The organism is Hassallia byssoidea VB512170 (assembly GCF_000817785.2).
GTDB lineage: Bacteria > Cyanobacteriota > Cyanobacteriia > Cyanobacteriales > Nostocaceae > Hassallia > Hassallia carrinoi.
In genome coordinates, this window is record NZ_JTCM02000012.1 from 55,679 (window position 1) to 106,348 (window position 50,670).

Annotated in this window: 44 protein-coding genes and 2 pseudogenes (1 of these 46 running past the window's edge); 29 read left to right on the forward strand and 17 right to left on the reverse strand. The window is 42.5% G+C overall.

The genetic code is table 11. The features are described 5' to 3' along the window. On the reverse strand, window positions 1-627 hold the 5' end (the start) of the coding sequence (locus PI95_RS08660) for an NAD(P)/FAD-dependent oxidoreductase (RefSeq protein WP_039747398.1). 1,569 nt of this gene lie to the left of the window's left edge; 627 of the gene's 2,196 nt are visible here — the first part of the coding sequence; the start codon lies at window positions 625-627; its stop codon lies beyond the left edge, outside the window. Window positions 628-787: 160 nt separating this feature from the next. On the opposite strand from PI95_RS08660, the gene PI95_RS08665 reads away from it, so the two are divergent. After that, window positions 788-1,021, forward strand: a complete 234-nt coding sequence (locus PI95_RS08665) for a hypothetical protein (RefSeq protein WP_039747397.1) — start codon at window positions 788-790, stop codon at window positions 1,019-1,021. A 234-nt stretch (window positions 1,022-1,255) separates the two neighbouring features. On the opposite strand, the gene cimA is transcribed toward PI95_RS08665, so the two are convergent. After that, window positions 1,256-2,962 carry a citramalate synthase gene (cimA, locus tag PI95_RS08670; RefSeq protein ID WP_039747396.1) on the reverse strand — a complete coding sequence of 569 codons (1,707 nt, stop codon included), beginning with the start codon at window positions 2,960-2,962 and terminating at the stop codon, window positions 1,256-1,258. A 70-nt stretch (window positions 2,963-3,032) separates the two neighbouring features. On the opposite strand from cimA, the pseudogene PI95_RS08675 reads away from it, so the two are divergent. From PI95_RS08675 to psb34, 5 genes and pseudogenes are all read left to right on the forward strand, one after another. After that, window positions 3,033-3,376: pseudogene (locus tag PI95_RS08675) on the forward strand (2Fe-2S iron-sulfur cluster-binding protein). A 15-nt stretch (window positions 3,377-3,391) separates the two neighbouring features. After that, the gene (locus tag PI95_RS08680) at window positions 3,392-3,733 is read left to right on the forward strand and encodes a hypothetical protein (RefSeq protein WP_039747394.1); all 342 of its coding nucleotides are present in this window, start codon (window positions 3,392-3,394) and stop codon (window positions 3,731-3,733) included. A gap of 12 nt (window positions 3,734-3,745) precedes the next feature. Next, on the forward strand, window positions 3,746-3,961 hold the full coding sequence (locus tag PI95_RS08685; protein ID WP_163518716.1) for a hypothetical protein: 216 nt from the start codon (window positions 3,746-3,748) through the stop codon (window positions 3,959-3,961). A gap of 20 nt (window positions 3,962-3,981) precedes the next feature. After that, window positions 3,982-6,042 carry a thiazole synthase gene (locus PI95_RS37105; RefSeq protein WP_039747393.1) on the forward strand — a complete coding sequence of 687 codons (2,061 nt, stop codon included), beginning with the start codon at window positions 3,982-3,984 and terminating at the stop codon, window positions 6,040-6,042. 171 nt (window positions 6,043-6,213) lie between these two features. Continuing rightward, window positions 6,214-6,393, forward strand: a complete 180-nt coding sequence (gene psb34, locus PI95_RS08695; protein ID WP_039747392.1) for a photosystem II assembly protein Psb34 — start codon at window positions 6,214-6,216, stop codon at window positions 6,391-6,393. A 184-nt stretch (window positions 6,394-6,577) separates the two neighbouring features. On the opposite strand, the gene PI95_RS08700 is transcribed toward psb34, so the two are convergent. The 4 genes and pseudogenes from PI95_RS08700 to PI95_RS08720 all read right to left on the reverse strand — a co-directional run bounded on the left by PI95_RS08700 (window position 6,578) and on the right by PI95_RS08720 (window position 8,328). Then, complete coding sequence (locus tag PI95_RS08700; RefSeq protein ID WP_163518726.1) at window positions 6,578-6,763, reverse strand: hypothetical protein; 186 nt, start codon at window positions 6,761-6,763, stop codon at window positions 6,578-6,580. 33 nt (window positions 6,764-6,796) lie between these two features. After that, window positions 6,797-7,396 carry an asparagine synthase C-terminal domain-containing protein gene (locus PI95_RS37140; protein ID WP_336507190.1) on the reverse strand — a complete coding sequence of 200 codons (600 nt, stop codon included), beginning with the start codon at window positions 7,394-7,396 and terminating at the stop codon, window positions 6,797-6,799. 23 nt (window positions 7,397-7,419) lie between these two features. Continuing rightward, a pseudogene (locus tag PI95_RS35735) lies at window positions 7,420-8,007 on the reverse strand (asparagine synthetase B family protein); the annotation flags it as partial. A 114-nt stretch (window positions 8,008-8,121) separates the two neighbouring features. Further along, window positions 8,122-8,328 carry a hypothetical protein gene (locus PI95_RS08720; protein WP_039747391.1) on the reverse strand — a complete coding sequence of 69 codons (207 nt, stop codon included), beginning with the start codon at window positions 8,326-8,328 and terminating at the stop codon, window positions 8,122-8,124. A gap of 552 nt (window positions 8,329-8,880) precedes the next feature. Here PI95_RS08720 and PI95_RS08725 point away from each other — a divergent pair. Further along, window positions 8,881-11,088 (forward strand): tetratricopeptide repeat protein, encoded by a 2,208-nt coding sequence (locus PI95_RS08725; protein WP_039747390.1) that lies wholly within the window; start codon window positions 8,881-8,883, stop codon window positions 11,086-11,088. Between the two features lie 36 nt (window positions 11,089-11,124). After that, window positions 11,125-11,337 carry a hypothetical protein gene (locus tag PI95_RS08730; RefSeq protein ID WP_163518727.1) on the forward strand — a complete coding sequence of 71 codons (213 nt, stop codon included), beginning with the start codon at window positions 11,125-11,127 and terminating at the stop codon, window positions 11,335-11,337. Here PI95_RS08730 and PI95_RS08735 read toward each other — a convergent pair. The 7 genes from PI95_RS08735 to PI95_RS08765 form a co-directional block, all read right to left on the reverse strand. After that, a complete protein-coding gene (locus tag PI95_RS08735; protein WP_039747389.1) occupies window positions 11,294-12,184 on the reverse strand; it encodes an NAD(P)-dependent oxidoreductase in 891 nt (296 codons plus the stop codon). The genes PI95_RS08730 and PI95_RS08735 overlap by 44 nt on opposite strands. A gap of 287 nt (window positions 12,185-12,471) precedes the next feature. Then, complete coding sequence (locus PI95_RS08740; protein WP_039747387.1) at window positions 12,472-12,666, reverse strand: hypothetical protein; 195 nt, start codon at window positions 12,664-12,666, stop codon at window positions 12,472-12,474. Further along, window positions 12,656-14,035, reverse strand: coding sequence for a class I SAM-dependent methyltransferase (locus PI95_RS08745; RefSeq protein WP_039747386.1), 1,380 nt, complete (start codon window positions 14,033-14,035; stop codon window positions 12,656-12,658). Before PI95_RS08745 ends, PI95_RS08740 begins: the two co-directional genes overlap by 11 nt. Window positions 14,036-14,153: 118 nt before the next feature. Then, on the reverse strand, window positions 14,154-15,662 hold the full coding sequence (locus tag PI95_RS08750; protein ID WP_039747385.1) for a hypothetical protein: 1,509 nt from the start codon (window positions 15,660-15,662) through the stop codon (window positions 14,154-14,156). Between the two features lie 342 nt (window positions 15,663-16,004). Further along, window positions 16,005-17,558 carry a hypothetical protein gene (locus PI95_RS08755; protein ID WP_039747384.1) on the reverse strand — a complete coding sequence of 518 codons (1,554 nt, stop codon included), beginning with the start codon at window positions 17,556-17,558 and terminating at the stop codon, window positions 16,005-16,007. 224 nt (window positions 17,559-17,782) lie between these two features. After that, on the reverse strand, window positions 17,783-18,553 hold the full coding sequence (locus PI95_RS08760) for a TIGR03943 family putative permease subunit (protein WP_039747383.1): 771 nt from the start codon (window positions 18,551-18,553) through the stop codon (window positions 17,783-17,785). A gap of 101 nt (window positions 18,554-18,654) precedes the next feature. Continuing rightward, window positions 18,655-19,710 (reverse strand): permease, encoded by a 1,056-nt coding sequence (locus PI95_RS08765; protein ID WP_039747382.1) that lies wholly within the window; start codon window positions 19,708-19,710, stop codon window positions 18,655-18,657. Between the two features lie 85 nt (window positions 19,711-19,795). Between PI95_RS08765 and PI95_RS08770 the strand changes: the two genes are divergently transcribed. From PI95_RS08770 to PI95_RS08810, 10 genes are all read left to right on the forward strand, one after another. After that, window positions 19,796-20,095 (forward strand): hypothetical protein, encoded by a 300-nt coding sequence (locus PI95_RS08770; protein WP_039747381.1) that lies wholly within the window; start codon window positions 19,796-19,798, stop codon window positions 20,093-20,095. A 243-nt stretch (window positions 20,096-20,338) separates the two neighbouring features. Then, entirely contained in the window at window positions 20,339-20,479 is a 141-nt protein-coding gene (locus PI95_RS08775; RefSeq protein ID WP_163518728.1) for a hypothetical protein, read from the forward strand. 147 nt (window positions 20,480-20,626) lie between these two features. Further along, complete coding sequence (locus PI95_RS08780; protein WP_039747380.1) at window positions 20,627-21,235, forward strand: thioredoxin family protein; 609 nt, start codon at window positions 20,627-20,629, stop codon at window positions 21,233-21,235. A 5-nt stretch (window positions 21,236-21,240) separates the two neighbouring features. Beyond that, window positions 21,241-21,939, forward strand: coding sequence for a cytochrome c biogenesis protein CcdA (locus PI95_RS08785; protein ID WP_163518729.1), 699 nt, complete (start codon window positions 21,241-21,243; stop codon window positions 21,937-21,939). 23 nt (window positions 21,940-21,962) lie between these two features. Next, window positions 21,963-22,571 carry a cytochrome b/b6 domain-containing protein gene (locus PI95_RS08790; protein ID WP_039747379.1) on the forward strand — a complete coding sequence of 203 codons (609 nt, stop codon included), beginning with the start codon at window positions 21,963-21,965 and terminating at the stop codon, window positions 22,569-22,571. A gap of 1,101 nt (window positions 22,572-23,672) precedes the next feature. Beyond that, entirely contained in the window at window positions 23,673-24,476 is an 804-nt protein-coding gene (locus PI95_RS08795; RefSeq protein ID WP_236116988.1) for an SGNH/GDSL hydrolase family protein, read from the forward strand. Between the two features lie 166 nt (window positions 24,477-24,642). Then, on the forward strand, window positions 24,643-25,326 hold the full coding sequence (locus PI95_RS08800; protein ID WP_236116989.1) for a DUF4142 domain-containing protein: 684 nt from the start codon (window positions 24,643-24,645) through the stop codon (window positions 25,324-25,326). Between the two features lie 178 nt (window positions 25,327-25,504). Further along, complete coding sequence (locus PI95_RS36725; protein WP_268896703.1) at window positions 25,505-25,639, forward strand: hypothetical protein; 135 nt, start codon at window positions 25,505-25,507, stop codon at window positions 25,637-25,639. A 28-nt stretch (window positions 25,640-25,667) separates the two neighbouring features. After that, window positions 25,668-28,676, forward strand: coding sequence for a HEAT repeat domain-containing protein (locus PI95_RS08805; protein ID WP_163518730.1), 3,009 nt, complete (start codon window positions 25,668-25,670; stop codon window positions 28,674-28,676). A gap of 236 nt (window positions 28,677-28,912) precedes the next feature. Next, window positions 28,913-30,262 carry an ATP-binding protein gene (locus tag PI95_RS08810; protein WP_039747375.1) on the forward strand — a complete coding sequence of 450 codons (1,350 nt, stop codon included), beginning with the start codon at window positions 28,913-28,915 and terminating at the stop codon, window positions 30,260-30,262. 126 nt (window positions 30,263-30,388) lie between these two features. Here the strand turns inward: PI95_RS08810 and PI95_RS08815 are convergent, their stop codons facing one another. Beyond that, the gene (locus tag PI95_RS08815; protein ID WP_039747374.1) at window positions 30,389-31,840 is read right to left on the reverse strand and encodes a polysaccharide deacetylase family protein; all 1,452 of its coding nucleotides are present in this window, start codon (window positions 31,838-31,840) and stop codon (window positions 30,389-30,391) included. Window positions 31,841-32,202: 362 nt separating this feature from the next. Between PI95_RS08815 and PI95_RS08820 the strand changes: the two genes are divergently transcribed. Then, the gene (locus tag PI95_RS08820) at window positions 32,203-32,637 is read left to right on the forward strand and encodes a transposase (protein WP_052325194.1); all 435 of its coding nucleotides are present in this window, start codon (window positions 32,203-32,205) and stop codon (window positions 32,635-32,637) included. A 65-nt stretch (window positions 32,638-32,702) separates the two neighbouring features. Here the strand turns inward: PI95_RS08820 and PI95_RS08825 are convergent, their stop codons facing one another. Together PI95_RS08825 and PI95_RS08830 are read right to left on the reverse strand one after the other, a co-directional pair. Continuing rightward, window positions 32,703-33,602, reverse strand: a complete 900-nt coding sequence (locus PI95_RS08825; RefSeq protein ID WP_052325193.1) for an SDR family NAD(P)-dependent oxidoreductase — start codon at window positions 33,600-33,602, stop codon at window positions 32,703-32,705. An 860-nt stretch (window positions 33,603-34,462) separates the two neighbouring features. Beyond that, a complete protein-coding gene (locus tag PI95_RS08830; protein WP_039747373.1) occupies window positions 34,463-36,988 on the reverse strand; it encodes a PhoX family protein in 2,526 nt (841 codons plus the stop codon). Between the two features lie 437 nt (window positions 36,989-37,425). On the opposite strand from PI95_RS08830, the gene PI95_RS08835 reads away from it, so the two are divergent. Both PI95_RS08835 and PI95_RS08840 read left to right on the forward strand, forming a co-directional pair. After that, the gene (locus tag PI95_RS08835; RefSeq protein ID WP_052325192.1) at window positions 37,426-38,211 is read left to right on the forward strand and encodes a PEP-CTERM sorting domain-containing protein; all 786 of its coding nucleotides are present in this window, start codon (window positions 37,426-37,428) and stop codon (window positions 38,209-38,211) included. A gap of 6 nt (window positions 38,212-38,217) precedes the next feature. Next, on the forward strand, window positions 38,218-38,436 hold the full coding sequence (locus tag PI95_RS08840) for a hypothetical protein (protein ID WP_039747371.1): 219 nt from the start codon (window positions 38,218-38,220) through the stop codon (window positions 38,434-38,436). Window positions 38,437-38,459: 23 nt separating this feature from the next. Here PI95_RS08840 and PI95_RS08845 read toward each other — a convergent pair whose 3' ends face one another. Beyond that, window positions 38,460-40,082, reverse strand: a complete 1,623-nt coding sequence (locus PI95_RS08845) for a cyclic peptide export ABC transporter (protein WP_039747370.1) — start codon at window positions 40,080-40,082, stop codon at window positions 38,460-38,462. 321 nt (window positions 40,083-40,403) lie between these two features. Between PI95_RS08845 and PI95_RS08850 the strand changes: the two genes are divergently transcribed. From PI95_RS08850 to PI95_RS08885, 8 genes are all read left to right on the forward strand, one after another. Next, entirely contained in the window at window positions 40,404-42,053 is a 1,650-nt protein-coding gene (locus PI95_RS08850) for a B12-binding domain-containing radical SAM protein (protein WP_039747367.1), read from the forward strand. 69 nt (window positions 42,054-42,122) lie between these two features. Continuing rightward, window positions 42,123-43,568, forward strand: coding sequence for a hopanoid biosynthesis associated radical SAM protein HpnJ (hpnJ, locus tag PI95_RS08855; RefSeq protein WP_039747366.1), 1,446 nt, complete (start codon window positions 42,123-42,125; stop codon window positions 43,566-43,568). 2 nt (window positions 43,569-43,570) lie between these two features. Then, on the forward strand, window positions 43,571-44,734 hold the full coding sequence (gene hpnI / locus PI95_RS08860; protein WP_039747365.1) for a bacteriohopanetetrol glucosamine biosynthesis glycosyltransferase HpnI: 1,164 nt from the start codon (window positions 43,571-43,573) through the stop codon (window positions 44,732-44,734). 52 nt (window positions 44,735-44,786) lie between these two features. Next, on the forward strand, window positions 44,787-45,380 hold the full coding sequence (locus PI95_RS08865; RefSeq protein ID WP_039747364.1) for a CDP-alcohol phosphatidyltransferase family protein: 594 nt from the start codon (window positions 44,787-44,789) through the stop codon (window positions 45,378-45,380). Window positions 45,381-45,526: 146 nt separating this feature from the next. Next, complete coding sequence (locus tag PI95_RS08870) at window positions 45,527-46,264, forward strand: phosphocholine cytidylyltransferase family protein (protein ID WP_039747362.1); 738 nt, start codon at window positions 45,527-45,529, stop codon at window positions 46,262-46,264. Window positions 46,265-46,349: 85 nt separating this feature from the next. Then, window positions 46,350-47,996: a phosphoenolpyruvate mutase gene (aepX, locus tag PI95_RS08875; protein ID WP_039747360.1), complete on the forward strand. Its 1,647-nt coding sequence runs from the start codon at window positions 46,350-46,352 to the stop codon at window positions 47,994-47,996. A gap of 150 nt (window positions 47,997-48,146) precedes the next feature. Then, on the forward strand, window positions 48,147-49,331 hold the full coding sequence (gene aepY / locus PI95_RS08880) for a phosphonopyruvate decarboxylase (protein ID WP_236116990.1): 1,185 nt from the start codon (window positions 48,147-48,149) through the stop codon (window positions 49,329-49,331). A 94-nt stretch (window positions 49,332-49,425) separates the two neighbouring features. After that, entirely contained in the window at window positions 49,426-50,496 is a 1,071-nt protein-coding gene (locus PI95_RS08885; protein WP_039747359.1) for a 2-aminoethylphosphonate aminotransferase, read from the forward strand. The last annotated feature ends 174 nt before the right edge of the window (window positions 50,497-50,670 follow it).

Below are 50,670 nucleotides of genomic sequence, written 5' to 3' on the forward strand. Positions count from 1 at the left end.
GGGGGAGGGGGGGAAAGAATTACTATTTTTCTCGTTGTCCCCTTGTCCCCTTGTCTCCCTGTCCCCTTGTCCTCCTTGTCCCCCTTGTCCCCTTGTCTCGCTGTCCCCTTGTCTCTCCTCAAAGATTACCTCACGCGGTTGCTTGGGATTACGCACACCTTCGCGCCATCGTTGTTCCCACCAGTAAGCGCGTTGCAGGTCATATTCACCTTTGGGCATTTTCTGGAAATACTTGACGGTGAGAGGATAATAAGGCGCTAGCGCTGAAAAAATTGATTGTTTGGATAAATCAATTGGTGGCGGTTCCGGGTAATGGTGGGGAAAGCGGCTTCTGATTTGATTAGTCAAGCTTTGTAAGATTTTCCTTTCATGAGGGAAAGGTTTATCTCCCCAACGGAAAGCTTTTAAATACGTGGTTCGCTGTACCGCCCAGACAAATACAGAAATTTCTGTAGGTAATTTTTCGGAAATTGTTGCCTCATCCGTTGTAGTATGTGGAATCTTTAAACGTAAACCTGAGGGGGTGAGTACTTTTTCCCCAGTATCTGGTTGAAAATCTGCTTGCAACCACTCGCGTACAGCCGTTGTATCCGGAGTGGGAATTTCTAAATAAAGTATTTGTTTCATTTTTCTGACATTTGCGATGAATCTACTCATTAAGACAGATTTAAGAAAGGAAGCAATTAAGGTAAACTCCGCCCTATCGGTCGAATAAAGATTCAGTGAAGAAACTTTAATAGTTTGTCAAATTCGTTCTTCATTTTGTAATTATCTGTAAACGCACGCCATGAATTATCCCATCCCACACAGTCCCCAAGAAATTATTAACTTACGACAAAACCCCGTTGATGAAGAATTAGTTGCAGCTGCGATCGCCGGAGTAATTAAAATTGTCCGCTCTCAAGGTCAATCTTTAGAAGAATTAACAGCTCAGGTGTTAGCAGATGACCAAATGCTGGATAAGCAACAACGACGCTGGTTGAGTCAAGTAGTCACCCAAGCTTGGGAAACTATCTCATAAAAGATAGCGCTTGCCGATTTTTTCACCGATCTTAAAGATTTTAGTAGTTAAGCTGTCGCTATGGTGCGCCTTTTGCTAAATTGCCGCAAAGAGTGCTGTGGGTGTGGGAGTGTTAAATGCTTGTTCGGGATTGGCAATTTAGCTAGTGTAAAGTTGGAATAAAAGTCAGAAATTTATGTGAGAATTCGTAGTCAGCGCTGAAGCGCTTCAGCGCTGACTACAAAACTAATACCCTCAACTAGAAGCATTCAGCGCTACTTCAGCTTGTGAATGCAATAACAAACCATATTCCAACCCTTCCACCACCGCATGATAGGAAGCCTCCAAAATGTTGGTGGAAACTCCTACCGTCGTCCAGCGTTGATGACTATTGCGCGATTCTACCAAAACGCGGGTTTTCGCTGCTGTACCCGTATGTCCGTTAAGAATCCGCACTTTGTAATCTGTCAATTCAAAAGCGCCAATTTGCGGATAGAAGTTCACCAAAGCTTTGCGTAACGCCGCATCCAAAGCCGCAACCGGTCCGTTACCTTCCGCTGCTTCGAGAATATCCTTATCGTTTACAGTTACTTTCACTGTCGCTAAAGCGCTGGTACTTTCTTTTCCTTCCACTAAGTCACAGTGTACTTGCCAGCCTTTAATTTCAAAAAATAAAGGACGTTTTTCCAAACCTTCGCGCATCAGCAACTCAAAACTTGCCTCCGCTGCCTCAAATTGATATCCTTCACTTTCCAAATCTTTCAAGCGTTGGAGAATTTGCCGTGCTTGTGGATTTTGCTTATCTAGTTCAATCCCAAAACTGCGGGCTTTTGCCAAAACGTTACTGAGTCCGGCTTGTTCGGAAATGACAATGCGACGACGGTTGCCGATTTGTTCTGGCTGAATGTGTTCGTAAGTTAAGGGATTGCGTTCTACCGCTGAAACATGGATACCACCTTTATGGGCAAATGCCGATCGCCCGACAAAAGGGGCATGTTCATCAGGTGCAAGATTGACAACTTCGCTGACAAAGCGACTCGCTTCTGTTAGCTTAGATAGCTGGTTTTCTTCTATACAGCTATAACCTAGCTTCAGTTGCAAATTGGGAATCAAAGAACACAAATTAGCGTTGCCGCAGCGTTCACCATAACCGTTAATTGTACCTTGCACCATCCTTGCCCCTGCCATCACAGCGGCTAAGGCGTTAGCAACTGCCGTATCTGAATCATTATGAGTGTGAATGCCAATTTGGGGGACTGGGAATTGGGAATTGGTAATGGGTAATTGGGAATTGGTAATTGGTAATTGTTTCTTACCCATTACCCATTCTCCATTACCCATTACCCATTCCCTATTCGCCTTTACCACATCTTGGACAATTTGGCTAATTTCGTGTGGTAAAGTTCCGCCATTAGTATCGCAGAGGACGAGCCATTCAGCACCAGCCGTAGCTGCTGCCTCTAATGTCTGTAAAGCGTATTCCCGATTGTGTTTGTAGCCATCAAACCAGTGTTCCGCATCGTATATAACGCGACGACCATTAGCGCGAAGATACTCAATAGTATCGCGAATCATCGCTAAATTTTCTGCTAAACTTGTCTTCAGACCTTCTGTGACGTGTAAATCCCAAGACTTACCAAAAATTGTCACCCAGCGAGTACCAGCAGCAAGAATGGCTTGCAGCATTGGCTCATCTGCCGCATTGGTGTTTGGTCTTCTGGTCGAGCAAAATGCAACAATTTCTGCTACTTTTAGCGGATCTTCTTGTAATTGCCAGAAAAACTGTACATCCTTAGGATTTGCTCCGGGCCATCCTCCTTCAATAAAGGGTACACCAAGCCGATCCAGCCTGCGAGCAATGCGTAGTTTATCTTCTATAGACACTGATAGCCCTTCGCGTTGAGTGCCATCCCGTAGCGTGGTGTCATAGATCCAAAGTGGGGGTGAGGGATTTTCGGTCATAAAAGTACAATAGAGACAACTAGAAAAGCGATGTGCCAATATACAACAAAAAGCCAGCTCGGAAATTTGAATGCCTAAGGTACTAGCTCAAGGTAAAACAATTGAGTGCGAGAAGAAAGCAAACTTACGGAAAGTTTTGCTGCACAATGGTATTGACCTCTACAATGGCGGCGCATCATTCATAAACTGTCGGGGTATTGGCAGTTGTGGTACTTGTGCCGTCAAAGTAGAAGGAGAAGTGTCAGCGGCTAATTGGCGTGACAATGCCAAGAGCGATCGCACATGCCTTACCATTCTCCTACATGAAACCTACGTAAGAAAAGCCAAACTCAGGTTTTAGGCGATGTGAAAGTAACAAAATTTGATGGGTTTTGGGGACAAGGTTCTCAAATAGTGTGGACAGCAGAAGGTTAAAAAGGAGATAAAAACATGGGTAGATGGACACCGCTAATTCTTATGGCTGGAGGCTTGGCAATTTTGCTAGGTACATTGTTAGGTATAAACTTTCCTATGGGTGGACAAAATGCAAGCGCTCCACCTGTCAGGGGTAGATCCGAAGTCTTACCTGCCAATCTTAATGTTAATAGCAGTGGCACGAGAAATCAGGGCGAAAATCGCAACAGCGTTGCTCAGAATAACTCTCAAGAGTCAACTAGCGAAAATAATCAAGAGCAAACCGATAACACTCCAGACCCAACCCCTGATAATTCTCAATCACCCGACCAATCAACTGATACAAATTCCGGCGGACCAGTTCGCGCTTTATGGTAGGAACTACAAGGAGTGATTTGGGAATTGGGAATTGGTAATTGGGCATGGGGCATTGGGCATTGGGAATTGGGAAAAAGAGAATTGGGAATTGGGAAAAAGGTAATTGGTAACGCATTTTTTCCCATTCCCCATTCCCCATTCCCCATTCCCCATTCCCCATTCCCCATTCCCCATTCCCCATTCCCCGTGTTTGTTCAGAGTTATGAGTTGTTAGTATCTAAGAACTAATAACTAATGATTAATAACTAATGAATAATGACGTTTTAATTATCGGTGGCGGCGTTATTGGTTTAGCGATCGCCATTGAACTAAAATTGCGAAGTTGCAATGTTACCGTACTTTGCCGCGACTTTAAAGCTGCCGCAACCCACGCAGCTGCCGGGATGTTAGCACCAGATGCCGAAAACATCTCAGGTGAGGCGATGCAGTCTTTGTGTAGGCGATCGCGTCGTTTATATCCAGACTGGACACGCAAACTAGAAGACCTTACAGGCTTAAATACTGGTTACTCATCTTGCGGCATTTTAGCACCGATTTATGGGGAAGGGGGACTCCTTGGAGACAAGGAGACAAGGAGACAAGGAGGACAAGGAGGACAAGGGGGAATTATTCCTACTTCTTTATTTTCCCCATCCCCCCACTCCCCACTCCCTACTCCCTACTCCCCCTCCTCGTCTGCTTACTGGTTAGATAAAGAGGCAATTCATCAATATCAGCCGGGATTGGCAGATGAAGTAGTTGGCGGGTGGTGGTATCCTGAAGATGGGCAAGTAGATAATAGAGCTTTAGCGCGGGTATTGTGGACAGCAGCAGAGTCCCTTGGCGTTGAACTCAAAGAAGGCGTTACAGTTGAAGCTATTGAACAGCAGCAAGGGCAAGTTTTAGGTGTACAAACTAACGCTGGGCTGATTCGTGCTGAACAGTATGTTTTAGCCGGGGGTGCTTGGTCGAATGAATTGTTACCCTTACCCGTGCGTCCGAAAAAAGGGCAAATGCTGAGTTTGCGAGTGCCAGAATTTACTTCACAATTGCCTTTAAAACGGATTTTGTACGGACAAGATATTTACATCGTACCAAGGCGCGATACCTGCGGCACACTTCGTGAACGCCGGATTATCTTAGGCGCAACTAGCGAAGATGTTGGCTTCACTCCTCACAACACCCCAGCCGGCATATCATACTTGCTACAAGCAGCTATCCGCCTATATCCGCAATTACAAGATTATCCGATTGAGGAATTATGGTGGGGATTTCGCCCTGCTACCCCCGATGAATTACCTATTATTGGCACTAGTCACTGTAAAAATTTGACACTAGCTACTGGTCATTACCGTAATGGTATTCTGCTGGCGCCGATAACAGCGGCATTGATAGCCGATTTAATTTGCGAACAAAAATCAGACTCGCTGCTAACTCAATTCAACTATTCGCGATTTCTCGCTAAGTCATCTACTACCACTTCAATGCTTACCCACTTCCCACTTCCCACTCCCCCCCTCCTCCCCTCCCCCCCTCTTGATTCACCCCTGATTATTGCTGGCAAAACTTTTCAATCTCGGTTGATGACGGGAACTGGTAAATATCGCAGCGTTGAGGAAATGCAGCAAAGTATCATCGCTAGCGGATGCCAAATTGTGACTGTTGCGGTGCGACGAGTACAAACTAAAGCGCCAGGACATGAAAATTTAGCTGAAGCACTCGATTGGACAAAAATCTGGATGTTGCCGAATACCGCAGGTTGTCAAACCGCAGAAGAGGCGATTCGCGTTGCCCGTTTGGGACGGGAAATGGCAAAGCTATTAGGACAGGAAGATAATAATTTTGTCAAGTTGGAAGTGATACCCGATGCGAAATATTTACTTCCAGATCCAATCGGGACGCTGCAAGCGGCAGAACAACTGGTGAAAGAAGGTTTTGCTGTATTGCCTTATATCAACGCTGACCCAATGTTAGCGAAACGTTTGGAAGAAGCCGGCTGTGCAACTGTGATGCCTTTGGCTTCACCGATTGGATCTGGACAAGGGCTGAAAACAACGGCGAATATTCAAATCATTATTGAAAATGCTGGTGTGCCGGTGGTGGTGGATGCGGGAATTGGATCGCCTTCAGAGGCAGCGCAGGCGATGGAAATGGGCGCAGATGCTTTGTTGATTAATAGCGCGATCGCTCTTTCTCAAAACCCCGCAGCAATGGCGCAGGCGATGAATATGGCTGCATACGCTGGTCGTCTGGCATATCTTGCCGGCAGAATGCCCATTAAAAATTATGCCAGTGCTAGTTCACCCCTTCAGGGGACAATCACTAGCTAGGGACGCTTGGGTTGGGGAGAGACAAATTAATTTCCCCACAAGAATGCAAAACTCATAAGTATAAGAGAAATAAGAATTATTAAGAAATGTAAAGATTTATATCAAAAGTGAAAAGTAAAATCTTAAACTTCTGTAACATTAAATAAACAAACACAAAGTAGGAATCAATTCATGCCGTACACAACAGAAGAAGGCGGTCGTCTGAATAATTTTGCCCGTGAACCAAAGGTATATCAAGCAGAACCTCCCAGCGACGGACAAAAGCGCAACTATATTTTTCTGGGAATTGCCGCTACAGTTTTGGTTGGGGGCTTGATTTTCGTAGCCTTCTCTGTTTCCAGTGTGGCTTGATAAACGGTTTTTTTGACAGTAGCCTACATTTTCAGCTTGCATAAATGAAGTTGCAAGCGTACTCTACACAAAACTTAATTTTTAGGCTTTTTCGGGTTCCCAATTTTTGAGGAACCTAATTTTTTGGGCAAATAGTACTTGACAGATTGACAAAGTAATGCATATAAAAAGAGCGATCGCTATCTCAAATATTAGCGAAGATAAACTTTCTTGCGGAAGCTTTGAGAAATTCAGCTAACAAATAGCTTCGACTGTAGTTTGTTGGTGTAGCAGTCGCAGCAATAGCTTGATTTACTCGATATCCTTGGGAAGTGCAGCACAAAGGAAAAGTCTTTTTGAATAGCATCGTGCAAGTAATATTTTTCAGCATTGTAATATCGTTCAAAGAACACTTTATACAATCTCACCCAAGGAGTGCAAACCACTCTCCGTGAGATAAAGGATTTTTCTTACGTTTGATAATGTAGTTTGGTAACTCTTGTTTGAAAGCTTCTCGCAAGCACCACTTTTCGACTTTATCTTTAACTTTCCAGTCATGTTCTATACTTAAAGCTAATTGCACAACTTCACCATCTAAAAAAGGTACTCGTGTTTCCACATTAAATGCCATACTGCACCGATCAACTCTTTGCAATTCAGTGCGGTGTAGGTTCATCAATTTGTGCAAAAATAATTGTTGCAGTTCGGTTTCGGAAATATTTAGTGCGTACATATCATAACCACCAAAGAGTTCGTCGCTACCGTCTCCTCCTAATACAACTTTGATATTTGCTGCATGAATTCTTCGATACAACTCAGTGGTTATGACTGCATTGATAATATCCCCATACTCGGTTAATTCCGAGATAGCGATCGCAGCTTTTACATGAGATAGTTTTAAATCATTTTTTTCCAAAATAATAACAATCTGTTTTATGCCTTTTTGCCGACAAAACTGTTGAGATATCTCAAAGTCTTCACTGTTGTCAGTGCCAATTGTGAAGGCACTTGATTTGGGTGAAATTTAATCGCTTGACTTAAAACAATTCAACTATCTAATCCACCACTGTATATAACACCAACAGGCAAATCAGTATTAACCCGTTTTTTGACTGCATTAATAACAGTGTCATGAAGTTGTAATATAAACTCCGATAATTTCCAGTTTTTATTATTATATTCAGGAACAAAGTAACGTTTGGGTTCTCCCGTTTGAGATTTCCAATGTCCGGGGGGAAGAACTTTAATTTTTTGGTTTAAAAATGTTAGCGCTTTTAACTCCGAAGCTATGTAAAGTAAGTTATGATTTTCAACATAATATAAAGGTACAATACCAATGCGATCGCGAGCGTAAAATATGCGATTTTATTTAATATCGATAATTACAAATGCAAACTGACCTTCAAAAAGGTGTAAACATTCTTCTTTATACTCCTCAAATGCATGAAGAACAGTTTCCGTATCGCTTTCTGTTTTGAATTGGTATTTACTTTGTAGCTTATCCTTAATTTCTGGAAAGTTAAATATTTCACCGTTAAAAACAATTAACTTATCACCACTTTGATTAAATATAGGTTGTATAGCTTGTTCTCTATCAACTATTTTCAAACGCTGAGTTCCAGCTAAAACTAATTCGTTACTATAAGTTTCTGTAACTTATCCTCGCGATTTGATTGCCTCCATCATCAGTAAAAATGGGATATTGATGTCTGAGCGGTTACTTGGAAATATAGTTAAGAAGCTATTAATTTATTTAACAAAGTGTTCATTTATTGCTTCATTAACAAAATTTTCTTGTCGGTTGCGAATAAATTCATGAGTAGCGCCAATAATAGCATCAGAACTAGTTATTTTATTAATTTGACTCATAAACTCATCGACCTGACAGCGATATTGCTGGAAATCTTGCTTTATATATTGATTGAAATTTGAGTAATAATCGGTGAGATCTCTCATCTTTTAAGAACTTGATAACCCCAAGCAGGGTAACAACGAGAAATCGCAAGTGTCAATAAATGTACGTATAAGTTTACATTTGTTAAATTACATACTTTAATAGTGCGGTTACCACTACCGCTAACAAAAGTCTGAATACAATACGTCGGGTTCTTCAGTCGTCGGGAGGATGCTACTTTAACCTCTTACCAGTGCTAGCATTATCTATAATTCATAGTTGAGAATTTTTTCAATGCGTAAATTAGAGTAAATTTCCTATTTGCTAAACGGAATTTTATACTTTGAATTTTGTCCGATTGGGGAGAAGACATCGGTAATAATTCTTTTTCTAGTCTCCAGCAAAGAGTTTCTAATCCCTAATCCAAGCGTCCCTAATTCCTAGTTCCCGATTTATCCTGAACAGAGTCACAACCGCTTGAAAATCATAGTCATAGCTAGACTTTTAGGCTGCTTGCATAGACTCCACCCCGTAAGGAGTGGACAGTGCTAAAAACGGTCTTTGCCGCAAGGAACTGTCTGTGATGTAAACTGTGTTTTGGCTATGACGCCTCGATGAGCGTGAATGATACTGCACACACCAATAATTCAGCCTGGAATCGGCAAGTATATCACCGTCTGAAACTTGCCCTTAGTCTTCGCTTGCGACGACAAATCTTTTTGGCGGTATGTGATGATTTAAACCTGAGAAATCAGGTTGCAGCTCGTTTGCATTCAACTTTGGCTTATCCGGTTGGACAAGTGCTATATCAGCCAACAGATTGGCAAGAAAGCAGCACACCAGCTTATCCGCGATTAGTGACATTGCGGTTGAATTTGAGCGACCCCAATCCGATCGCGCAGATAAATCAATGGTTAACTAATTATCCACCGCCAATTGTTGGAGCATCAAAAGACTCACCTGGACGATCTTTGCCAATTCCGGCATTTCAAATTGTCGGAGTAGAGCAGTTAACCAGACAACCAGTAGCAGTACAACGTTTATTTTTACATTATCTGCGCTTAACCGAGCAGCATTTATCTCTCCAAGAATCGAATCGATTCTTAGAATCGAGTTTGTTATTGTGGGTACCGCGTCCTTGGTTACACGCTATCCAGCAGTCAGCACCGCAATTTTGGCGTTGTCGTACTGGTGTATTTATGTTTGCCGGCGAACCCACCCCGACGACGCAAAATCAAACTTCTCCAGAACGTTTATCCAGTTCGAGAAGTTTGGATTTAGTCAGTTTTGAGGATGCGATTGTTGAAGAATCAGTTACGCAAAGAGAAATCGCACAAGCAGCTGACAATAATTTAAATTTCCCGGAAGATTTCGATTTTCAGACAGAAACCCCAGTTAGTCGCGGACATAAACCGCCAGAAGTTCCTCAACCAAAATCGGAATTATTCATTGCTGCGACACCAAAGGAAGAGACAGATACATCCAGCCAAAGTGATATTTCATTGCCGCCGAGTTTGCCTCATGTTAGCAAAGAGTTAAGCGAGTTAGTACTGGCAACAATTAATAATGAAATTGCTGAAGAAGATGATAGTTTGCAACCTCAGCAAATGCTTTTGGAAATTGAGGAGTTACACTCACGACCAGAAGCGAATGAGGAACTAGCAGCAGCTTATCATCGCTTAGGAAATTTATATCGGATTCGCATTGAGCAAGGACAGTCAACGTTAGAAAACTTGATGGTAGCAATTGTTGCTTATCAGGAGGCTATTACTCATGACGAAACCTCACCCCAAGTACCAGATATTTTAAATGACTTAGGTACACTTTACTGGATGCTGTACCGCACACCTCCCAATTCTGAGGAGGGACAAGCTTATATAGAACAGGGAATTAAATTTTATCAGTTAGCTTTAAACATGATTGCGCCCCAAACACACCCGGATACTTATGCACGGGTGCAAAATAATTTGGGGACAGCTTATGGTGATTTAGCTCGTTTTTCTAATCCCTCAGAAAGCTGGTTGCAAGCGGTTTCAGCTTACAGTGAGGCTTTGCGCTATCGTACAGCGGAAATGGAGCCGTTGAAGTATGCTGCTTGTCAGAATAATTTAGGTACTGCTTATTGGCATTTGGCACAATATAATCAACCGGTGGTGCATTTGAAGAAGGCGATCGCATCTTACAACGAAGCGTTAGCTCTTTACAGCAGCGACAACGAACCGCTCAAATATGGGATGATTCAAAATAACATCGGCACTGCTAACTGGAATCTGGCACAATATGAAAATCCGGCAGAAAATTTACAACAGGCGATCGCTGCCTACAACGAAGCTTTAAAATATCGTACACCTGCTAACGTTCCCACAGCAGCAGCCGCTACCCAAAATAATCTTGGTACCGCTTATTGGCATTTGGCAAATCTATCTCAAACAACAAGAGACGCGCGGCACAAGTTTCTTAAACTTTGCATCACCGCATACGAAGAAGCCCTTGCGCTTGCTCATTCACTGAATGGTGTACCTCTAAGTTTTGATATCTTTGCTACTCACAATAACTTAGGACTAGCACATTATCAACTAGCAATAGACCAGTATTTTACTGACGATAAAGCAATTCGTTCTCAACACTTAGAAGCCGCTTTAGATAATCATTTGCAAGCTTTAAATGGTTTTAGCAAACAACCAGAAGCTTATCAAACAACTTTCAATTATGTGGTGAAAACAGTTCGCGCATTCCACAATGAATTAGGAATACAAGGACAAAATCTTGCCTTATCTAAAGTTCCAGGTCAGTTGTTGCCAGAAATTTTATCAAAGTTGTAAATTGGTAATGGGTAATTGGTAATTGGTAATTGGTAATTGGTAATTGGTAATTGGGAAAAAGGGCATTGGGCAATAGGCTTTTCCCCTTTACCCTCTTCAAATCCCCATTACCCACTACCCATTACCCATGCCCCATTACCCATGCCCTATGCCCCATGCCCCATGCCCCATGCCCCATTACCCATTACCAATTCCCCATTCCCCATTACCCACTACCAGTTTCCCATTCTTCATTACTATCTGAATTGATAGCAGAAAATAGTGATGAATAATCAGCAGTAGCTAATGACATTTTCATCGCCATTTGCAAAATTTCCCGCACACCTTCGATACTGCTGACATTCAAACCGACTGATTTTGCTTCATCGATAAATAAATCTGTGTCTTTGAGCAAGTGTTTTGTCGGAAAATTGGGATTGGCATAATTGCCATCTAGCATCCGTTGCAGCTTTTTGTCAAATGTTGGCGCGTAAAGCGAACTGTCTCGCAGTATTTGCATAAACAAGTCCACATCGACACCGTAACGCTGAACGAAACCGAGACTCACAGCAAAGCTGGTAGTTAAAGAAGCAATTAGTTGATTTAGCGCTAATTTGAGTGCAGAAGCGGTTCCCACCGAACCTACATGTATAGGTTCTGAACCAAAATGTTGTAATAACTGTAAATAGCGTTGATATTGTTCGCGGTAAGCGCCTACCATGACAATCAGTTTGCCATCTGTTGCTTCGGGAATGCTACCTAAAACGGGTGCTTCTAAATACTCTCCGCCTGCGTTAACTACTGAATCTCTAATTTCTTTGCTTTCAGAAGGAGTAATTGTCCCCATTTGAATGACGGTGCGCCCAGCCAGAGTTCGCCAAGAAGTATCTGAAAGCAGTACACTATAAATTGCTCCCGCATTGGTGAGCATGAGAATTACACAATCAGCAGCGCGAATTGCGTGGCGGGGATGTGTTGCAATTTCAGCCCCAGCTGCTTGTAATGGTGCTAATTTTTCTGGGCTGCGGTTGTAGGCGATTAGCTGTATATTTGCTGCTAATAACCTTTGAGCCATAGGTAGCCCCATTAATCCAGTTCCCAGAAATGCCACCTTCATTATTATTCTTCCTTTCGCACACGCGATCGCTTTTCAATAAAACCGAAAGCTAATAGCTATTAGCTATTAGCTGATTTCCCGATAAGCTTGAAGATACTCAAGCTTCAGTTAAGATGATTAGCCACCAGCAGCAAAAGTAGCCATAATCAAAACTGAAAGTAAAATACCGGGGGTAAGTAGTGTCACTAGCATTAACAAATCATGAGTAGACATAATTTTTACTTGTTGAATGTTTTTGTCTTAACTGCAATCACTGTTATGGTAGACTATCTATCCAAAAGGCTGTATTAATATAGTTTTAACTTTTTAGATTTATTAGGGAATTGGGCATTGGGCAATGGGCATGGGGCATTGGGCATTGGGCATTTATCCCCCTTGTCTTCCTTGTCCCCCTTGTCTCCCTTGTCCTCCTTGTCCTCCTTGTCCTCCTTGTCCTCCTTGTCCTCCTTGTCTCCCTTGTCCCCCCAGTCCCTAGTCCCCATTCCCCAGTCCCTTCAATGGTTGAGAAATTTCTGCTTCTTTGAGTCCTTTGCTTTGAACTAAGACACCAAAGCCACCCAATCCCATAGGATCTAAAAGCTGGTGTAGTGCATCGCGTCGTTGCAGCATCTGAGAAATAGGTTGCTGTTGATGAGAGAGGTTAGCGATGCGTAAACCTAACCCCAATGCCATCAAAAACAATCCCTGCTGGGTAAAACCGACTTTTTGCAAACCAGAGCGATCGCCTGATTTTTCCAAAGCGGTAAAATCAACATGAGCCGTGATGTCTTGTCGTCCAATGTTTATATAAGGGTTGTTATGGTGTCGATGCTGATAGTAACACTGTAAAGTTCCTTGCGATCGCCTGGGGTTATAGTAACGATTGGCAGGATAGCCATAATCTATTGTTAACAGATACCCGCGCTTCAATCGGTCTGCCACTATACTCAGCCAGTCTACAGCCGCTAAATTAATTTCACTACGGTAGCCATCTGCATAACCACTTTGAGCAAAATCTATTCCTAATAAATCAAAATATTCAGCTATTTTCTCAGATGAAAGTTCGCCAATTACCTCGACAAATGGGGAAGTGGGGGATGAGGGGGATGGGGGAGACAAGGGGGATGAGGGAGACAAGGGGGATGAGGGAGATGAAAAAGAAATTCCCCCAAGTCGTCCACCTTGTCCTCCTTGTCCTCCTTGTCCTCTTTGTCCCCTTGTCTCCCACTCCTCCACTCCCCCCCTCTCCCCCTCTCCCCGCCTTGTTACATAAATTTCTCGCAGTTGCCCTGCTTCTAAGGTAAACTGATGCACTGGCAAGGCATCCACTAATTCGTTAGAAAAAAAGCAGCCAGTGATTGATAATGGCGGTATATCCTCTAAATTGCACCAGCGTAAAGGAAAATCTTGCAAGCGTTGCTGTTGTTCTTGTCTTAAGGCGAGAGACTTCTCTACAATCACGTACTCTAATGAGGCAAAAAAGTCAGCAAGTTCCCGTCTTGGCGCGTGCGAAGGGTGGGAAACTTGCTGACCCGAAGGGTCAAGGTATTGCTGTTGTAAATAGTTAAGAATATCTGCTGCTAATAATCCTTGACCTGCTCCCATTTCTACTAGAGTAAATGGTTTTGGTTGCCCTAAAATTTCCCACATCTGAACAAATTGTTCAGCTAGCAACTCGCCAAAGTCACCACCAAGGTGAACGGAGGTGAAAAAATCACCTTGTTTTCCCAGGTTGACTGCTTTGGTGGAATAATAGCCGTGTTCTGGATGATACAGCGCTATGTCCATATATTCGGCAAAACTAATTCGCCGGTGGGGACTTGAGGCAATACGCGAGCTGATGATTTCACACAACGCTGGATTAGAATCCATACTGGAAGGGCGACTGGGGATTAGTAGTTTATATCATTAATTTTGATAGGTTGTGAAAGTTCGCGCATTAGGGCTGAAGCCTTTGAAATTGAGCGATAAATCGCTCACTACTTAATAACTACTTTTTATGGGGACGAAAATTCGGGAGTTCAACAGATGCTAATGACTTTCGCTTTTTGGGTGGACGCTGGGGATAAACTACCGGTGAGGGGGAGTTGGTATCAGCGGTGTAATCTGTCAATGGTTCTTGGGAAAAATTATTTCCCTGTAATTCTAACGGCTTCAATGGTGTACCTTGTGACCAGTAATCTTCTGATTCTTCAGCCGTCGTTTCGGTGAAGGGTAAATTGGATGACATGGGTGATGCATCCCGAAGCGGAGAATGTCTTTCTCCAAAGGCATCTTGGGGATTTATTGTTTTTTCATCGTTTGAAATTGGTGTGGCGATCGCTGACCATATCGGCGGAATCGGCTGACTTTTTTCTGTATCTTTTTTATCATCTGGTTTTGCCGCGAAAAACATTTGGATGACATCATCCAGCTGCTCGTCTATATTATTTGATGAAGGTGTGGCGTGGGGTGCGATTGGTTCATCATCAATTGAGTGCGATTCTTTTTCGGTGTAAGCGTCGATGGTTGCTGGTTGTGAAGTTGAGAATTCCCAGGTAGATGAAGTAGAATCAGAGCGATCGCTTGTGTCTGGTGGGCGTGATAATAAAGATTCTCCCGACGGATAATTTAGCTCGTTAGTCAAAGAATCTATCTGTGCCGACCAAGGTTTAATCGGCTCGGCGTTAGAAAATGAAGACGAAGCTTGTTTAGAGTTTCTTGGTTGGCAGTTGATGTCGTCTGACTTATTGGCGCTATCATCTAAAGAATTATAGCTGGGGACAGGGCTTTCCAGACACTTTTCCAAAGCTGCTTTAAATTGCAGAGTCTGCCGCTGTTGTCGCATTAACCGACTGCGTAACTCTCGACAAGTAGTTTCTGATTGTAATATCTGGTGAGACTGTTCGTTGTAGCTAGTTTGAATTTTGGCACATTCCCGCTCTAACTGGGCAAGCCGTTGTTGGCTAATTTCTAGCTGTGATTTATAATTTTCGATTAAACTTTCCTGACGTTGAACAGTTTGGACGGCAGTTTCTAACTGTTGGAATAAAGACTTTATTTGCTCACCTGCTGCGGCTAATTCCTGAGTTTGTTGCCCAAGCATCGATTCGGCAACGCTTGAGCGCTTTTTCTGCCACTGCAATGCTTTTTCTGACTCAGATAAGTCAGCTTTTAACACCTCCACTTGTTCGTACAAGTTGGTGTTAGCGGAACGCAATTCTTCATTCAATTCCAGCAGCTTCTTGAATTCGTCATCAATTAGCGCTTGTTTTTCGCTGTCAGGTTCTGCTACCCAATCTTGCGAGGGAGCGGGTATTCTCGACTCCGACGCACTACTAGCTTGGGCTTCGGGTAACTTGTCTTCTGCTGGCATCAAAAGTGGCAATTTCATCATTGCCATGTTGTTATTGGGCAAAACTGAATAAAAGGGACAATTCCCCGGATCTGATTGTGGCGAATTTGTCAAATTTTCTGGTTCAATAAAAGTCCCGTTATCTATGTTGTCCGCTTGATTCATTACTCTCCACCACCCAGCAGCTTCAAACTGTTCAGCACTAACACAGTATAATTACTCATGTATACTGTCTGATCCAAGTTTACTTTAGAAGACAAGTGCATCTGTTTCAAATACGAGTCATTTGTTATGAATCCGTGTTATTTATTTTCCCGTATGAGGGCGCTGATGACGTTATAACATTTTGAATTAGAGATGGGAAATTATTAATAATTGCAGCTTGTAAAGATAGGCAGGATACCTGTTCAGTGGGGCAATTAAACAAAATCCTATTATTTGTGAATATTTAAGTAGAGACGTTCCTTGTTACATATTGTAGAGACGTTCCGGTGGAACGTCTGTACGTCAGGGTAGCCAGCTGGGGTGAAATCCAATTAAGGGAAGTTGTTCTGGCTTGATTTCGGTAGTTGTTCCGGCATCGGTGATGGGTAACAGAGGCATTAACCATAAACTACTAGTGGCGATCGCTTCTCCGTCATCGCTTCTCAAAGTGTTTCCCGGTGATGGGGGAGTGTTCGGATCTTGAGGCACTACTTGGTCAAATAACAATCCTAAACCATCCGGTGCTAAACTCATTTCGACATTTCGTTGATCGGGGGGTAACACGAACAGTGGTTTCTGTTGCCCCGTTTTTATGTCAATTGCAACTAAATATGGCTGTTCTTGATATACTTCTCCTCCTTGTAATAGCTGTGTTACCAAGCAATATAAAGTGGGTGAGGCAGTATCAAACTGACACTGAACAATTGAACCTGTAGTTTTTAACAGCAGTTTGTTGACACCTTGATTTGTGACTAAAAACAAATCTCGCGTGTAATCTGTATTAAACTTGACCATTGCCGCTTGAGAACCGTCTTTAGAAAAAGCTTGCACCAAGCCAAATTGCGGGAAAAAAGCTAGGGGTTTACTACCATCTGTTTTTAAAGGTAAAATCGCTGTTCCCTCTCCTTGGGCAACTGCTACAGATTGACTATCTGGGGTAATTGTAAAATCTCCCCCTGGCGGACTTTGCACGCGCTTCAGGTTTGGTTTTTCTCCTGGTTTAGTGTTTGCTGGCATAAACCACAGCCCAAAGTCACCAGGACTTGCTCTATTTCCTCGCTGAATGGCAATTGTTTGTCCATCCTGAGATATGTCAAATTTTAAGTTTTGAAAGTCTTTATTATCTAATATTAGGTCTACTTTACCTGCTGGTTCAGCTTGTTTTTCCGGTTGTAAAGAGATGCCTGTGGTTACTGTATATAACTGCGCCGAAAGTAAGTCTTGACTTGATGATGTGCGAGCAGAAAATATAATTTTGTCTCCTGATGGAAATGGCTTATAGTCCATCACTAGCAAATCTTTGGGAGTCAGTATTTTGTTTTGGTCTTGAGTCAAATTATAAAGAACTAATCGTCCCTTTTCTTCTTTGTCTGCACCTATATAAAGCATAATGCGATCGCGTGTGCGAAAGTTACCTACAAAAGGTGCGTTCGTCCGTTTTGTTCGTTCTTTTTCCGCAAACTTATCTTTTGCACCTTGTAACTGCACTTTATAAGTTGTACCATAAGGCGCTGGTGTCAAAAGCGTATAAAACATTTTCCGCCCTGCCCAACTAAATTTACCTGCTAGGGGAGGGTCAATTTTCAAGTTTTGCTCAACGCTTTTTGTGTCCATTGGGCGACTAAAAGAAAGGGCAAAACGGTTATATTCTGCCCCAATTTTTTGATTCTCCCAATTGGAATTAGTTATGGATAAATCTTTTGTCTCACTTTCTTGATGTTGCCAGGTAAAGTCTCGCACGCGAGATGTTACCACGTCACCTTGCAATATCATTACTCCTATCACGAAACAGAGTAGGAGCATAATAAAAGTCGCCGCACGATCTAGCGGTTGGATAGAGGCTTTAAAATTGGTCATTGGATAGTGGATAGTGGATAGTTGTTAGTAGATAGTTGTTAGTAGATAGTAGATAATGGATAGTTGTTAGTAGATAGTAGATAGTAGATAGTGGATAGTAGATAGTGGATAGTGGAATTTGGATAGTAATTAGCAACTAACAACTCACAACTCACAACTAACCACTAACAACTAACAATTCACAACTAACCACTAACAACTAACAACTAACCACCAACAAATAACTAATAACTATATGGATCTTTTGGTTGGGGAATTTTTTTAATGGAACTGGCAGCGATGGTGAGTTGGCGTTTGCCGGATAGTGTTTCTGTTGCCATTTGTCCTTCTACTTCTAGCCAGGTATCAGGTGTGTATTGTTCGCTATTTGGAGTTAATTTGACGGGTAATCCAACAGGATAAGCGTCTGCGGCACAACAAGTCAGAACAAATTTACCTAAGAATAAATAGTCTTTTTGTAAGTTTGGCGGGTGAATTACAAATCCTTGCACTTTGGCTTTTTGTCCTGAATATCTATCTGGTTCTGGATAAACATTAAGTTCGCGTACCCAGTCTACAAGCGATCGCTTCTCTGGAGGAGTGGAAGCACGAAATGCTTGGGGTTTGATGCGGGCTGTTCCCAAGAAATCAGTAACATCTCTTTGCAGTGCTTTGTCACTGGCAAAGACTCGCGGTGTAAAAATTAATCCGAGAATTGCTGCTGTTAATACCAAAGCACTACCCCAACCAGGGGGAAATAAATTTACATGCTCGGCACTGGGTATAATATCACGCCGTCGTCGTCGCCACAATTCTTGCGCTCTGAAAAAAGCGACAATTAGCAAGCTGATACCGCTGGCGATCGCTAACCAAAAATAATTCGGATGAATTAACAAATTTAGCTTGCCAGTCAGCCAGTATTTCAACAATAAAACTCCCCAAGCTGCAATTGCGATAACATCCAGCCAAGGAAGTAACAAATTTGGTTTTTTAGGTTTTCGATTTGGGGTGGTCATTGGTCAAGAGTCAAGAGTCAAGAGTCAAGGGTCAAGAGTCAAGAGTCAATATGAGTTACTTTGGACTCTGGACTATTGACTCTTGACTATAAATTAATTTATTAAATTACGTGCAAGTTGATGAAAAGTGTAAGTACAAATGTCAATAGTCCTGCCAAGCCAAATAAGTAAAATACAGTTCGTGGCTTGAAAATTGTCAACATCAAACCAACGCCTTTAATGTCAATCATCGGACCATATACGAGGAATGCTAATAAAGAACCACTAGTAAATGTGGAGGCAAAAGACAGGGCAAAGAATGAATCGACTGTGGAACAAATTGATACAACAGCGGCTAATATCAGCATGGTAGCGATCGAGCTAACCGGACCCGCACCCAGACTGAGTATTAAGTCACGGGGGGCTAACACTTGAATTGCTGCGGCGATCGCACTGCCGATAACCATGACTGCGCCTAATTCTCGCAATTCTTGGACGGTATTATCTAGCAATAGCCGCAGTTTATCTTTTAGCGGTTTGGTGGGGCTAGAAGTTGGCTCAGTCGTCTGCATTAAATTACTATCTATCTTAATGCTTGAACCGGCTTTTCCTCCTAAAAAATAAGTCCCTGACTGTAATAAACCAGAGGAAGTTCCTTCTTTTGCTTGCTGAAAACGATGAGTTCGCCGTTTGGGTTCTGGTTTGCGTGGTGGGTTAAACTTCAGATAACGAGCGATCGCAGGTTGCAAAATCGGACTCAAATCCTTTTGAAAACTAAAGACAAACCCGATTATCGTGGCAATTAATAGCGAAAACACCACTCGTAAGACTACTATTTCTGGTTGATCTCGAAACGCTGTCCAAGTTGCCCAAATCACAATCGGGTTTACAGTTGGTGCTGCCAGCAAAAAACCAATTGCCACGGGTGTAGGTACTCCTTGCATCAGCAATCGCCGCGCTACCGGCACGTTGCCGCACTCACACACCGGAAACAAAAAGCCGATCAAACTCCCGGCAAACGCACCCAGCAGCGGATTTTTTGGCATTGCCGCCACAAGAGTGCGCTCATCGACAAACAATAACAGCAAACTGGAGAACAATACCCCTAGCAGTAAAAACGGTATCGCCTCTACTAGCAGACTAAGAAATAGGGTAAAACCATTGTTCAGTTGATTCATGTGTGTCGCCGATCAAAGCGGTGTGAGTTGAACTGGTGATCCCCAGTCATTTTATCGAAATCCGGATCAAAATGGGGAATGGGGAATGGGGAATGGGGAATGGGGAATGGGGAATGGGGAATGGGGAATGGGGAATGGGGAATGGGAATTTGAAGAGGGGGAAAAGGAAAGGGGGAAAGGGGAAAATATTTCTTCTTTCTTGCCCTTTACCCTTTACCCTTTGCCCTTTACCCCTCTTTCTTGCCCAATTACCAATTACCAATTCCCAATGCCCAATTCCCAATGCCCAATGCCCCATTACCTAAGTCAGTTTATTTACCGGGTTACAGTTGTGCTAGATTGCTTGAGTTTCAAAATGGTTCCCATTCTAGGCGTAACTACCTAAAAGCATCATTTTTTATAATGCATGTTTAAACACTTACAGTAATTTGGCTAGATTGAGTGTTAACTTAAACGTATTTTCATCAAAAATTCACAGTTTTTAAACACAAGCGCGATTTTTTGCTCTATGCGATCGCCACCACTTGTCAAAATTGTTTGCATCAATCACCCTAAAAAGTGAATTCAAAATTATAAAGTAAAAATTAAGAATTAGTCAAATAATTTCCGGCAGCACCAGGCAACCGTTGTGACCATAGCCTTACCAGGTGCGGGTGTCGGCTATTCTCATCGATGCACCAGAATTGAACCGATGCGTGCAGCTAATGTCAAAAATTATTTCTCAGCATTTTCTCAGGAAATTTATCATGTATTTTTAATATTAAGCTGAGAAATCAGTTTTATATTAAGTGACAAATACATCAGTAAAAAACACATATATGAAATTTCCCAAAATCCTTTGGGATGAAATATTGGTTAACATTTCCCGTTTACCCCTCTTCATGAATAGTACACTCTCAATTTTATCAAATTGACAATGAATAATAACCTTTTCCGACGACGCCAGTTACTTTATTATTTTGGAATTGGAGCTATGCTAGCAAGTGCTAAACCAATCCTTGACTTAACTTTTAAAAAAACTGATAGTACTTCTTTAAATAATAATCCGAGCAAATTATCTCCGGCAAATGTTGTTGCTGCCGAACCTTCATCAGCTAAGGCTTTACCAGAATTTCAGGGCATAAGTCAATGGCTCAATTCTGCTCCTTTAACGACTCAAGACTTGAAAGGTAAAGTTGTATTAATTCACATTTGGACTTTTGCGTGCATCAATTGTCAGCGGACTATTCCTTATGTTGTTCGTTGGCATGAACAATATGCAAGTCTTGGACTCAAGGTGATAGGAGTTCATACTCCTGAGTTTGCATACGAGCGGGATGTAAACAATGTCAAAAGAGCATTAAAACAACACAAAATTACTTATCCGGTTCCCATCGATAACGATTATAAAACTTGGAAAGCCTATAACAACGAATATTGGCCTCATCTATTTTTGGCAGACCGTCAGGGGTTCCTGCAATATGACCGTATAGGGGAAGGTGCTTACGATAAAACCGAGCAGAAAATCCGTCAGTTATTAGGATAAAGAATGTGGCTATTTCTACTTTATCTACGGCGGGTTTGGCACTGCTGGGGGGATTTTTAACTGTAATGTCGCCGTGTGTTCTACCTATTCTGCCAGTATTAGTGGGTCGATCGCTTCAGTCTCATAAGTATGGTCCGGTGGCTTTGGTTGCAGGCTTGGTAAGTGGATTTGCTGTAGCCGGGAGTCTTTTGGGAGTGACGGCAAGCTGGTTGACTTTCTTGGCTAGTGGGTTAAGAAATGTAGCGATTTTCCTGCTTTTATTCATGGGGATTCTCGCAGTTTTTCCTAAGTGGAGTTACCGTTTATTCAGTTATATAAAAATAGGTAAAAGTAGCAGAAAGCCTGGGCAGATAGGATTAAAGGGAGAGTTTTGGCTGGGAACTCAACTAGGCTTGTTGTGGACGCCTTGTGCTGGACCTGTTTTAGGAAGTATTTTAGTTTTGGCGGCGGTTAAACATCAGATTATAGATGCCTTTGTTTTGCTTGTTGTCTATGGAATAGGGGCAGCATTACCAATGATTGCACTGGCTTACGGAAGTCGTCGTTTAAGTCAAAAGCTGCTTTATAAGATGCGATCGCATAGTATGATTTTGCAAAGAGTCGGCGGAGTCATAATCGCCGTTAGCGCGATCGCTATTCTCTTAGGTTGGGACGTACAAGTGCAACTTTGGCTAGCTCCATTTTTTCCTAATTTACCACTTTAAAATCTACTAAAAAAGAAAATACTATGACTGCCTCTACTGCTTCCAAAAAATCACGACCTAAACCACAACCAAATCAGGCTCTTTTAGCCAAGATATTTCACTGGGTCAACATCATTGCTTTGTTGTTAATGATTACCAGTGGTCTACAGATTTATAATGCTAACCCGGTTTTTGGTGGACGTGGGGGTTGGCAGTTTCCATCTCTGTTTTTGCTAGGAGGATGGTTAGCTGGAGGTAGACACTGGCATTTTGCGGCTATGTGGCTGTTTGCGCTGAATTTACTTTGGTATGGACTATACATTTTTATTACGCAACGTTGGAAGCGTCGCTTTGTTGGTGTTAATGACTTGAAAGCACTGCAAACGAGTCAAAACCCAAAACGCAGAATCTATGTCTGGCATCGATTAGCGTACACTGTTATCATTCCGATTCTTTTGCTTGCTATACTCAGCGGCATCGGCATGTATAAACCTGCTCAGTTTCATTGGATAGTTGGCATCCTGGGTAGCTGGCAAGCTTTGCGAGTAGTTCACTTTCTCACCATCCCTATAGTAGTTATATTTGTGATTTTCCACTCCTGGTTAGGGTTGAAAGCGGGGGGTTATCGATTGATTAAATCAATGTTCTGGTAAAAGTGCTTTCTTTGCTACATATATAATGTGCGATCGCCCGGATGATTTACATCTTATTGTAGAGACGTTCCATTGTCACGTCTCTACGATTATTACGCTTGTGGGTATTGGTGTTTGGGGGTGCGATCGGTGGAGTCGGCTCCAGAACCCTTTATTCATCACCAGCTTCGCACATAATACTTCTACTCTATTAACTTGCAATCCGCTGTAAAAGTTTTAAGGCAGACCGCTCCCGTCACGAGGCAGACCGCTCCCGTCACGAGCAAGACCGCTCCCGTCACGAGAAAGACCGCTCCCGGCACGAAAGAGACCGCTCCCGTCACGAGGAAGACCGCTCCCGGCACGAGCAAGACCGCTCCCGTCACGAGCAAGACCGCTCCCGTCACGAGCAAGACCGCTCCCGTCACGAGCAAGACCGCTCCCGGCACGAGCAAGACCGCTCCCGGCACGAGAAAGACCGCTCCCGTCACGAGCAAGACCGCTCCCGTCACGAAACAGACCGCTTCAGGGGAGTTGGTTTGGTGTAGACGCAAAGCGATTTGTTGCTAGATATCGCTGCGTAGGCAAAACTCAACTTAGGCGATCGCCTTAGAGGTTATTTATAAAGTAGGGTGCGTTATAGCAACGCTTAACGCACCGAGAAAGATGGTGCGTTACGGCTAATAATTAGCCTCTCAAACTCTTAAATCCTTGCATAGCCGTAACACAACGGCAATAAAGCGGGAGGAATATCCACACCGCTTTAAGCCGGACCCTACTTAATATTTACTCAACTTAGGCGATCGCGTTAGAGACCATTTATATACCAAATGTAGTAAAATCACACCATTAAATTACGGTTGCCCTTCCATTGTTCTGTTTGCAGCTTGTTACATTAAAGAAGTGTGAAGCTTTCCGTAAACATAATTTTTGATTTATTTATAACTCTTAACTATTAAACTATAAAAATTCGCCAAAATTATTTATTTTTAACAATAATAATCGCTTTTACCAGCGAATAATTAAAACTTATCTGCTACAAAAGCAGGAATTTTTGCTGCGAATAAATCGATGAGAAAAAAGATTCTTCTATTAGCAATTCTGGCTGTTTTCTCTTTTATTATGACTACATTTGCACCCTCACTTTCCAGCGTTGAGAAAATAAATCAACTCTATATTTTTGGCGATAGCCTTTCGGATACAGGCAATATATACCGCGCTACCGCAGGTGTCTATCCCTCTAGTCCTCCCTATTTTCAAGGACGTTATTCTAATGGTTTAGTTTGGGTAGAATATCTTGCCTCTGGGCTGAAGTTAACTCCCAAACAAAGCACTAACTTTGCTTTTGGTGGTGCAACGACGGGAAGCAGCGGGATGAATGGAATACCGGGATTGTTAGCGCAAGTTAATAATTTTACTTCATCTCATCCGGATATAAATCCAAATGCGCTTTATGTTCTCTGGGCTGGTGCTAATGATTATCTTTATGGTACTAGTAATTCAACGATGCCAATCGAGAATTTATCTAGAGCAATTGAGTTACTCTCTACAGCAGGTGCTAAAAAAATTCTCGTTGCTAATATACCTGATTTAGGAAAGCTTCCAGCTACACGTTACACAGCAAATTCTAATAGCCTTAGTGAAAGCGCGATCGCTCACAATCAAAGTTTGGCTAAGTCCTTTGAGGTGCTGAACGATAAGTTAGGTCATGACACCCAAATTATCGAACTTGACACGAATTCTTTATACCGCGAAGCAATTACCGAGCCAGCCAAATTTGGTTTCACAAATGTAACCAACGCTTGTCTAAATAATGTTGCTGTCTGCGATAATCCAGACAAGTTTTTATTCTGGGATGGCATTCATCCAACAACTGCCGGTCATCGGATATTGGCAGAAGCAGCTTTAAAAGCACTGAAAAATTAGTTCGCTCAATTGATATCCAATATATCCAAAGTATCTCTAGAGATGGAAGGGCAGGCTATCTTGGGGTAGAAGTTATAACCAACTATAATATCTACCCTTTTATTAGGTGCAACTAAAAGCTTGTTTTTAAACCATAACCATTTGACAAAGATTCAAACAGATATCAATGAAAATGCAAAATCAGACAAAAACGATTCAAAAAATTGTTGGTGGCTTTTTAGGAGTTGCTAGCGCTAGTGTCTTCATTAGTTTACCAGGACTGGCACAAGCAAACTTAAATTCTCATAATTCCAACACTTCCAAGCAATCTGTTATCGCCCAGATGAGTTCTCCTGGCGGCTCGATGTCTAATCCTAGTAGAAATTCTACTCCTGGTGGCGGCACTATGTCTGCCCCTACTAGAAATTCTACTTCTTCAACTACTAATCTCGACACAGAATTTATCACTAAAGCGGCGCAAAGTGACATGACTGAAATCCAGACAAGTAAACTAGCACTGCAAAAGTCTAGAAACAAATCTGTGAGAGACTATGCCCAGATGATGATTAAACACCATACCGAATCGAGCAGAGAACTCAAGCCGATCGCGCAGTCCAAAAAGGTTGCTCTGCCAACTACTATTGGTCCAGATAATACAACTTTGCTAGAAAGCTTGAAAAAAGTAAGTGGTTCACAGTTTGACCAAGCTTACATGCAAGGACAGGTTGAAGCTCATACCAAAACTGAGGCTGAGTATCAAAAATATCTCGACCAGGGAGAAGATCCACAGTTAAAGGCATTTGCAACCAAGATTTTACCGCTAGTTACCCAACACCGGGAAATGGCTCAGAAAATGGTAGCCACTCGTTAAATCGCACGCTTTGTCAACTTACGAAAAACCAGATCCCCGACTTCGAGCTCGAAGTCGGGGATCTGTGTTTTGATATCTGACTTAAGTCGCATACTACAACTTGAGCGCCAAAAATATAGCGGTTATTGGTTGAGTAGGGGCACGGCAATGCCGTGCCCCTACACGCGACGATAGAACAATGCAATTGCATCCAACTAAGAACGGCTATAATAAACACCTCAAGCAATTACGACACATCGGTGAGGGCAAATCCAAAGCATTGTTTCCCCAATTTTACGGAAAGGCTAGCAATAGTGATGTAGATTATCAGTAATTTCCCCCTCCTGATCAGAGGTATACTGATGGGCAACAGCACGCTTCCGAGATTTTTCGCAGTTATAGCGCTTTCTTTTTCCTGCCTTTCATTGTCTGTGCTGCCGATGAGCAAAGGATGGACGCAAGATGTCAGCAACGCCGAGATTAATTCTTATATTAAGAAGTTGGGGAGCGATAATTATTCTGAATACGAAAAAACCTCTAAAGCCTTGCAGAAACTAGGCTCAAAAGCTGTTCCCGATTTAGTTAAAGCGTTGCAGAACAAGAACCCAAAAGTTCGCTCATCTGCTGCCGATGCCTTGGGAAAGATTGGTGAAAAAGCAGCATCGGCAACTCCCGCACTTGCTGAAGCTTTGAAGAATGATAACGAAGCATATGTTCGCTCATCTGCTGCCCAAGCCTTGGGAAGGATTGGGAAAGAAGCAGCATCGGCAACTCCCGCACTTGCTGAAGCTTTGAAGAATGATAACGACTATGTTCGCTCATCTGTTGCCTATGCCTTGGAAAGCATTGGGAAAGAAGCAGCATCGGCAACTCCCGCACTTGCTGAAGCTTTGAAGAATGATAACGACTATGTTCGCAAATCTGCTGCCCAAGCCTTGGGAAAGATTGGTGAAAAAGCAGCATCGGCAACTCCCGCACTTGCTGAAGCTTTGAAGAAGGATAAAGAGGCAGAAGTTCGCAAATCTGCTGCCGATGCCTTGGGAAAGATTGGTGAAAAAGCAGCATCGGCAACTCCCGCACTCACTGAAGCTTTGAAGAATGATAAACAGGCAGGAGTTCGCTCAAGTGCTGCTTCTGCTTTGGGAAGCATTAGTGAAAAAGCAGCATCGGCAGTTCCCGCACTCATCGAAGCTTTGAAGAATGATAAACAGGCAGGAGTTCGTCAATATGCTGCCGTTGCCTTGGGAAGGATTGGTGAAAAAGCAGCATCGGCAGTTCCCGCACTCATCGAAGCTTTGAAGAAGGATCGGAATACGAAAGTTCGCTCCAATGCTGCCGATGCTTTAAGTAGCATCGGAAAAGAAGCGGCATCGGCAGTTCCTGCACTTATCGAAGCTTTGCAGAAGGATAAGGAGTGGTTAGTTCACTCAAGTGCTGCCGGTGCCTTGGGTAGCATCGGAAAAGAAGCAGCATCAGGAGTACCCGCACTCATTCAAGCCTTAAATGAAAATGAGTATAGCTGCTATGAGGATAGCGAGGACAATTCGAGGGAGTGCGGCAGCGGTCTGGTTAGCCACAATGCTATTTATGCCTTAAAAAATATAGCTGAAAGCTATCAAGATAATGCCAGTAAGCTATCCAGCACAGATTTAGACAAAGGCATATCTAACTTGGAAAAAGCTTTAAAAGCTGCGGATGACCTCAAAGATAATTTTAGAGACGAACAAAAAAGACCTTTACACCGATCGCTCTATCTCCTCAAAAAAGAAAAAGACTCCCGCTTCTTTGATAGAACCTTAAAATGGATGGTTAAACATCCTTGGGTAACAGGTGCGCTAATTTACATTATCTTTGTCCCCTCTCTCTGGTTCGCACTGCTGCGCTTGCGTCCTTTGTGGCTTTTACACATCGACAACGCCCTCAAACCATTCTCTAGCTTTAAATTACCTGATATCCTGGGTGGGGGAACTTTACCCATCCGCACTTTACTATTTATTGAATTTTTTAATTATCGCCCCAGAGTGCTTGATGCTTGGGTTGTTGCACACATCGACTCGGCTAAAGAGGGATTTGGTAAGAAAAAAACGGTAAGCGATCGCTTTGTTCACGTCCCCATTCCCATTATCCTAGATAATAATAACCTCGCTCACCTCACCGGAAAAGATTTACAACCAACTTTCGATAAAAAACGCGCAAGTTTACTACTTTGGGGGGAAGGTGGCGCAGGTAAAACTAGTTTGGCTTGTCAGTTGGCAGTGTGGGCAATGTCTGACGATGCAAATCAACGCATCAGTCAACATAAAATGCTGCCAGTTTTAATTGAACAAGAATTAGACTTTGATGTAGCAGCAGGGGAACAACCTTTAACAGAAGCAATTTGCGGACAACTTCAAGCTTTAATTGGGGAAGCAGAACCGATTCCTGAAGAATTACTGGCGCATCTGCTGCGGCAACGGCGTATTCTAGTAATTGTGGATCACTTGTCGGAAATGAGCGAAGCTACACGCAAGCAAATTCGCCCAGGAGATCCAGATTTTACAGCGAATGCGTTAATTGTCACTTCCCGACTTGAGGAAAAGCTGGACGAAATACCGAAAACCACAATTAAACCGTTGCGGGTTGCAGGCGATCGCCTCTCATCTTTTATGGAAGCATACTTAACGCAGCGAGGCAAGCGTAATTTATTCGACGATCCAGAATATTTTGATGCATGTCGTCGTCTTTCTTTAATGGTAGGGCAACGCAACATCACTGTATTGCTGGCAAAACTTTACGCGGAACAGATGATTGCCACTAAAGAAGGTACAGCGATTGATTTACCAAATAATATACCCGATTTGATGTTGGCGTACCTGAACGAACTCAACCGAGGTGCAGCCGAAAACGAACCAGATAATCGTACCGTACAACGAGATGCGAAGGCGATCGCCTGGGAATGTCTCAAGCAAACTTTGCGTCCCACAACTGCCATACTTAACGATGTTTTAGCTGCACTCGATGCTCATGATAACGCTGAAGCACGTCTAGAACATCTAAAAAAACGCTTGCACCTAATTGACATTATCGGTTCCGAAGAAAATAAAATTCGCTTTGCCCTCGATCCCCTAGCAGAATATCTCGCCGGCTTATACCTGCTAGACTCTTACGGAAATGATAAAATCTCCTGGCACAATTTTCTCGCTCAAGCCGAAGCTACATCAGATATTGAGTTAATCAAAGGTTTTCTGTTAGCACTACAAGATTGTTATTTAGCAAAAGGTGCAGAAGCACAAATTCCAGACTTCGTAGCAGCAAAACTGGCAACCCTAACAGGTTTAGTTCCGCAACCAACTAGACAAACTCAACTTGTTGCGAAAGCTGTTAGTTGTTAGTGGTTGGTTGTTAGTGGTTGGTTGTTAGTGGTTAGTGGTTAGTTGTTAGTTGTTAGTTGTTAGTGGTTAGTGGTTAGTTGTTAGTGGTTATCCCCCTTGTCTCCCTTGTCTCCCTTGTCCCCCCACTCCCCACTCCCCACTCCCCACTCCCCCACTCCCTCCCCAGACAGAGACGAAAATGTTAGCCTATTGGTTAGCTTTGAGGCTTTAAGTCTTTGTACAAACCAGGGTTTCCAGTGGAACAGGAATTCAGTTCGCAAATATTACCGCCAATATTATCTGAGGGAAGCGATCGCGATCTCGGTATAGAATCGACTCTCCAAGAACTGCCACTATACAACTTCCAGGTGGAAATTAGCTGTACTGGCACAGAAGTTGCTGAATACTTTGAAAAATACCCGCTGCTACCTGGAGCCATCTTACTAGAACAGGGAAAATTTATTGGTATGATTTCCCGACGCCGACTGCTAGAATTTTTGATTCGTCCCCACGGACAAGAGTTATTTTTTACTGAGCCGCTAAGTGTTCTCTACAGCTATGCTCGGACAGGCATTTTGCTACTTCCTGATAGTACGCCGATTTTGAGCGCGATGCAAATCGCATTAAGGCGATCGCCAGAACTTTTGGCTGAACCAGTCATCGTCAAAACAGCACCTGATACCTACAGATTATTAGATATACAAGAATTGGGCATTGCCTCTTGGCAAATTCGCGGAATAGAAACTCAGGTGCGCTATGAACGCAGCCAAGCGCAAATGATTCAAAATGATAAAATGGCAAGTTTGGGACGCTTGGTAGACGGGGTAGCACATGAAATTTTAGATCCCGTAGGTTTTATTTGGGGTAACTTAACTTATGTCTCAAATTACAGCCAAGGTTTGCTCAAATTGATAGAAGCTTACGACAAAGAGTTACCATTAGCTTCTACAGAAATAATCGATATTAAAGAAGATATTGAATTTGATTTTTTAGAACAAGATTTATCAAAAGCGCTCAAGAGTATCCGCACCGGTGCAGAAAGATTAAAAAAGCTTGTTACCAGCTTGCAAAATTTTTGTCACATCGACGTACTTTATCCAAAACCAGCAGATTTACACGCTTGCATAAATAGTATTTTATTATTAATTAACAGCCGAATTAAAGGAGAAATTGAAATTGTCAAACATTATGGAAATTTACCCCCAGTATATTGCTTTGTGGGGCAGTTGAGCCAGGTATTGATGAATCTTTTGAGTCAAGCTGTTGATGCATTGCTTGATGAAGCTGTGCGACAGCAGTTTAATCCCAATACAAATCACAAACCAAAAATTGAAATTACTACAGAAGTTATTTCACAGTCAGCGACGAAACCTGACGCACCAGATTCTCGCTGGGTTTCCATTCGCATCGCTGATAATGGTCCGGGAATACCTCCGGAGTTGCAACAGCAAATTATTGAGTCTTTTTCTGTGGAAAAACGCGCTGATAAAGAAACTAGTTTGGCAGTGAGTTATCAAATTATCACAGCAAGACATGGAGGTAAATTTAATTTAAATTCCCAATTTGGCATTGGTACGGAATTTGAAATCCTTCTACCTTTAGTTTAATTTATCGTAGTGAGCGCTTCAGCGCTCAATTGATTAAAGTTAGCGTCAGTAAAAAATTTGAAATCCTTTTACTTTTTGAGGAATTTTTCGTAGCTAGTGATAACTAAGAAAGCGCTTCAGCGCTTACTACGATAGCAACTTTTCACCACGTTGGTAAATTTCACGCGCATAATCAGTCCAAGCACCTTGTCCCCAATAACGAAAGCAGCTTGTTTGCAGCAATAAGTTATGTAACAATGCGTTGCGGTAATGAGAATCTCTGGTATTGCGGGAATCAACTTTTTGATGAAATAAACTGCTAAGTTGATTCATCGGACTGAGAACATTTTCATATCCATTTACCCAACTGATATGATTAGTCCAAGAAGCTCCATCCATGTGAAAGTTAGAGTTCGTTTGCTTGATTTCTTGAATTGCTTTTTCTACTTCTCCCGGTTGAATATTCTCGGATGAAACTCGCTGCCAAATTTGATGTTGTCCCATCGGTTGACAAGTTGGATAATCTTCACTTTTGCAACCCGCAGCTTCAATTAATTCTAAATATTCTGTTCCTGTGACAGCAACAACACCTGTTTTACCGATTTGATGCCAAGCTTGTTTAAAAGCGCTGGGAAATTCATTCATCATCACCCCGCCATTTTCCCCATCACCTATTTGACTAACTATTGGCGGGATATTTACACTACCTAATTGTTGTTTAGATAAAGTTTTAGCTTCGTAATAAGGTTGCATTTGACCAACTAATTTAGTATCGGAACCTTGAGTTTTAATCAAAGCTGTGATACTAATTGTTTCGCCTTGAGAATTGCGAGCAATTAAACGATGTGGTAAATGTTTGTAAGTTAGAGATTGACCGTCAAGAGTTTCTACAGAATGTTCTTGAACTAATAGCCAACGATAGCCGCATTCTTTCAGCGCTTTGACGAATTCAAAGAGAGTATCGGGATGATTTGGTAGGTGCATTTCTGGAGGTGAAAATCCTTTGACTCGCGCTAATGCTTCCCAACCAAAAATGGCGGCAAAGTGATGTTGCCATGCGATAATATGCAGTTTAATATCTGGGATAGGTGTAGAAGGAACTACAGCATGGCTCCACATTGTACCGAGCCATTCTACATAAGGTTGATAAGTGCGATCGCATGTTATCCGCTTGAGGTTATTTAAAATATCTTCGCGTCCCATTTGCCGCAATCCCCACAACAAATTGCCAGAATAATCTAGCATGACGCGAGGATTGCAACCTTGGCTGACAAGTTCGGGTATAAAATCGCCCATGCGACTGTAACAATACGCAAAAGGCGCTGCATTATGATTATCCCCTTCGTTTGGATGTTCAAACATATATTGCAGATTGCTGATGAATCCGCCATCATGTCCTGCGGGGATAGTTGGCTGATGCATGTGGAGCGCGATCGCAAAAGTTGCGCTCTGATCTTCTAACCGTAGATTTGTTGTTGGTAAAAATACAGGCGCATCACGGTTGACTACATCAAGCACCTCTGCTTCCCAACCAGAAATATTGGGCAAACCATCAATGATTTCCGGCAAAGTCGTGAGTAGGTTTGTTGGGGAAGTCATTTCTGGTTAGTTCCTTTCGCGAGTTATATCTAAATATCTTGTATCTTGGACTGTTTTTCTAACTCAACAGCTTATATCTTAATGAATCACCTGTAGAGACGTTCCATCGTCACGTCTCTACCGCAAATCACTATTGAATAATCTCTAGCAATAATACCGAAGACATCACCGCCTGACAAAATTACGTTGGTTGTAATGATTACGACAATCGGATTTTGCGAACTATGACCCTATATAAAAATAAATACCGTATTGAATCAGTGCGATGTTCAAAATGAGATTATACATCGGATGGCTATTATTTTATTACTATTTGCACCCATAATCGACAATCTTTCTTTGGCAAAATAATTGATGGTGAGATGCAGTTATCCCAAATAGGAGAAATTGTTGCTGAAGAATGGCAGAAAACATCACAAATTCGCCCTTGTGTCCAATTAGATGCATGGGTGATAATGCCAAACCACATACACGGTATTTTGATTATCAACAACCCCCTCGTAGAGACGTTCCGGCGGAACGTCTCTACCCACCGGAACGTTTCTACGAATAATGTGCCACGATTACAATCTAATTCATTAGGTTTAATAATTGGTCAATTTAAATCGGTTTGTAGCAAACAAATTTGGATTGCTGGATTTACAGAATTTAAATGGCAAACTAGATTTCATGACTCTATTATTCGTGATGAAGAATCCCTCAATCGCGTCAGGAAATATATTATTAATAACCCTGCAAAATGGGAATCTGACAAACATCATCCGGAAAATTTTCGTATCCAAAAACGCAACCATTAGTAGAGACGTTCCAATGGAACGTCTCTACCGCAAATTATCGTAGAGACGGGGACAGCAAAACGTTTCTAGTACAAACCATCGTAGAGACGTTCCACCGTCACGTTTCTACCGGGGTATCTGAAACGATGGCGTGTCCAGATCAATCTCTGCATTAGTCCTATCCGTCTTTGGTAAAGCTGTTGTCTTCTCGCTACTTGCTGCGGTGGAGTTGCCATTTTTAAAATAAACTCCAGCAGCCAAGGTGCAAGACGTTGACACCAAATAGCCAAATGACTTTGCCAACCAACTAAAATTTCTGGTGAATTTTTTGACAATCCGGTGACGAGTACTTGCGCTACTTCCTCAGGAGTCATGGGGATCACCCAGCGAAATAATCGCATGTCGCGCACCATGTCTGTGTCTGTCAGAGAAGGCAATAATGCTTTTACCTCAATATTGTATTGCGCGAGTTCTTGGCGCAGTGCCTGGGTGAAACCTAAAATGGCAAATTTGGTAGCTGAATAAGTCGCCATCGTCGGTGCAGCAATTTTCCCCATCAAGCTGGAGACATTAATGATTGTCCCTTGTCTTTGGCTTGCCATGCGTCGCGCTACCAAATGAGTTAGGGTGTAGGTTCCCAATAAATTCAGAGAAATTTCTTCTTGAACCTGCGGTAGTTTAGCTTGCAGAAATGAGTTTTGGTAAGCTATGCCTGCACAATTAACTAGCAAATGAATCGGACCGTGATTCCGCCAAAGTTGAGCAACGGCAATATTTACAGCAGTCGGTTTGGTTAAGTCTATCGGTACGATGACCGCGCTGACACCGATTGTTTCAATTTCTGCGGCTACTTCAGCTAATTTGGCGCGATCGCGTGCCATGAGTATAACTCGCTGGATGCCTTGTTGCGCTAATTGTAATGCGATCGCCCGCCCAATACCACGGGAAGCCCCTGTTACTAAGGCTACCTTTCCTTGTATATTCATCGGTTTTTCATCTCCAAATTTTTGGTCTTACAGCGTTTATTGTCAAGAAATATAATCAAAACTCCAGAGTTTCTTGACGGGTAAGACAAACAATCAATTCTTGATTGAAATATGAAAGTAACTAAGTTCTTAAAAACGAGATAAATCAGGCGCTAATTTTTTGTAATACCTCATAATTACCATTCATGCCAGAATTTACTCGCTTTTATTCCTAAGGATGGATATAGCTCATAGGTTACACTTCTCCTAAATACGAGCATTCACCAAAATCGTTGCTTCACACACCTTAACAACTAAATCAAGTAGCTGCAATATTTTTTAATAAGCATTGCTTAATAGTTTTTTACAACCTGTATATATACATAATGATTTGGGAGATAAGTTTTTATTAATACTTGCTGTCAATATGGCGATCCCCTGACAAGCAGTGTAAAATTATTCGACTGCATCAAAGAACTGGGCTATTTTCCCAAGAAAAATAGTCATAATTAATACATATATTAGATATAAAAAAGATATATAGTTCAATAGCAATCCTACTTGAGTCGTGAGAATAGAAAGCGCCATCAGCCCTACGCTAAAACGCCGACATTACGGGACAGCCTTGTTTAATAGATCCAAGGGCACAAGAGCGACTATCAAAGGATGAAGGCGTGGGAGCCAAACCTTAGAAATAGGGCAGGCTTCGCACCCCACAAAAAGCCTCCAATACCCTACGACTAGTTAATAAAGCCTGCCCTATTTCTTACGGCAATTTCCAGGTCCCGTTTTGTCTGATTTTTTGGAACCCCGATTTCAAGGAAGAAATCGGGGTTCTCGTTTCTCAGGAATGATTTAAGATTGCCCGAGTGCAAAAGAAACTAAACAAAACGACCGCTCGACTGTTTGCGTCGAATCCCAATCACGCCAGGACGCGGTGGTCCTTGAGGATTGCCCTCAAGATTACTGGGCCAGTTACTGCCACGGGGTAGACTGCGTTTTTGAGTAAACAGAGTGCCATCCAAGTTCAACATCTCAATATCTCGGCTGAGAATTTGCTGCGGGGTGAAGGGAGACTCTTCACCAGGGTGCTGCACGGAAATAATCAGAGTATCCCCGACGAAAGTAGGTCCGGTCATCTCACAACGTGGTGGTCCATAAGCAAAAGGTACTATTTCCCCAGCATCAGGACCGCTGGTAGGAATAAAGAACAGCCAGTTATTTCCAAAAACTCCTATCAAGCTAGAAGTCGCAACATTGAAATTAGAATCATCCTGACTGGGCGAGTTAGCACCTACTACCCGATGGTCTATCCTTAATACTTCTGGGTTAGCACCTGTGGTAAAACCATTGTGAGCTTCAGTAGACATATCAGTGACGCCCCAAATGTTTCCCTGACTATCAAATGCCAAGTTATCTACATTGGCAAAGCCACTTCCGGGTTCTGCCCCCGCTTCTCCACCTTTAGCAAATCGCTGCCAACGAAAGGTTGTACCTGTGCCATCGGCGCTATCTTCGGTAATCTTAAAAAGTTCTCCTGAAGGCTGTGCCGCGTTGACGGCAGAACTGTATTTGGAAACGATAAAGATTCGAGAATCCGGATATCCATCTCCTGATGCAGCACCGTCTGTGTAGGCGATAAAGACTTCATTCGGATTTCTGGGGTTGATTTCCAAATCTTCAGGACGAGCAGTAGGTGTTGCTCCGGCAAGATTGGCAGCTAAAAAAGCATCAACCAGCACCGCACCTTGACTGGTGTAGAAATCTGATAGTTTCTTACCTTGGTAGGCAGGCAAAGCTTCAGCTTCACCGTAAGAGGTAACAGCCCCAGTTGTTGAATTAGTAACTCGCTCTATGGTGACAACAATTGAGCCGCCATTTGCAGTTTGTCCTGCAATACCACTGCGCCTTGGCAGACGGGTATTACCATTATTAGAAGCCCTGCCTAATGCTGCAAGTTCCACGGAAGCGAGAGTTGATGGTGGAATCGGATTGGTGGGGGTATCTAAGTTTAAGGGAATCCATTCGCCCGTACCGTCAGAATTGTAACGAGCGAAATATAGAGTACCTTCTTCAAATAAGCGGCTGTTGCTTTTATCAGTGGGAGAAGTCACTGTACCAGAACTGACAAACTTCCAAGTGTGGCCCCCGCGTCGGTCATCACCCATGTAGCCTATTAATGGTTTTCCAGCTGACGCACGCACAGCAATATTTTCATGGCGGTAGCGACCCATAGAAGTGTGTTTGCGCGGGCGGAAACTTGGATTGGCTGGGTCGATTTCCGTTAACCAGCCGTATTTTTCGCCTACCAAGCCAAAAGCAGCCCCCGTGGTGCCAGCAATGTAACCGGTTTGGGTGCCGTTGGGGTTGACTAATTCCTGAACTCCTACAAAAGAGCTTGCACTGCCTTGGAAGTTCTCTTCAGCAGTCAAGATGGTTCCCCAAGGAGTTGTGCCACCAGAACAGTTGTATCCAGTACCGATGATTTTATTACCCAGTCCGTCGGAACTGAGATTAAAGACTTGGGTAGCAGCTGGTCCAGTGCCAATCAGATAATTATCGTCTCCTTTCTGGTAGCTCAAAGAACCCCAGGAGGTGACGTTTTTATAATTATCAGTGCGTTGGCTGTTGATTCCTAAACCGGAAAGCCCGTGGATGCGTCGATTCTTGGGGTCACGGACAACAGTAAAGCGTCCAGCGCGGTGAGACCAGCCCCCGTCTTGGCGGTCTCCGTCACGATGGGGGACTGGCGAACCCGTTCGCGCAGCGTCTCCGACAGGAGAAGGGTTTTGGCGGGCAATCCGCACGACAGAACCGCCGACGTTATACATGAATTCACCCAAGACTTCGATATTCGTTTTGTCTTCTGGTAAATTTCGTCCAATGACTGGGGAGTAAGATGTGGGGAATCCACCTAAACCGCTGTCAGTTGTGAAACCGGGTACAGTCGTAGAAAATGGGTAAGAAATGTATTCGTGATTGTTCCAAAGGTAGCCGTCGTTGGGACTTCTGCCATCGATGGGAATAAAGCTGGTGTAGTCGCTGTTGTAACCAAAGTAATCTTCTTGGTTGGGGAAGACGCGATCGCCCCAACTCACAATTACATACCGTTCATATTCCGGTGGTACTACAACATCATCGAGTATGGTGTAGCTACTCAACCGTGCATCAAGAGACGCTTCTAATACGTCTCCTTGCTCAATTCCTGTTGGTAAATAGCTCTTTTGCTGTGTGTAAATCGGTAAAGGATGAGGTAAACGCACTGGCGTAAATTTCAGGGGTTCAACCGCATCAGCAATGCCAAGATTGCTGCCAAACGGTTTTTTCCCAAAAGCAGGAGCCAGCACAGCTGCACCAGCACTCGCTCCAAAGAAAGCGAGTAGCTGCCTACGTGAAAATTTAGACATTGGACTGCCTCTTAATAGTAATAGATAGAATCATTAGCCTAAAAATCATTTTTGCTATCCATCCTTGGAATTTTTCATAGCAAATTTTCACCCGAAAACAAAGAAATTATATACATTTTCTAAACAGATATACTCCACCAAAATTAAGGATAGTTTATCTTTATGAATTCCTAAATCATATTGATTCGATTTCTAAATATATCATCCATCAATTAAATTTATAACTGATTTAGCCTTGATTATTCTAACTTTTACCGTTTCTTATCTAATAGTTAATTATTTGTTAACCTGCAAATTATTATCTTGATTGTTTTACCAATTGTTATCGCCTAATTAATATGTTCTTAACCTTTGTGTTATCCAATTGAGAGTATACGTAAACAAAAAAATATTTATCAATCAAACTACAGTAGTTATCAAAAAATAAGGAATAACGAATGAAGAGAGTTTTTTCCACTGCTATTGCCGTAGTCGCAAGTTTGATACCTACTACCGCTAAAGCTGCAATTATCAATGGTGGCTTTGAAAATGGCTTTGACGGTTGGCAAAAATTAGGTGACTACAGATTAGAAACTTCAGCTTTTGGCAGCAAGACAGTAGAAGGAAATGTTCAAGCTTTTCTATCAACTGCTTTCAAAGAAGTTATTGGGGTTGATGGAAATGGAAAAGAAATTATAGGAGGAAATGCAGCTCCTGCCACTTATATTACTGGTGTTGCTGAAAATTCTTTAGAGGGATTTTTGGGTGTATCGCAATTCTTTGGAGATAACTTTCTAGCTGACGCAATTGAGGGTTCTGCTATTAAGCAAACTTTTACGGGAAAAGCAGGACAAACTTTATCGTTTGCTTGGAACTTTATCACTAATGAATCGGTTGGCACTAATGCCAATCCTGATTTTAATGATTTTGCTTTCGCAACTGTTAGTAATAACTCTCAAAACTCGTTTTTCAAACTAGCTGATACCAGCACAAACTTTTTAGCTAACGGTTCCAAAAGTAGCTTTTTTGAAGAAACGGGATTTAAAACTTTTTCCTACACTCTGCCAACTGATGGAGAATATACTTTAGGTTTTGGAGTTGTCGATGTAGGTGAACCAACAGTTATTTCCGGGTTACTTGTTGATAAAGTGCAAGCTGTTCCGGAAACAAGTTCAACAGTAGGTCTGTTATTTTTGGGAATGGGAGCAGTTTCTGTGCTGAAGCGCAGACAAAAAAATGGGTAATGGGTAATGGGGAGTGGGGAATGGGGAGTCATTGCACCCCACCCCTTAATCCCCTCCCCGCTTGCGGGGAGGGGAGACAAAGCTACGCTTTGGCGGGGTGGGGTTCTCCTTTGTTTAGTAAGTAATAAGCGCGGACATAATATTAGACGAGAGTACGGCATCCTACAATTTAAATTTATTAAGATAGTTAGAAATATTCACACCGTTCTACTTATCTTTGAATAACACTTAAACTAGTCTGGTGGATCTCAATATGGTTTATCGTACTCTACTTGACCGTAGTCGAGTTTGATGATTCGGTCTGCCAGATGAAAATAGCGATCGTCATGGCTAATTACTAATACTGTTTTCCCTCTATCCCGCAAATTTTGTAACAGTTGGGTGTAGAATATCTCTTTGAAAACTGGGTCTTGGTCGGCTGCCCATTCATCAAATAGATAAATTGGTCTATCTTCTAAGTAAGCTGTGAGCAAAGCTAGTCTTTTACGCTGTCCTTGAGAAAGATTGGTGGTGGAAAGTTTGCCATTTTCAATTTTAACTTTGTGGTCGAGTTGCAATAGCTTTAAATATTCTTGCGCTTGAATATCTAAGTGAATATTTTCTAACCCTAAAAGCGTGTCGAATAAATAGAAGTCGGAGAAGACGACAGAAAAATGTTGCCGATACCACTCTCGATTCTGTTCGTTAATTAACTCCCCATCTAAAGCAATTTCGCCGGCTTCGGGGATGTAGAGTCCGGTGATGAGTTTGGCTAAAGTCGATTTACCGCTACCATTACCGCCAACAATAAACACTAATTCTTGCGGATAAAATGTCAGATTAATCGGACCTAGAATAAAGCTGCTATCTTCAGTGTCTGTGCGGAAAGTATGGCTAACATCCACAAGTTGTAAGCTGTGCCAATCAGACTTAATTGCAGGTGGAACTGTGGATATTTCCGCTCGATTAGTTAAAAATAAACCGAGAGATTCTATCTTTTGTAATGCAATGCTAGCTTTGCTAATTTGGGGAAGGCTGCTAACAATATTTTCCATTGGCAACATCAAGTAAGTGAAAGTCAAGATATAGCCAGATAATGTTTGGGGACTAATAGTAAAAAGATTGGGAAGCGCGAAGAGGATAAAACCAATTGAGAAAAAAAACAGCAGTCTCCCCCAACTGGAAGTTGTGGCGAAAAAAGTCAAACCGCGAATATTATGGTTACGAAATGTGGTAGCTGTTGATTCGAGTTGTTTCGTCAGGAAGACTTGACGCCGTTGGTAATGCAGCTTGAGTTCTTTGACTCCTTGGGTGATGGTGCCCAAATGTTTAAATAGCAAATCTTGATCGTCACGCGCAAGAGCGAGAAAATGTCTTCCTCTTTTTAACAGCCATTGACAACTAGCGATCGCTACTACCGCAAATCCGACAACCATCAGCAATACTTGCCACGAAAGCCAAGTTATGTATAGCAAGCAACCGATAACTATGGCAATATCAACGCAGAAAAAAGGAAGCTTCTGAACAGCATTCGCAACTGCTTGAACATCTTCGGTGAGGGTGGCTAATAATCGCGGATTTCCCAACTTTTCTAGATGATTTAACTCAGAAGCGAGAATTTGGCGACTCAAACGCATCCGTAATTGCAAAACTGCATCCTCAGATAAGCGAATCAGCATCACTTGAGAAATGATACTGGTAATCAAAGCAACCATCGCCAGCCCGACAAAACCCCAGGCGATCGCACTGAGGCGCGATGTGGCATCATTACTGGTAGCACGACTAATTAAGGCAATCAGGCTAGCACTACTACCTCCACTCAGTAAGCCGGTGGTGATGGCGATCGCTACCATTCTCCAAGAAGAACGCAGAAGAAAGGAAATCAAATTCATGATTGATTTGGGCACTGGGCATTGGGGAGGCAGTGCGTTGGACGGGTTTCCCGGCTTGAAGCATCTGCCGTCATGGGGCATGGACAAACATTCGCTATTCTCTTGTTCCTTGGCAGAGCCAAGGAATGCATTCTCCGGAGGCAGAGCCTCCCTTAAGGCATTTCCATGCTCTGCATGGAAACGAGAAAAGGGCAGAAAAAACACAGACAGAAGCTTGATACTTCTTTACTTATGGTTCTATATTGTCTCTTAGCGGTAAGCTAGTGCAAATTAGATCGTAGTTTTTAATCCAAAATCTAAAATCCAAAATCTAAAATTGGTATGACTGTTAATCTTAAATATCAAGAAAAGCTAATTTCTGTAGGGGAATTGCCATCGGCTGCTAATAAAAGAACTTCTTACGTTCCCTTGCATCATCGAAATATTCTCTGTATATTTCCCAAGTACAGCCGCTCGTTTGGTACTTTTCATCACGCTTACCCGCTTATGGGTAATGTTAAGGCTTTTATGCCGCCGCAAGGTATTTTAATTGTGGCTGCTTATTTACCCGAAAAGTGGAATGTGCGCTTTATTGATGAGAATATCACTTGTGCAAACAAGAGTGATTATCAGTGGGCAGATGTGGTGATTGTCAGCGGAATGCACATTCAGCAACCACATATTAATAAGATTAATGAACTTGCCCATAAAGAAGGCAAAATCACAGTTGTCGGGGGACCTTCGGTTTCTGGTTGTCCAGAATATTATCCGGATTTTGATATTTTAAATCTGGGTGAATTGGGAGATGGAACCGATCGCATGATTGCATATCTCGACGAAAACAGCGATCGCCCAAGCGAGCAAATTCGCTTTGAAACTAAGGAGCGTTTACCTTTAAGCGAATTTCCTACCCCAGCTTATCACTTGCTGAATCTGAATGATTATTTTTTAGCAAATGTGCAATTTTCTAGTGGTTGTCCTTATCGCTGCGAGTTCTGCGATATTCCGGAATTGTATGGACGCAATCCTCGCATGAAAACGCCTGAGCAAGTGATTGCCGAATTGGATATGATGTTGCAATGCGGGAATCCGGGATCGGTGTATTTTGTCGATGATAACTTTGTAGGCGATCGCCGCGCCGCCATGCAACTGCTTCCACACTTGATAGACTGGCAAAAGCGCAATGGCTATCCGCTGCAATTTGCTTGTGAAGCTACACTCAATTTGGCTCAAAGTCCCAAGCTTTTAGAAATGATGCGCGAAGCTTATTTTTGCACAGTTTTCTGTGGCATTGAAACGCCAGAAACTGATGCTTTGCAAGCTATTTCTAAAACGCATAATTTGAGTATGCCGATTTTGGAAGCGGTGAAAGTTTTAAATAGTTATGGTATGGAAGTTGTATCGGGGATCATCATCGGCTTTGATACAGATACACCAGAAACCGCAGATAGAATTTTAGAATTTATTCGGATTTCGCAAATTCCTGTATTGACAATTAACCTGCTTCATGCTTTACCAAAAACACCTTTGTGGCGCAGGTTAGAACAAGAACAAAGACTAGTTTTTGATGAAAATCGGGAATCGAATATCGAGTATTTAATGCCTTACGAACAAGTCGTGGAAATGTGGCGACGCTGCATTTCTACAGCATACGAACCGGAATTTTTATATGAACGGTTTGCTTATAATATGGTGCATACCTTCCCCAACCGGATTAAAGTTCCTAATAGTCCGGCTCGGACTTCTTGGGCGAATATCCGCAAAGGTTTAACTTATTTCACCAATATTTTGTTGCGAGTAGGTGTGTTTGGTAACTATCGCTCTACTTTTTGGAAGATGGCAAAACCAGCACTGAAATCAGGTAATATAGAAGACTTGATTCACGTTGGACTAGTCGGACATCATCTAATTAAGTTTGCCCAAGAGTGCGTTAACAACGAAGAATCGGCTTCGTTTTATTCTCAAAAAATACGCACCAAAATTAATAGCTAACTACAAAGCTATAAATACAGAATAACAAGTGTTAAGTAAAAGCTCTGAATTATATAAGGAGATATTTCTGTGAAGAAAACTTTGTTTCTCAGTCCTCCTTCCTTCGATGGGTTTGACGGTGGTGCAGGTTCTCGATACCAAGCAAAGCGGGAAATTACCTCTTTTTGGTATCCTACATGGCTGGCGCAACCTGCTGCCCTCGTACCGGGTAGCAAGCTTGTGGATGCACCACCACACAATCAAACTGTGGAAGATGTGCTGAAAATTGCTTCGGATTACGAGTTAATTATCATGCACACCAGCACGCCTTCGCTGCCTAATGATGTGAAGTGTGCTGAGGCAATTAAAGCGCAAAAGCCGGATACACAGATTGGCTTGATTGGCGCACACGTAGCAGTATTACCAGATGTAACCCTACGTGAAAATCCGATTATCGACTTTGTATGTCGTCACGAATTTGACTACACCTGTAAGGAACTGGCGGAAAGTAAAGCTTGGGATGAAATCAAGGGACTCAGCTACCGCGATAATAACGGTAATATACATCACAACGAAGACCGCCCATTGATTCACGATTGGGATGCTATGTCCAGTGTATTGCCTGTGTACGCACGGGATTTGGATATTACAAAATATTTTATCGGTTATCTGCTACATCCCTACATTTCCTTTTACACTGGGCGCGGCTGTCCGGCAAAATGCACCTTTTGCCTTTGGCCCCAAACGATTGGCGGACACATGTACCGCACTAAAAGCCCGGAAGCAGTAGGACGGGAGATGGAAGAAGCCAAAGCTATTTTTGGCGACAAGGTGCGCGAATATATGTTTGATGACGACACTTTTACAATTGACAAACAACGAGCGATCGCTATCAGCAAACACATGAAGCGACTCAAGCTGACTTGGAGTTGCAACGCCCGCGCTAACTTAGATTATGATACTCTCAAAGAACTGCGTGACAACGGCTTGCGCCTACTATTGGTAGGATTTGAATCCGGCAATCAGCAAGTATTAGACGGCATTAAAAAAGGCATCAAGTTGGAAGTAGCCCGAAAGTTTATGGAAAATTGCCATAAACTCGGCATTACCGTACACGGTACATTTATCATTGGTTTGCCCAACGAAAACCAACAAACAATTGAAGAAACGATTCGCTTCGCTTGCGATATTAGTCCGCATACTATCCAAGTTTCCATAGCTGCCCCCTATCCTGGGACAGAACTTTATCAACAAGCGCAGGAAAATAATTGGTTTAGCGATACTTCCTTAGTTGCTAATTCAGGGATTCAAATGTCAACACTGCAATATCCAAATCTTGCCGGTGCGGAAATTGAAGATGCAGTTGAAAGGATGTATCGTCGCTTTTACTTTCGTCCTCAAGCGATCGTTCCGATTGTCGGTGAAATGCTGACTGACCCTCAAATGTTAATACGTCGTCTGCGTGAGGGACGTGAGTTTTTCTCTTACCTAAAAGACCGTCGCAGCCAAGGAACTGCGAAAACGCAATCAGTATAGGCATGGGGATCAACTTGCTATTGCTGATTGTGTGCCTCGCGGCAATTTGCTATTACTGCTATGGGATCTATGCGGCAATTGAGTTTTTTTCCCATGAGACACAAATTGATCTTGACTTCCACCCACCGATTACTATCCTCAAGCCGATTTGCGGTCTCGATATCGATACTTACGAAAATTTTGCCTCATTCTGCCAACAAGATTACCCAGAGTACCAAATCATCTTTGGTGTGCGGGATGGAAATGACCCAAGTGTGCAAGTTGTCAAGAAAATTATCGAGGACTTCCCAGAAATTGATATTAGTCTGGTTATAAGCGATCGCACAATTGGCACTAATTTAAAAGTTAGTAATTTAGCTAACGCTGAAGCAGAGGCAAAGTATTCGCTGTTGTTGCTTGCAGATAGCGATGTTCGCGTCGGACGAGATTATTTGCAAAGAGTTATCCAGCCGATGCGCGATCCTGAGGTGGGTGTTGTTACCTGTTTGTATCGTCCCTTTGTTCGCGGGTGGGTGGCTATTCTCGAAGCTGTGGGCATATCGACTGAGTACCATGCTAGTATTTTAGTCGCCCGATCGCTAGAGGGAATGAACTTTGCCCTCGGTCCAACCATTGCCATTCGTAAAAGTGTCTTAGAAGCGATCGGCGGATTTGTCGCAATTGCCGATTATTTGGCAGACGATTTTCAACTTGGCTATTTACCTACACAAGTCGGCTACAAGGTGGTGCTTTCTGACTATGTTATCGATCATGCGATCGCCACAGTTAGCTTGCTTGATTTAATTCATCGTCAGACACGCTGGAATTGCTGCACGCGAGTTTCTCGACCTTGGGGTTATTTAGGGTTAATCTTTACCCACGGCACAGCTATGAGTTTATTATTCTTAATCGCCACAGCCGGGTCAATTTTCGGTTGGGCGATCGCCCTTTTAACCTTAAGCATCAGATTAATTATGGCATGGGTCGTTGGAGTCAAGAGTCTCAAAGATCCAGTCGCAAGCAAGTTTTTGTGGTTGGTGCCTTTACGCGATATTATCACCTTTGCAATTTGGTGTAGTGGCTTTTTTGGCAGCACAATTGAGTGGCGAGGGCAACGATTGCAGTTAACTAAAGATGGAAAGTTGGTAGCACTAGCTGTTGGCGTTGCAAAAGTCATGCCAAGTTAACTAGTACAATGTATACACTTTCAAAGACCACAGATTAATCAAATAAACATCTATGACCAAAAAGGCTTGGGATGCCCAGCTTGCTTACTGGCTAGTTCGACCGCTAAAAGACACTTGGGTAAACCCGAATCATCTTACCACAGTGCGCTTGGTGACAGGGTTGGCGGCGGCTGTGGCTGTTGCAAATGCAAACTGGGCTAATATTGGGGCTTGGTTGTTTGCTTTATCAAACTTTCTCGATCATACTGATGGGGAATTAGCGCGGCTAAGTGGCAAAATCAGTTTAGGGGGTCATCAGTATGACCTTGTTAGTGATGCGATTATCCACATTCTCTTGTTTGTGGGGATCGGGTATGGCTTGATGAACAGCGAACTGAGTTATTGGGCATTCGTGATGGGGATCGTATCTGGGGTATCTGTTGCTTGCATCTTCCACTTGCGAAATGAGATGGAACAGCAACTTGGTAAAGACGCCACCCAGCAACCGAATTTTGCAGGCTTCGATATCGAAGATGTGCTGTATTTGTTTCCAATAGTCACTCTGCTGGGTGGACTTAAGCTGTTATTAATTGCGGCAGCAATTGGGGCGCCAACTTTTGCTGTGTGGGTAATTTGGCAATTCCGCGTTTACTCGTTGCGTTCTTGATATTTATTTAAGCGCTCTTCGCGCTTACTAGAATATAAGTCTCGAAGATGAAAGATGCGATCGCTCCTGTTTGGTTTATGTAGTCGGCGCTTCAGCGCTGAAGCGCCGACTACGAAGATATATAATCTCAGGCACGGGATTTAATTATGAAGGCATTGATATTAGCCGCCGGTGTTGGTAAACGCTTGGGTAAAGATGGGGAAAATCAACCTAAATGCTTGCTAAGATTTAACGGTAAATCTCTCTTAGAGCGTCATTTAGATTATCTGCGTTCTTGTCAAATTGAGTCAGTTGCGATCGTTGTCGGTTATCAAGCTGAGAAAATTCAAGATGAAATCACAGCACTAAAAGCAGAAAATTGGGTGAGTACAGTTTATAATCCTGACTACACCAAAGGCAGTATCATCAGTTTGGGGACTTTAAAAAAACACTTAACTGCTGGTGACGAGATTTTATTAATGGATGCAGATGTATTATACGATCGCCGCATTCTTGAGCGACTGGTGAAAACAAACATCCCCAACTGTTTCTTATTAGATCGAGATTTTGAATTGGGAGAAGAACCGGTAAAGCTTTGCGTGCAAGATAATTATCTGGTGGAATTTAGAAAAAAACTGGCAGCGGATCTTACTTATGATTTTGCCGGCGAATCAGTGGGATTCTTTCGTTTTGAGAGTGCGATCGCTTCTCGTCTTGCCACTATCACCGAAGATTATATCACAAACAAACGCCATGAAGAACCATTAGAAGAAGCAATTCGAGATTTATTATTAGAAAACCCTAAAACATTTGGTTACGAAGACATCACCGGCTTACCTTGGATAGAAATCGATTTTCACGAAGACATTCAACGCGCTCAAAACGAAATTTTACCACACTTATAAAAACTTTCGTAGTAAGCACTTCAGTGCTTATCTTATTAAGCACTGAAGTGCTTACTACCTTAAATACAACAGAACTTCAGAATAAATGGATCAAATAGCATCACTCACCACAACAAAACAAACTAAATGCACGCAATTGCGAGAATTGCTAAAATCGCCACAACTTGAATTTATCATGGAAGCACACAATGGAATTAGCGCTCGCATTGTGGAAGAAGCTGGATTTAAAGGAATTTGGGCAAGTGGATTAGCTGTTTCTGCTCAATTTGGTGTGCGCGATAATAATGAAGCGAGTTGGACTCAAGTTGTAGAAATGCTAGAGTTCATGTCTGATGTAACTCAAATTCCTATTTTATTAGATGGGGATACAGGTTACGGCAACTTTAATAATATGCGTCGTTTGGTGAAGAAATTAGAACAGCGAGGTATCGCGGGAGTATGTATTGAAGATAAGCTTTTTCCTAAGACTAATAGTTTCATTAATGGTAGTCGCCAACCTTTAGCTGATATTGATGAATTCTGTGGGAAAATAAAAGCGGGTAAAGACAGCCAAACAGATCCAGATTTCTCGATTGTTGCCCGAATTGAAGCTTTGATTGCCGGGTGGGATTTATCCGAAGCATTGCGCCGAGCTGAAGCTTACCACGCAGCGGGAGCGGATGCAATTTTGATTCACAGTAAATCATCTCGTCCCGACCAAGTTTTAGCCTTTGCTGAAGAGTGGGCAGAACGCTCTCCGTTGGTGATTGTACCAACTAAATATTACAGCACCGCCACCGATGTTTTTCGTAAAGCCAAGATTAGTTTGGTAATTTGGGCAAATCATCTGATTCGCGCTGCTGTTACAAGTATGCAGGCGATCGCTCGCGAAGTTCAAGCTAGCCAAAGCTTAATTAATATTGAAGATGATATCGCACCTGTGAAGGAAATTTTTCGCTTGCAGGGTGCAGATGAATTGCTAGAAGCGGAAAAACGCTACTTTACCAACGGACGCAATCATACGATTGCGATCGTTCTCGCTGCAACTAGAGGACAAGAATTGCAACAATTAACTCAAGATAAGCCCAAAGTCATGTTACCCATTGGTGGTAAACCTTTGCTCAGGCTTTTGGTAGATAAATTCAAAAAACTTGCCATTAATGATATTACTGTCGTCGCCGGTTTCAAAGCAGAAACTATCGATGTTGAAGGAACTAAAGTTATCCGCAATGCAGAATATGAAACAACCGGAGAATTAGCTTCTTTAGCTTGCGCTTCTGCTAAATTTAGCGATGATATGCTAATAGTTTATGGCGATTTACTTTTTAGAAGTTACATTTTGCGAGATTTATTAGATTGTCCGGGAGAAATTGTTGCTGTAGTCGATTCTGTGATGAATAATAAATCGGTTAGCGGTTCTCCTGATTATGCTTATTGCTCAATTGCAGACGACCTTTCTATCTTTGGACAAGATGTCAACCTTTTACATATCTCTGCAAGACAAACTGAATTAAAAAATAAGAGTGGAAGATGGATTGGGATGTTACGCTTACGCAGTCAAGGTAAACAATGGGTGAGTGAAGCATTAAATGAGTTACAAAAGCAACCCGATTTTAATTGTATGGGAATACCAGAATTATGCAATTATTTAATTCAGCAGGGGAAACCGATTAAGGTTCTTTATATTCGCGGTAATTGGCTAGATGTTAACTCTTTGGATGACCTCGATTTGGCTTTTCAATTAAAACAATGAAGTAGAGACGTTCCAAAACATCTCTACAATGGGCATAAATAAACCCTCTTTCACGTAGTAACGGCTTCAGCCGTTAAAATCCTCAGCGACGAGCGGTAAACCGCTCACTACGAATATTTAATGATATAATTCCTAACCTTTAACCTTTTAATGATGATTCAAGCAGAAGAATTTGTCGAAGCTGCCCGCAATATTGGTTTTGAATGGTACGCTGGTGTACCCTGTTCTTTTCTGACTCCTTTTATTAATTACGTTATCAACGACGAGAAACTTACTTATATTTCTTCAGCTAATGAGGGTGATGCTTTAGCGACAGCAGCAGGTGCAGCAATTGCTGGGAAACCTGCTGTAGTTATGATGCAAAATTCCGGTTTGGGTAATGCAATTAATCCGCTGACTTCTTTAGCTTATATTTTTCGGATTCCGCTGCTGCTAATTTGTACGCTGCGAGGCGATCGCCTACTACATGATGAACCACAACATGAACTCATGGGACAAATTACAGATAAATTGTTAGAAACAATCTCTGTACCTTGGGAATTTTTCCCCACCGCAGCAGCGGAAATAGAACCTGTGTTGCAACGCGCTACAACTTACATGCAACAACAACGCCGACCTTACGCTTTAATTATGCGTAAGGGAACAGTTGCACCTCATGCGCTAAGTTCTTCTATTCCTCATCGGGGAGATAGCGATCGCATTATCAAAAGCTTTTTTGCAGACAATCAACAACGTGTCTCTCGCTATCAAGCACTAACTCGCATTGTGGAACTTACTGAGGAAAAAAATACTGTAGTAATTGCGACTACCGGATTTACCGGACGGGAACTCTTTGCAAATAGCGACAGAGCAAATCATCTTTATATGGTAGGTTCGATGGGATGTGCTTCATCACTGGGTTTAGGACTTTCCTTAGCACGTCCCGATTTAAAGGTAGTGGTGATTGATGGCGATGGTGCAGCACTGATGCGGATGGGTAATTTTGCTACCATCGGCGCTTACGGCAATTGTAACTTGATTCATATCCTTTTAGATAATGAAGCACACGATTCTACCGGCGCACAAGCCACCGTTTCTGCTAATGTCTCTTTCGCCAAAATTGCCGAAGCGTGCGGTTATGGTATCACATTCGCCGGAGACGACATCAAGCTTTTAGATGCTTTATTTGCCGCAGATAGCAACACTAGACCAAAATTCGCACATTTGAAAATTCGTTCGGGAACCCTCAAAGACTTACCCAGACCTAATTTATCTCCAGAAGCTGTTTTACAACGCTTTATAAGTCACGTCGCTTCGCTCGGAATTCAAAATTCAAAATTCAAAATTCAAAATTAACAATTCCCATAAATTAGGAACGAAAATAGCCCCTACTCCCCACTCCCCACTCCCCACTCCCTACTCCCTACTCCCCACTCCCCACTCCCCAATAATGATTTTACTCAATCCGGGTCCGGTTAATCTTAGCGATCGCGTCAGAAATGCGCTGTTGCGTCCTGATTTGTGTCACCGTGAAGTTGAATTTTCCCAACTTCAAAGCAGAATCCGCGAACAATTACTTCAAGTTTATCAGTTGGGAGGCGATCGCTTTGCCGCAGTTTTGCTTACAGGTTCCGGTACAGCAGCGATGGAAGCGATGATAACAAGTTTAGTACCAGAAAACGGCAAGTTACTGGTGATTGAAAACGGCGTTTATGGCGAACGAATCGCCAAAATTGCCAAAATCTACAGGATTCATTACACCAGACTCCAGCATCCTTGGGGTAGCGAAATAGATATCAAAGCTTTGCTAGCACTTTTAAATGAAACTGACGATGTAACCCATCTCGCTGTCGTCCATCACGAAACTACAACCGGTCGCTTGAATAACTTGGCTGAACTTGCGGCAATTTGTCAGCAACGCAACATCCAACTTTTGGTAGATGCGGTTAGCAGTTTTGGTGCTGAAGAAATCAACTTTGCCGATTGGGGAATTAGCGCTTGTGCTGCCACAGCAAATAAATGTCTGCATGGTGTTCCCGGAACCGCTTTTGTCATCGTGCGACGGGATGCACTGACAGCAGCAGACACAATTAAACGCACTTTATATTTAGATTTGGCTACTTATTGTCAGCAGCAGGATCGCGGGGGTACTCCTTTCACTCAATCAGTACAGACATTTTACGCTTTAGCCGAAGCTTTGCAAGAAATGGATGAAGCAGGAGGTTGGCGTGCAAGACACGCACATTATACCAAACTCGCGAACTTGGTTAGAAACGGTTTAGAAGAAATGGGAATTCAATCGTTACTTCCTCCAGAAAATTCATCTGTTGTACTGAATGCCTATTATCTCCCAGAGAACTTTAGTTATGAAGAGTTCCACGATAAATTGAAAGCGCAGGGCTATGTGATTTATTCTGGACAAGGGGATTTAGCTAAATCTATCTTTCGAGTCTCGACAATGGGAGCGATTACTTATGCTGATATGGAACGCTTTCTTTTGGTTGTGAAACAGATTATTTAGAGGAAGGGGAAAGGGGAAAGGGGAAAGGGGAAAGGGGAAAAATCCTTCCTTAATGCACTTCTGATACTCATTAATGGAGTTCAAAGACTCATTAATCAAGTTCAAAGACTCATTAATCAAGTTCAAAGACTCATTAATCAAGTTCAAAGACTCATTAATCAAGTTCAAAGACTC

Bases quoted from the DNA above. Each gene is read 5' to 3' on its own strand.
- PI95_RS08700 (WP_163518726.1), bottom strand. From the start codon at position 6,763: ATGCTGAAAAATATTACTTGCACGATGCTATTCAAAAAGACTTTTCCT.
- PI95_RS08725 (WP_039747390.1), top strand. From the start codon at position 8,881: ATGAGCGTGAATGATACTGCACACACCAATAATTCAGCCTGGAATCGG.
- aepY (WP_236116990.1), top strand. From the start codon at position 48,147: ATGATGATTCAAGCAGAAGAATTTGTCGAAGCTGCCCGCAATATTGGT.
- PI95_RS08870 (WP_039747362.1), top strand. From the start codon at position 45,527: ATGAAGGCATTGATATTAGCCGCCGGTGTTGGTAAACGCTTGGGTAAA.
- PI95_RS08680 (WP_039747394.1), top strand. From the start codon at position 3,392: ATGGGTAGATGGACACCGCTAATTCTTATGGCTGGAGGCTTGGCAATT.
- PI95_RS08835 (WP_052325192.1), top strand. From the start codon at position 37,426: ATGAAGAGAGTTTTTTCCACTGCTATTGCCGTAGTCGCAAGTTTGATA.
- PI95_RS08825 (WP_052325193.1), bottom strand. From the start codon at position 33,602: ATGAATATACAAGGAAAGGTAGCCTTAGTAACAGGGGCTTCCCGTGGT.
- PI95_RS08750 (WP_039747385.1), bottom strand. From the start codon at position 15,662: ATGAATCAAGCGGACAACATAGATAACGGGACTTTTATTGAACCAGAA.
- PI95_RS36725 (WP_268896703.1), top strand. From the start codon at position 25,505: ATGCAATTGCATCCAACTAAGAACGGCTATAATAAACACCTCAAGCAA.
- PI95_RS08720 (WP_039747391.1), bottom strand. From the start codon at position 8,328: ATGAGAGATCTCACCGATTATTACTCAAATTTCAATCAATATATAAAG.
- PI95_RS08760 (WP_039747383.1), bottom strand. From the start codon at position 18,553: ATGACCACCCCAAATCGAAAACCTAAAAAACCAAATTTGTTACTTCCT.
- hpnI (WP_039747365.1), top strand. From the start codon at position 43,571: ATGGGGATCAACTTGCTATTGCTGATTGTGTGCCTCGCGGCAATTTGC.
- cimA (WP_039747396.1), bottom strand. From the start codon at position 2,962: ATGACCGAAAATCCCTCACCCCCACTTTGGATCTATGACACCACGCTA.
- PI95_RS08800 (WP_236116989.1), top strand. From the start codon at position 24,643: ATGAAAATGCAAAATCAGACAAAAACGATTCAAAAAATTGTTGGTGGC.
- PI95_RS08765 (WP_039747382.1), bottom strand. From the start codon at position 19,710: ATGAATCAACTGAACAATGGTTTTACCCTATTTCTTAGTCTGCTAGTA.
- PI95_RS08790 (WP_039747379.1), top strand. From the start codon at position 21,963: ATGACTGCCTCTACTGCTTCCAAAAAATCACGACCTAAACCACAACCA.
- PI95_RS37105 (WP_039747393.1), top strand. From the start codon at position 3,982: ATGAATAATGACGTTTTAATTATCGGTGGCGGCGTTATTGGTTTAGCG.
- PI95_RS08865 (WP_039747364.1), top strand. From the start codon at position 44,787: ATGACCAAAAAGGCTTGGGATGCCCAGCTTGCTTACTGGCTAGTTCGA.
- PI95_RS08845 (WP_039747370.1), bottom strand. From the start codon at position 40,082: ATGAATTTGATTTCCTTTCTTCTGCGTTCTTCTTGGAGAATGGTAGCG.
- PI95_RS08820 (WP_052325194.1), top strand. From the start codon at position 32,203: ATGCAGTTATCCCAAATAGGAGAAATTGTTGCTGAAGAATGGCAGAAA.
- PI95_RS08665 (WP_039747397.1), top strand. From the start codon at position 788: ATGAATTATCCCATCCCACACAGTCCCCAAGAAATTATTAACTTACGA.
- PI95_RS08795 (WP_236116988.1), top strand. From the start codon at position 23,673: ATGACTACATTTGCACCCTCACTTTCCAGCGTTGAGAAAATAAATCAA.
- PI95_RS08830 (WP_039747373.1), bottom strand. From the start codon at position 36,988: ATGTCTAAATTTTCACGTAGGCAGCTACTCGCTTTCTTTGGAGCGAGT.
- PI95_RS08885 (WP_039747359.1), top strand. From the start codon at position 49,426: ATGATTTTACTCAATCCGGGTCCGGTTAATCTTAGCGATCGCGTCAGA.
- PI95_RS08815 (WP_039747374.1), bottom strand. From the start codon at position 31,840: ATGACTTCCCCAACAAACCTACTCACGACTTTGCCGGAAATCATTGAT.
- PI95_RS08805 (WP_163518730.1), top strand. From the start codon at position 25,668: ATGGGCAACAGCACGCTTCCGAGATTTTTCGCAGTTATAGCGCTTTCT.
- PI95_RS08850 (WP_039747367.1), top strand. From the start codon at position 40,404: ATGACTGTTAATCTTAAATATCAAGAAAAGCTAATTTCTGTAGGGGAA.
- PI95_RS08780 (WP_039747380.1), top strand. From the start codon at position 20,627: ATGAATAATAACCTTTTCCGACGACGCCAGTTACTTTATTATTTTGGA.
- PI95_RS08840 (WP_039747371.1), top strand. From the start codon at position 38,218: ATGGGGAGTGGGGAATGGGGAGTCATTGCACCCCACCCCTTAATCCCC.
- PI95_RS08745 (WP_039747386.1), bottom strand. From the start codon at position 14,035: ATGGATTCTAATCCAGCGTTGTGTGAAATCATCAGCTCGCGTATTGCC.
- psb34 (WP_039747392.1), top strand. From the start codon at position 6,214: ATGCCGTACACAACAGAAGAAGGCGGTCGTCTGAATAATTTTGCCCGT.
- aepX (WP_039747360.1), top strand. From the start codon at position 46,350: ATGGATCAAATAGCATCACTCACCACAACAAAACAAACTAAATGCACG.
- PI95_RS08755 (WP_039747384.1), bottom strand. From the start codon at position 17,558: ATGACCAATTTTAAAGCCTCTATCCAACCGCTAGATCGTGCGGCGACT.
- PI95_RS08735 (WP_039747389.1), bottom strand. From the start codon at position 12,184: ATGAAGGTGGCATTTCTGGGAACTGGATTAATGGGGCTACCTATGGCT.
- PI95_RS08770 (WP_039747381.1), top strand. From the start codon at position 19,796: ATGGGGAATGGGGAATGGGGAATGGGGAATGGGGAATGGGGAATGGGG.
- PI95_RS08740 (WP_039747387.1), bottom strand. From the start codon at position 12,666: ATGGGGACTAGGGACTGGGGGGACAAGGGAGACAAGGAGGACAAGGAG.